The organism is Hominimerdicola alba 8 (assembly GCF_000178155.2).
Classification (GTDB): Bacteria; Bacillota; Clostridia; order Oscillospirales; family Ruminococcaceae; genus Hominimerdicola; species Hominimerdicola alba_C.
The window spans coordinates 1-56,829 of the sequence record NZ_ADKM02000122.1; the positions used below are offsets into that span (position 1 = coordinate 1).

The following is a 56,829-nucleotide window of genomic DNA, read 5'->3' on the forward strand; positions in this document are numbered from 1 at the left end:
AGCACTCTCGTATTAACGAGGGTGCTGTTTCGCTGTATTCAGTTTGCCACATACATCTGTCTGTAAGGGTTGCGGCTGTCAGGCATGACTACTGTGAACGGGTGATCCAGCAGTTCTTTCAGGTCATGTCCGAAATAGAAGCAGAACCGCCGCAGATAGTGGGCTATCTCTTCCATCTCGCTTTCGTCCGCAAGGTGGGTGTGTACCTGATGCGGGAAGTGTATGCCTTTGCATTCCGAACGCAGGAACATCTTTCCGCCGTGCATGCCCGTTGTCGGGAAATTTCCCACGATGGGCTTGTCATTGTCAGCAAGCCCCAGCACGATTATTATGCCGCCTGCCTGATATTCTCCCAGAAAACTTCCTGCCTTGCCGCCTATTACCAGAGCGGGCTGTTTTTCCTTGTACGCCTTCATGTGTATGCCCGCACGATAGCCTGCGTTTCCCTGAACGTATATCCTGCCGCCGCGCATCGCATAACCGACTGCATCACCGACATTTCCGTGTATAACGATGGTGCCGTCGTTCATCGTGTCGCCCACAGCATCCTGCGCGTTGCCCATTACCTCCAGCTTTGCACCGTTGAGATAAGCGCCCAGCGCATTTCCGGGTATGCCGCTGATGGTCACTGTCTTGTCAGAGATGCCTGCCGCGATGAAACGCTGACCAAGACAGTCGTTTATATTGCATGTGCCGCGCACACTGCGAAGCATTTCGTTGAGTTCTTTGTAATCAAGACCTGTTGCATTTATATTCATTATACCGCACCTCCCAGCTTTCTGCGGCGTATCTCGGGTGAGAATATCGCCAGTGACGGGCTTGCTTTCAGCATTTCCAGCGCCCTTTCGTCAAGACGGGTCTTTTCGCGCACCAGCGAAGTGTAAACGCCCGCCCTGTTCACATCACCAATGATGATGAAGCCTGCCAAGCAGTCATCTTTCACGTAAAGCCGCCTGATGCCGTTCCCGCTCTTTTCCTCAAATATGTCCGCATCTGCGGGGTAAGCGCCTGCCGTTGCACAGTGCAGTCCGAAAAATCCGATGGAGTTCATGGGTATCAGGTCATTCAGCGAACTTTCGCCGCCTGCCATGTTTATGCCCGCACATCGTCCCTGCATGTAGGCGTTAGGCAGTATCGCCAGCACGCGGTTTGTGCCTGTTGAACTGTCATAGCCCTCCGAACAGTCGCCTGCCGCATAAATGTCGTTCACCGTTGTCTGCATGGTGTCGTTTATGATTATGCCCCTGTTGACCTCACAGCCCGCCTGCGCCGCAAGACCAGTTTCAGCCCTTACGCCCACAGCCAGCACCAGTATGTCAAATCCTACCTCTGCACCGCTCTTCATAAATGCCTTGTTTCCCTTGAATTTCACAGCGGTGTCGCCCAGCATGAACTTCATGCCCTGCTTTTCGAGATGCTCCTGCATCACAGCCGCGCATTCGCTGTCCAGTATCGAGGAAAGCACCCTGTCAGCAAGGTCGCATACCGTCACCGACCCTACGCGCCCCATGATGCCCTCAGCACATTTCAGCCCGATAAGACCCGCGCCCACTATCAGCACGCGGCTGTCCTTTGTCAGCGCCTTTTCAAGCGCAAGGCTATCATCGAGAGTCATAAAAGTGAAGTGCTTTTTCACAGTTTCCAGCCCCTCAAATTTCGGCACGAAAGGCGATGAACCTGTGCAGATGCACAGCTTGTCAAAAGTTTTCTTCTGCTTGTCGGCAAGTGTCACAGTTCGCTTTTTCGGGTCGAGTTTCTCTGCCCTGCCGTAAATCAGCTTTACACCGTTTTTCCCGTAAAAATCCTTCGGGCGGTAGAGCATTCTTTCAAGGTCGGTCTTACCCTCAAGATAATATGATATGAGCGGGCGGGAATAAACGTGGTGTTCCTCAGCCGATATGACGGTTATGCCGCTTTCGCGGTCTGTACTGCGTATGCCCTCGATACACCCCACAGCCGCAGTGCCGTTGCCGATTATAAGATATTCGCCCATTTTACTCACCTCTCCTCATAAACTATGGCATTGTTGGGGCAGCCTTTTACGCATGCGGGCGAACCGCAGCTGTTTGCAAGGCAAAGCTCGCATTTCTGAGCCGCACCGTTCGCGCCAGCCGCTACCGCACCATACGGACAGACCAGCACGCAGGTCAGACACCCGACACATTTTTCGCGGTCTATCTTCACCGCACCGTCCTCAATGGAAATAGCACCTGCTATACAGCTTCTTACACAGAGCGGGTCTTTGCAGTGTCGGCATGATACCGCATAAGTTATGCCGTCTGCTTCTTCGATATGTACATTCGCAAAAACAGGTTTCCCTTTCAGCGCCTTTACCATGTCGTCAAGCCCCGAATTTGCATAAGCACAGTTGTATTCGCACAGGTGACAGCCCAGACACCAATCTTCATTGACATATACTCTTTTCATATCAAAGCCTCCTTACTCGCCCGCGTGGGAGATGCCCAGTATCTCCAGTTCTTTAACTGTCAGACCAACGCCGCGCAGCATCAGCCTGTTTCCGCGCAGGCTCTCGATGGAGTTTATGCCCATGCCGCCCATCAGTTCCTTTATCTCATGCCGCCATGCGTCCATCAGGTTTACCAGCCGCCTTGAACCGATGTCGGGGTTCAGGCGCTTTACAAGGTCGGGACGCTGTGTCGCTATGCCCCAGTTGCACTTGCCGCTCTGACAGGTACGGCAGAGATGACAGCCCATCGCCAGCAGTGCGGCTGTTGCCACATAAACTGCATCAGCGCCCAGCGCCACAGCCTTTACCACATCAGCCGCCGAGCGAACGCTTCCGCCCACAACAAGCGATACGTTGTTGCGTATGCCCTCATCTCTCAGCCGCTGATCGACCGATGCCAGTGCCAGTTCGATAGGAATGCCCACATTGTCGCGTATACGTGTGGGTGCCGCACCCGTTCCGCCGCGAAAACCGTCTATGGCGATAATATCTGCGCCGCTTCTTGCTATGCCGCTGGCGATAGCCGCAATATTGTGTACCGCCGCAACTTTTACGATTATCGGCTTCTTGTATTCGGTGGCTTCTTTCAGCGAGTATACCAGCTGACGCAGGTCTTCGATAGAGTAGATATCGTGGTGAGGTGCAGGTGAGATAGCATCCGAACCTTCGGGTATCATTCGCGTGCGTGATACATCGCCCACTATCTTAGCACCGGGAAGATGTCCGCCGATGCCGGGTTTTGCGCCCTGTCCCATCTTTATCTCCACAGCCGCCGCCGCTTCCAGATAGTTCTTGTGTACGCCGAAACGCCCCGATGCCACCTGTACCACCGTATTAGGTCCGTAGATGTAGAAATCTTCATGCAGACCGCCTTCACCTGTGTTGTAGCATATGCCCAGCTCAGTCGCCGCCCTTGCCAGCGAAGCGTGTGCGTTATAGCTGATAGATCCGTAACTCATCGCAGAGAACATCACAGGCATCGAAAGTTCCAGCTGTGGTGTGACATCTGTTACGATATCGCCGTTTTCATCGCGCTTTATGCGGCCGGGCTTCTTGCCGAGAAATACTTTTGTTTCCATCGGTTCTCTCAGCGGGTCGATGGGCGGGTTTGTCACCTGCGAAGCGTTTATCAGTATCTTGTCCCAGTAAACAGGCAGAGGTTTCGGGTTGCCCATTGATGACAGCAGTACACCGCCGCTGTTTGCCTGCTTGTATATCTCTTTTATCGTTTCGTCAGACCAGTTCGCATTCTCACGCAGGCGGCAGTCGCTCTTGACTATCTTCAAAGCCCTTGTGGGACACAGCGAAACACAGCGCTGACAGTTTACGCATTTTGTTTCATCAGCCACCATCACACCGAGTTCGGGGTCAAAGCGGTGTACCTCGTTGGAACACTGCCTTTCGCAGACGCGGCAGGCGATACACCTGTCCTTGTTTCTCTCCACCTCAAATTCGGGATATATGAAATGTTCGACCATCAGAATTTACCCTCCTTGACCTTAACTATGACAGGTTCGCCGCCTGCGGGCGCATAAAAATTCTCAGCATCGGGTTCCATCACCCTGACTGCCGCTTCCTCGCTGGCAATGAACACGCGGTCGTCCTTTTCAGCAGTTATCATCGAGCGAAGTTTCAGACGGTCGTTGAGCGCCATCAATCCGCCGTTCCAGCCGTAAACTATCGAGAACGGACCCGTTATCAGCAGACTTGAGAACACCGTTCTCAGATAAGTCAGCTTCTCTTTTTCTTTTTCGGGCTTGCCGTTTATCGTAGACCAGAAAGGTGCGGCGATGACCGATGCCGCCTCTTCCAGCGTAAGTCCCTGCCGTCTTATCAGATAATCGAGGATATATGTGATGACTTCGGTATCGGTCTGCAAAGTACATTTGTATCCGAACATCTCAATGAATCTGCTGTTTGCATCATAACTCGATATCTCTCCGTTGTGTACCACCGAACTGTCCAGCAGTGAGAATGGGTGAGCGCCGCCCCACCAGCCGGGCGTGTTTGTCGGGTAACGTCCGTGTGCTGTCCACGAATAGCCCTCGTATTCCTCCAGCTTGTAGAATACTCCCACATCTTCGGGAAATCCCACTGCCTTGAAACAACCCATGTTCTTGCCGCTGGAGAAAACATATGCGCCTTTCATTTCGGTGTTTATCTTGGTCACCGTCCTTGCGACGAACTCGTTCTCGTCCACCTGTTCGGATAACAGCATCGAACCCAGCGGTCTGACGAAGTAACGCCATATTATCGGTTCGTCGGTTATCTGCGGTATCTTGCGTGTGGGGATAAGCTCGCCCTTTACTACCTCAAAGCGTTCTTTCAGAAAAGCCTCGCAGTCCTTGCGGGTAGAACGGTGGTCAAAGAAAAAGTGGAACGCGAACAGATCCTTGTATTCAGGGTAGATGCCGTAAGCCGCAAAGCCGCCGCCCAGACCGTTCGAGCGGTCGTGCATCGGCTTCATGGCATTGTATATGACATCGCCCGTGATACCCTTGCCCTCCCGTGAAATGACCGCCGCTATGGCACAGCCGGACGGTATGCGTACTTCGCCTTCAAGTTTCATTCATATCACTCCTAAAAAAAGATAAGACATCCATACCCACTGCCCTGATCGCAGTAAAGAATGAACGCCATTGCTCATCGCTGTTTGATTGAATATGCAAGCATTATATCTTAAAAATCCATTTTTGTCAGCATACTGCACGAACCTCTTCGTCCATCGCAGGTATGCGGTCGTAATGACCCGATATTTCCGACAAAAAAAGATTTTCGAGAAAAAAAGATAAAGCGCCCATACCATCTGCACCATAAGTGCAGAAAGAATGAACGCCATTGCTCACCGTTGTTTGATTGAATATGCAAGCATTATATCTCAAAAATTCATTTTTGTCAAGCGAAATTTGCAAGTTTGTGAAATTTCTGCAAGATTTGACTTGTCTAACTTCATATTTTTGTGCCTGATGTTATTGACAAATACGGTATTCAGGTGTATAATACATACATAATAACAGAGGCAAGGGCGTCTCGGAGAAAGTTCTTCGGGCGTACCTGCCTCTTTTTTTGTGCCTTTTTCAGGCGCATACAAATAAAACGAGGAGTTGTGTACATGAGAAAATACATATTCGTAACAGGCGGTGTCGTGTCGGGACTCGGCAAGGGCATAACTGCCGCATCGCTGGGCAGACTGCTGAAATCACGCGGGCTTATCGTTGCCGCCCAGAAACTCGACCCATATATAAACGTTGATCCCGGTACTATGAGCCCTTATCAGCACGGCGAAGTTTATGTCACCGAAGACGGCGCTGAAACCGATCTTGATCTGGGTCACTACGAACGCTTCATCGATGAAGACCTGAACCGCTATTCCAACCTGACCACAGGCAAGGTATACTGGAACGTGCTGAACAAAGAAAGACGCGGCGAGTATCTCGGTTCAACAGTGCAGGTCATACCGCATATAACCAATGAGATAAAAGAGTTTGTCTATTCTGTCGGCAAAAAGACCGATGCTGATGTTATCATCACCGAGATAGGCGGCACTATTGGTGACATTGAGTCACAGCCGTTTATCGAAGCAGTCCGCCAGATATCCCTTGAAGTCGGCAGAGAGAACGCTCTGTTCATACACGTCACACTTGTGCCCTTTCTCAGCGGTTCTGATGAACACAAGTCAAAGCCCACACAGCATTCGGTCAAGGAATTGCAGGGCATGGGCATAAACCCCGATATCATAGTCCTTCGCTGTGACAGACCTCTTGAAGAGTCCATCTTCCGCAAGATAGCACTTTTCTGCAATGTAAAAGAAGAATGCGTCATCGAGAACCTGACTCTTCCCGACCTTTACGAAGCACCGCTGATGCTTGAAAGTTCAGGTTTCTCCGAAGTCGTTTGTCAGCGGCTCGGTATCACCGCACCACGCCCGCATCTTGACGAATGGCGCGAGATGGTCGAACGCATCAAATCACCCGACAGCACTACAAATATCGCTCTTGTGGGCAAGTACACCGAACTTCATGATGCTTACCTTTCAGTGGCGGAAGCACTGCGTCATGCAGGCTACTCTCTCGGCACACATGTCGAGATAAAGTGGGTGGATTCAGAGAAGCTGACTGATGAAAATATCTCAGAAAAGCTGGCAGATGTCAGCGGCGTTATCGTGCCAGGCGGCTTCGGCGGACGCGGCATAGAAGGTATGATAACCGCAGTAAGGTATGCACGCGAGAACGGTCTGCCCTTCTTCGGTATATGTCTGGGCATGCAGATAGCTGTCATCGAATACGCAAGAAACGTCTGCGGCATTGAAGATGCCGATTCGGGCGAATTCAACGAACTTTGCAAAAACAAGGTCATTGACTTTATGCCCGGTCAGAGCGACTCTATAGATAAGGGCGGTACACTCAGACTGGGCGCATACCCCTGTAAGATAGCTGAAAATACCACCATGCACCGCTGCTACGGCAGTGAACTTATCAGCGAGCGCCATCGCCACCGCTACGAGTTCAATAACGATTACCGCCAGCGCATGACTTCTGCTGGACTGACCCTTTCAGGTATTTCGCCCGATGGCAGACTGGTGGAAACTGTTGAACTGACCGACCGTGATTTCTACGTGGGCGTCCAGTACCACCCCGAATTCAAAAGCCGCCCCAACCGTCCCCACCCGCTGTTCGTAGGCTTTGTTTCAGCAGCAGCCAAGAGGTCTGAGATATGAGCGGTCTGCATGAAGAATGCGGTGTGTTCGGCATTTGGTCACCGAACAATTCGCCGCTTGCCGAAACTGTTTACTACGGACTTTACGCACTTCAGCATCGCGGTCAGGAGGGCTGCGGCATAGCTGTCTGTGAGGACGGTGTTATATCAGCCCATAAAGATATCGGTCTTGTGGGCGAGGTCTTTGACCACTCGTCACTTGCACAGCTTCCATGCGGCAATATGGCTGTGGGACATGTGCGCTATTCGACAACAGGCGGTAATGAACGCAGAAATTGTCAGCCGATAGTTGTCAACCACATGAAAGGCAGAATGGCAGTCGCACACAACGGAAATCTGTCAAATGCCTATGAACTCCGCCGTGAACTGGAACTTTCGGGTGCTATCTTCCACACTACATCAGATACCGAAACGATAGCCTATATAATCACTAAACAGCGTCTTGTAAAACCTTCTATCGAAGAAGCAGTGCTTGCATCAATGGATATCATCGAGGGTGCGTATTCGCTTGTGGTCATGTCACCTACAAAGCTGATTGCAGTAAGGGATCCTCACGGTTTCAGACCTCTCTGCTTCGGTAAACTTCCCGATGGTTCATACGCTGTTTCATCTGAAAGCTGTGGGCTGACAGCCATCGGTGCTGAATTTGTGCGCGATATCGAAGCGGGCGAAATGGTCATTTTTTCATCGAACGGCGTTCGTTCTGTAAAAACACACTGCAATACTAAACCGAAACAGGTCTGCATTTTTGAATATATATATTTTGCCAGACCCGATTCTGTAATTGACGGTATCTCCGTACACAAGGCAAGACTGCGTGCAGGTCGGATACTTGCCGAAAGCTGTCCAGCAGAAGCGGATATCGTCATCGGTGTACCCGATTCGGGTCTTGATGCGGCATTGGGATTTTCACAGGCATCGGGCATACCCTACGGGATAGGTCTTATCAAAAACAAGTATATCGGGCGGACTTTCATCTCGCCCACCCAGTCTTCCAGAACAGACAAGGTGCGCATCAAACTGTCGGCAGTCAGCGAAACTGTACGCGGTAAAAGGGTAGTACTTGTCGATGACTCGATAGTGCGCGGTACTACAGGCGGTCGTATCGTTTCGCTTCTGCGTGAAGCAGGTGCAAAGGAGATACATTTCAGAGTATCGGCACCGCCGTTTCTTCACCCTTGCTACTACGGAACAGATATCGACTCCGAAAAAGACCTGATAGCCTGCCATCGCACCCCCGAAGAGATAGCGGCACAAATGGGTGCTGACAGTCTTGGCTATCTTCCTGCCGAAAGGCTGGGAGAACTCATAGGCAGTGATGACTGCTGTAAAGCCTGCTTTAACGGCGTCTATCCAACAGCTGTTCCCAAAAATGCCGTTAAAGACAAGTACGAAATGAAACTTACGCCCCCGAAAGGAGAATGAAAATGCTTACCCCTAACATGAATTACTCGCATCTGAAAAGTTCCTATCTTTTCTATAATATCGCCCAAAAAACAAAGGCGTATCTCGCAGAACACCCCGATACTCACCTTTACCGCATGGGCATCGGGGATGTTTCTTTACCGCTGTGTGATGCTGTCATCAAGGGGCTTCATGCGGCGGCTGATGACCAGTCAAAGGCTGATTCATTTAACGGTTATATGCCCGAATGCGGCGCACCTTTCCTGCGCACTGCTGTTGCTGATTATTACCGCACACGCGGAGTGGAAGTTGCTGATGATGAAGTTTTCATATCAAGCGGCGCTTCCGATGAACTGGGCGATATCCTCGACCTTTTTGACCGCTCCAACCGTTCTCTTATAATCGAACCTGCCTATCCTGCTTATGTCGATGCAAATGTAATGGGCGGCAGGGAGATAGTCCATCTTCCGTCATCGCGTAGTAACGGTTTTCTGCCTTTACCCGATGGTGATACCGATGCCGAACTTATCTACCTTTGTTCTCCCAATAACCCCACAGGTGCCGTTTTCAGCAGAGAACAGCTGAAAAAATGGGTGGACTTCGCCAATGCACACGGCTCGGTCATACTGTTCGATGCGGCTTATGAAGCCTTCATAGAAGATGCTGACCTGCCCCACTCTATCTTCGAGATAGAAGGTGCCCGCACCTGCGCCATTGAAATATGCTCCCTCTCAAAGACAGCAGGCTTTACAGGTACAAGGCTAGGTTACACTGTCATACCAAAAGAACTTAAAAGGAACGGCATGACTTTCAATGACATGTGGGTGCGCAACAGGACGACCAAGACCAACGGTGTTTCATACATTATCCAGCGCGCCGCCTGTGAAGTATTCACTCCCGAAGGTCAGCGGCAGATACATGAGAATATCGCTGTATATAAGCAGAACGCCTGCACACTTATGCAGGCACTCGATAAGCTGGGCATCTGGTATACAGGCGGCAGAAATGCCCCTTACATCTGGATGGAGTGCCCTAACGGAATGGGAAGCTGGGATTTCTTCGACAAACTCCTCAATGAAGCACAGATAATAGGAACTCCGGGTGAAGGCTTCGGCAAATGCGGCGAAGGCTATTTCCGCTTCTCAACTTTTGGCAGTCCCGAAGATACAAAAACAGCCGCAGAACGTTTGGTCGCTCTGCTGAAATAGTTTTGCGCTATCACATTTTTATATATTCTCCCTCGCCGCAGACGGGGGAGAATATATTTATAGAAGCCAATATCTGTACTTATAGCAATCCGCCTTAAAATTCAGACAAAATCCGGTCACAAAACCCATAAATCCGAGCTTTAGCGACCGGATTTTGTGAATTTAAATAGTTGGATTGCTATAAATAACAGGTCGCCGTAATAGTTTTTTGCACAGTCTTGAAATCCGCAGAAAAGTGTGATATAATATAGTATATCAATTACCGAAAGGAAAGTGCATTATGACTTACAAGGAAGAATTTATCAGATTTATGGTAGACAGCGGCGTGCTGACCTTTGGCGAGTTCACACTCAAAAGCGGAAGAAAAGCCCCCTACTTCATCAACTGCGGCAATTATAAGACAGGCGCTCAGCTTGCCAGACTGGGTGAGTATTATGCCGAGTGCATAAAGGATAACGATATCCCCGTTGAAACTCTTTTCGGACCTGCTTACAAGGGCATACCACTGGCTGTTTCGGCGGTCGTTGCTCTCAGCAATAAGTTCGGCTATGATGTTTCTTACTGCTTTGACAGAAAAGAAGCTAAAGATCACGGCGAGGGCGGCATGTTCGTCGGCAAGAAGCTGACTGATGGTGAAAAGGTAGTTATCATCGACGATGTTATGACTTCGGGCAAAGCACTGGGCGAGTCTATGCCCAAACTGAAGAGCGCCGCTGATGTAGATGTAACAGGTATGGTCATCACCGTTGACAGAATGGAAAAGGCTCTTAATACCGAACTTTCCGCTGTTCAGCAGGCGTATAAGGACTATGGCGTGAAAGTTTACTCGATAGTCAACATGAACGATATCATAAAGGCTATCGAAGACGGCATCGTTGACGGCAAGGATTATCTTGAGCAGATGAAGGCTTACCGCGCACAGTACGGTGTAGAAGGCTGATCTTGGAAATAATAATGGTTACAAATTGAAATTATTTGTAATTTAAATGAAATAATATGTAATATCTTTGTTCTTGTAAAAATCTTCACAGTGTATTATACTATTGAATGTAGAACAAAGAAAGAAAAGAATGAACACTAAGAAATTACTCTTAGCTCGTTTCATCCTCTCCAAAATTTTTACACAAGCAGGAGGCAGTCGTCAGACTGCCTTTTTGTTTTATATTAATTTCCAGAATGTGGATCTAAACTGATAAAAAAAATCGGCTCGGCAAAACCGAACCGACATTGATATCAGATACCGCACTCGTCATAGTCCTTCCACTTTTCGTAGTGCTCTTTCTCCTCGAAATATTTATACACCAGAAATGCAGTGGAAGCCACTACCAACAGCAATGAACCCATCAAAGCCCAGAATGACTTTTTTTCAGAATACTTTTTTGACATTACCTGCACGTCCTTTCATCTTGTCTTTTGATTATTATACTACATTGGTCGAGTAAAGTCAAGTATTTCACATAGTTTTCAGCATGTGGTGTATTTGTCGGAATAAAAATGCAGGAACTCTTCAAGACATATCCCGCTCTCAGTTATCAGCCGCGCGGCTTCCTGCCCGACATATCGATAGTGCCAGGGCTCGTAGTCTATGCCTGTCAGGTGCTCTTTCATTCTCGGATATCTGAGTATAAAACCGTACTCCTGTGCGTGGCGGCACAGCCATTTTCCCTGTTCCGTTTTGTAGAAGAATACCTCTGTGTCATCGGCTGACGGCGTACACAGGTCGGCAGCAAGACCTGTGCTGTGTTCACTGCATCCGGGAAGTGCCAGCGTCCTGCTGACAAGTGAGGTCGCTTCATTGTAGGAAAGCCCCTTGCCCATCTCGCGGCTTATCTCCCTTTCCCACAACATTTGCTGGTACTCCTCTGAACGGTAGCCCGAAAGTACACCGATGTCGATCCCGTCAGATGATGCCGCATACAGCATCATTTCAAGGCATTCAGCAGTCTGACTTTCAAATAGCCTGCCGCACACATCTTTAAGTTTTATTTCATCGGTAAAGCCCGCAGGCAGCGGCTCGAATTTGTTTACGAGGATAAGATAGTTCATGTCAGATAAGCCTCCGTGTATTTTGTTTCGTGGTTATCCCGTTGACACACCACAAAAACGGCGTTTTTACAGAACTTAAGGCGGTTGGCGTATATCTTTCCCCCGCCTGCGGCGGGGGAAAGATAACATCAACTCAGTATTTCCTCATTGATAAAGGTATTTTGCAGTGGTGTGCTAAAGGGATAGTCATATTTTGTTTTATAGTATGCTGAGGTTAGTAAAATAGTTCGCATAAAAAAGCATGTCCCGAATATATCTGTATTGAGGTGGTTTTTATGGAACTAAAAAATATATGTCTGCGGGCGCTGGCTGTCATCTGTGCGGTGTTCGTTCTGCCGATGGGGATATTTGCTTTTGCTGAAAATTCGGACAAGCTGTTTGTCATAGCCAGAGGTTCTTCAAAACTAGTGATGTTGGATAGAGCCGGTGACAAGCAGCATCGCGGCAGCAGCCTGCCTGTGGGTGCTGAGATAAACGAGTCCAACTACTGGGATATCGCCACTGCTCCCACCGAGACCGAGCCGGAGCCGACTTCTGCCGAAGTGCCAAGCCCTCTTCCCGCTGAGGATGTAAACGACCTGATACCCTACCCGACTGAACTCACTGACCATGACGGTGTTATTCAGAAATACACCTACGGTCACTATGATGACACATCGTTCTTCGACCTGCCTGGCGGCGGACAGGTGAGAAACTGTACTGACTATGACAGTGCCGAACTGCTGGAACTGAGCAAAGCAGGTCTGCCGTTTGATACGGTATATAATGACGGCGAACCTGTCATACTTATCTATCACACCCACGCCACCGAGAGTTTTGAACTCACCGACAGAGAGTGGTATGATAAAGATTTCGGCGGCAAGACCACCGAACGTGACAAGAATATAATCTCAGTGGGCGACAAGATATGCGAACAGCTTGATGCGGCAGGCATACCCTACATACATGATACGCTGGTACACGATTATCCCAGTTATGATGATGCCTACTATTCCAGCCGTGATGCTGTGCAGAAGATACTCGCAGAATATCCGTCAATAAAGGTATGCCTTGATATCCACCGTGACGGCATCGAACGTGAGGACGGTACACGCATTTCGCCCGTTGCCGAGATAGACGGCAGGGAGGCTGCGCAGATAATGCTGATCTCCTGCGCTGATGACGGCAGCGGTGATCTGCCCGATTTCAGAGAGAATTTCCGTTTCGCGAGCGTTTTGCAGTCAAGACTCGAAAACGAATACCCTTGTCTTACCAGACCGATACTTTTTGACACGCGGTTCTACAATCAGGACTTATCTACAGGTTCGCTGTTGATTGAAGTCGGCAGTCACGGCAACACCTTGGAGCAGGCGCAGTATTCGGGCGAACTGATAGGGAAGACACTGGCAGGATTATTTTTATGATCATGGTTATCCCGCCGAAACACTTTATTATAGTGATTCAACTTTTCAGCGAGCATTGACAATAGCAGGCGGTTTTCTTTGTTATACCTTCATTTTTTAGTGGCGTATCAAAGGGAGGACCATATTCCTGATTTACTCAAAAAGTCAAGACAGATATGAAAAATCATGCTATAATATAGCCATAGTAACGTTACTGATATCATAAAGGGAGTGAAAACATATGACAGCTAATGAAGAACAGAGATTTGATCACGGTTTTGCAACGTTCGTAACTGCACTGGGCTATATCGAAAGTCACCTCTGTGAGGAGATAACGCAGGAAGATATAGCTGCTGATTGTTACGTGTCACTGTCCTCGCTGCAAAAGACATGGAAATACTGCACACACTACAGCATAAAGGAATATATCCAGAAACGCCGCCTGACACTTGCAGGCCGCGACCTTATGGAGAATGACATCTCGGTGCTCGAAGCTGCCATGAAATACGGTTATAACTCCCACGAAGTCTTCACGCGCGCCTTTACTAAGGTATGGGGCGTGTCGCCATCAAAGTTCAGAAAACATTGGAAAGGGGACTGTGGTCTTTATCCCGCCCTTAATCCCGAATATGTTGAAAGGAATGATTATATGAGAGTTAAAAAATACGATATCAGCGAATTCTATGATTATCTTAGAACACAGACAGGTACATTCGTCCTCTGTTTTGATGTTATCAGCCTTATGCCGATAAACGATCAGCTCGGCAGAGAAGCGGGCGACAAGGTAATACTTGAATCCTTCCGCAGGATAAATGAGGCTGCCGAAGATAATATGATATGTCTGAGGCTTGGCGGAGATGAGTTTGCCATGATAACCGAGAGCCGTGACCCCGATGAAGTTACAGCGATCGCGGAGAAAGTCATCTCACAGAACGGCAATAAGGTGCCGTATTCAGGCGGCGAGGTCGCGGTGGCTCTTCGCTGCGGTGCCATAAGGATAGGTGAACATTTGAAATACTCGGTGCTTTGCAATGATTTCAACGAAGTCATGGAGAAGGCAAGAGAGTCCGGCAAGATGGAGTTTATGTGATATCACGTTAAAGAGGTGTTGACATGCGCAGCAGAAGTCTGGCTTTTGTGATAAGAAACAGGAAAATATTGGTTGAAAAACTGTGCTATGACGGTCGCATTTTTTATTCGATACCCGGCGGCGGAATTGAAGCAGGTGAAACGCCTGAGCAGGCTGCGCTGCGTGAACTTTACGAAGAATGTGGTCTGAAAGGGGAAATAAAACGAAAACTCACAGAGATATACAAAGCAGACGGAAGTACAGAACATGTCTTTGAGGTAAATGTACCTGATGACCTGACACCGATAGTCGGATACGACCCGGAAGAACCGGCAAATGCGCAGCCCATAATGGACGTTGGCTGGCTGGCACTGAATGAAATGTCAGAAAAAGATCGTGCTTTCATGTGGGCTTACGGTCTGATGGAAGCAGATGGCTTCTTTGATGAACTTCTTAGCTGGGGAGATGCTGTAAGCTATCCTATATGAAAAAACGCAGTCCGTTAAGGCGGGCTGCGTTTTTGCTATTTCTTTTTAAAAAGACCTCTTAACCAGTATAATACTATGAACAATGCCACCACCAGAGTTACCAGAATTATCCCCAGTGCGGGATTGAGTGTGTCTTTATAGATGTCATTAATGGTCGATGCAGGAGCGCTGTTGACTTTCTTTTCGTCTGAGCCGCTTTCGTCTGATGCGGCGCGGATCACGTTTACAGTGTACACGGTCGAACTTCCATTGGCAGAAGTAACGGTGACAGTCCTCAAATTGCTGCCGACTGCCAGTTCGTCACTGCCCGTGTAGGATATCACATCGTTATCGTCTGACGCTGTGCCGCTCAGCTGTGCGCTCTCAGCCGAATACGCCGCATAGACAGTGTACTCAAATACATCGGGTGAAAAAGCAGGCGTCAGCAGACCTGCGGTACAGCTAAGGTCTGAAAGAGTGCCTGAAGATGCCTGATGTTCAGGTTCTTCTTCTGTTGATGGAGTCACTGCTTCGGTTTCGGCAGATGAGTCGTTCTCTTCTGTGTATTCGGGCGATGGTACAGCAAGCGATCCATCCGGTGATCCTGTTTCTTCAGACTCCCCGCCATAGTCATCTACATGAACATACGCCACCGCTGACGGCTGTGACAGAACTATGCCGTCAGTCGAGAAAACATATCCGTTAGAGAGTGAAACTGTGCAGTCACCCTCACCGACCGCCACGAAAGTAAGCTGACATTCAACGGTATCAGGTGAAACAACAGGAAAGGCGTTCAGCGTAAGAAAACCGCCGCCGCCCACAGCGTCGCCGCCAACATATTCGATAACGCTGTCATCATATTCTACAGAAGTCTGCATATAACCGATGTTTTCATCAGAATATACATTTATGCCGACAGTAAAAGTGTCACCTGCATTGGTCGTGCCGTCAACTGTGATGCTGTCATATGTATCTGCGCAGGCAGTAAGCGGAAACAGTGCGGCTGTCAGCAACAGTGCGGTGATAGCTTTCAGCTTCATTTTTAACTCTCCTTTGTTTTTTCTAATTATACATCACTTTTTTCCGCAGGTCAACCGTTTTCATATTCTTTGAGCAGTTTTTTCATAAAGCTGTCAGTTTTGTAAAAACCTGAGCGGTTATATCTGTGCAGTCCGAAAAGACATTCGCTGTCACCTTTGACGATGTAATTCGGCATCTCCTCGACTCCCATCGAGGCTTCAAAACCAAGTCCTTTGACAATGTTTTCTGCTTCGGGGCTGATGAACCCGTAGGGATATGTAAAGCAGTTTGGCTTGAAAGCACAGTTCTGGTCGAACAGCTTTTGCAGACCTTCGATATCTGTCAGCAGTGCATGCTGATATTCTGCATCGTTCTCGCCATCTTTCCTAAGAATGCCTCTGCGGTCATCAAGGCTGTGCATATCGTAGCTGTGATTGCAGAACTCATAATATCCGCTTTCACGCATCTCGTTTATGTCACACCACCTAAGATATGAATATGCCGCAGACGGCATGTCACCACTCTCGGAGGCATCAAGCGTATATGAACCCACAACAGAGATAGTCGCTTTGAAATCCTCTTTTTTCAGCAGACCGATAAGGTATTCATAATTGTTGTAACAACCGTCATCAAATGTCAAGATAATCGGCTTGTCAGGAAGTTCTCCATTGTAGTTTACAAATCTTATCAGGTCGTTGACGAAAACAGGCGTAAAGCTATTTTGCTTGAGCCACTCTATATCAGCCTCTATCTGGTCAAGACTGACCACGTATTCACCGCACTTGTCACCGTCAAGCGTTATACTGTGATACATTATTATTGGTACAGGTATACCATCGGTCTTTTGGTGCTTTTCTTCCTGCTGAGGTGCCGCAAAAGTGCTTTTTATCCCCGCTCCTACTGCTGCAGCGATAGTCAGCAGCACCGCCGCCATCACCTTGTTCAGCTTTATGGTCTTGAACATTTTCTTACCTCCGGATCATGTTTATTGTATCGTTTTATAGTTTATATGCAGATGCTCCAAAAAAAATTCAAAAAAATTGCATTTCGCTCTTGAAAAAATTGTGCAAATATGATATACTTTTAATTAGACGTAAAGGGATTTTAAGCGTTTTGATAAATTTTTTAACGGGAGGCTTTCGGACTATGAAAACCATACGTACAAAATTGATGCTGATAATGTTCGTTGCTGCACTGGTCATAATATCTGTGCTGGATTTTGTCGCTATCAAAGCGATCGACCGAACCACGAAGAACACGCTTGTCAGTTCGGCAAAACCGCTGTCTGTTCAGGGTTCAAAGAATTTCAACAACTCTGTTCAGGAGTATGTGATAGACCTGACGCAGGGCGCTAAATCCTCGTCATTCTCTACCGCTTCCACAGAACAGGGCATGCTTGGCGTGCTGAGAAGTGAGTTCCCCGAAGAAGTGCGTGAAAAGATCTCGGTTTCTGTGCTGTGGGCTGATGGTTCGATCATGTGCAGCGATGACAAGGAAAAAGCCGCAGCTGTCACCAAAGAAGATGTTGCAATGGCAGTCAAAGACCTTCAGCCTGTTATCAGTAACTTCTTTACTCTCACCGATGCTGACGGCAAGGAACAGCAAGTTTTCTATGTGCTGCAGGCTGTGCCTAAATCGGGCAACAGTGTGGTGACTGTAGCGATGATCGAGTCATCGGTGTTCGATGATGTTTTCACGAATACTGCAACGGGCGGCAACGGCTTTGCATTCATCATCGACAGCAGCGGCAAGATACTTATGCAGTCAAATAACGACAGCGGTCTTAAAAATGTGAATGTTCTTACCTCTGCCGAAAGTGACAAAGCGTTCAGATCATTTGCTGCGGCAGCAAATAATATCATCGATAAAAAAGATACTTCAGGTGAGTACACCTATGGCGGACACGATTATGTCTACGGTTCGTCAAATACGAACTATTTCAATTCCATCATGGTATATGCGCTTACTCCCGATGATTTCAGCGATGCTACCGCGACTACGCTCAGAAGCATAATTATTATCGCAGTCATACTGCTGGTGCTGACTGTCATCAGTTCCATGATATTCTCCATGAGGATATCCAAGCCCATCGTTTCGGCAACCACACGTATCCGTCAGCTGGCACAGGGCAATCTTTCTGCACCTGTTGATGTCTGGTATTCAAAGGATGAACTTGGCGTGCTCACAAGTTCGCTGGAAGAAACTATCGTCTGCTTAAGACAGTATATCAATCTGATAACCCTTGCACTCAACCAGATATCTGACGGCAACCTCTGCCACCGAATGGAAGGCACTTTCAAGGGCGATTTCCAGCAGATAAAGAATACCTTCAACGAGATACTCAATTCGCTGTCAGATACTTTCGCTTCCATAAATACCGCCGCCGAGCAGGTAAATACCGGTGCGGTGCAGGTGTCTAATTCGGCACAGTCGGTATCACAGGGTTCGACCCAACAGGCTTCCGCCATCGAAGAGCTTTCTGTTACCCTTAAAGATGTTTCAAAACAGGTAGAGCAGAACGCAAACGATGCGAAGAATGCCAACACGATAGTCGGCAGAAATGCTGATGCGATCGGTACCTGTAACGACGATATGACAAACATGCTCGATGCTATCAACGAGATAAGGATATCTTCCGACGAGATATCCAAGATAATCAAGGTCATAGATGAGATAGCGTTCCAGACCAACATACTTGCACTCAATGCCGCAGTTGAAGCTGCGCGTGAGGGTTCTAAAGGCTTTGGCGTTGTCGCTGATGAAGTAAGAAGACTTGCTTCACGTTCGGCTGAGGCGGCAAAGCAGACGGCATCGCTTATCGAAAATTCTTCTGCCGCTGTTTCAAAGGGCTCGCAGATAGCTGAAAAGACCGCTGAGTCGCTGGGCAGTATAGTCGAGGGTTCTGCTGAGATACAGTCGCTTGTCAAGAACATCTCGGAAGCATCGGAAGCACAGACAGAAGCTATCGCACAGATAAACACAGGTCTTGTACAGATATCTTCAGTCGTTTCGGCAAACACTTCTGCATCTGTCGGCACTGCATCAGCCAGTGAGGAACTTTCCAGCCAGTCGCTCATACTCAAGAACATGATAGCAAGGTTTAAGCTGAGCGATGAAGAAAAGCCCACGAGCGGCGTTATGAAGTATGACTATTCGGTACCCGATGACGAACCTGCCGGACTTGATAACAGCGTGTCGGCTCTGATGGGGGCTGATTACGATGATGAAGGATTCACAGATGACAGTGATGATAAGTATTGATAAACGTGGTTATCCCGCTGACACACCACCAAAACGGCGGTTTTACAGAACTTAAGGCGGTTGGCGTATATTTTTCCCCCGCCGCAGGCGGGGGAAAGATATGGGGAGCTCAATTATCCTTTTGTTTACAGCATTTTCAACTGGTGTGCTAAAGGGATAGTCATATTGATAAATAATTGGGAAAGGAATTGATAAAAATGAAAAGAAGAATAGGCATACTCACCAGCGGCGGTGACTGTCCCGGGCTTAATGCTACTATCAGAGGTGTGGCAAAAGCATGTTACGAAAAGTTTGGTGATGATGTTGAGATAATCGGCATACACGATGGTTACTATGGTCTGATAAACGGACTCTGCAAAGAGATGAAGCAGTCTGATTTCTCAGGTATCCTCACCACAGGCGGCACTATCTTCGGTACAAAGCGTACTCCTTTCAAGATGATGCAGGTCATCGAGGACGACAATGTTGATAAGGTAAAGGCAATGAAAGCGACCTATAAAAAGCAGAAGCTGGACTGCCTGCTGACACTGGGCGGCAACGGCACACATAAGACCGCAAATCTGCTCTCTACTGAGGGGCTGAATGTTATCGGTCTGCCTAAGACCATCGACAATGATATCTGGGGCACCAGCGTGACTTTCGGCTTCCATACCGCTGTTGACACCGCTACCGATGTCATTGACAGACTCCATTCCACCGCTAATTCTCACGGCAGGATACTTGTTGCTGAGATAATGGGCAACAAGGCAGGCTGGCTGACTCTCTATTCCGGCATCGCAGGCGGTGCTGACATGATAGTCATACCGGAGATACCATATGATATAGATAAACTTGCCGAAGCCTGCGAAAAGCGCGATTCAAAGGGTTTCTCCATAATGGCTGTGGCAGAAGGCGCATTCGATAAGGCTGAGGCTAAGATGAAGAAGAAGGAACGTGCTAAGGCTCGTGCCGAACAGGGCTTGACCACCGCAACTTCCCGAATCGCCAAGCAGATAGAGCAGATGACAGGCAGAGAAACAAGGGTCTGCATACCGGGTCACATGCTTCGCGGCGGCAGTCCGTCAGCTTATGACAGAGTGCTGGCTACCAAGTTCGGCGTACATGCGGCAGAACTGGTGGCTAAGGAGAAGTATGGCTATGCTGTTGCCATGATAAAGGAAGTTGTTTCCGAAAACAAGCTGGAAGACGTTGCAGGCAAGACAAAGTTCGTGCCTGAGGACGACCAGATGGTAAAATATGCAAAGGCGCTGGGCGTTTCATTTGGTGACTGATAAAATTTTTTCCCGACATTTCCTGTGAAGTGTCGGGATATTTCTTGCGCTGTGATGTTTTTTGTGGTATAATAAACATGGTAAGGAGGAATGAAAATGACAGAGGTCATTGAAAGATTTTTGAGATATGTTAAGACAGACACTCAGTCTGACGAAGACTCGCAGACTCACCCCAGCACCGCAAAACAGCATGTGCTGGCAAAACTGCTCTATGATGAGCTTAATGAGATGGGCGCATCTGATGTATTCTATGATGAGGAAAACTGCTATGTTTACGCAAAGATACCCGCTAATGACGGCGGTGCGCAGTCAAAAACGCTGGGCTTTATCTCACATATGGACACCTCACCCGAAACTTCGGGCGAAAATGTCAAGCCGCGAATAATAGATGATTATGACGGCGGGGATATAGTTCTCAATGAAGAAAAGGGGATAGTTCTTAAAACCGCCACATACCCCGAAATAAAGGCGTATAAGGGGCAGTCTGTCATAGTCACAGACGGCACTACTCTGCTGGGTGCTGATGATAAGGCGGGCGTTGCTGAGATAATGACGATGGCGCATCATCTGCTGACACACCCGGAGATAAAGCATGGCGAGATCGCTATAGCTTTCACGCCCGATGAAGAGATAGGCGCGGGCACAGACCGTTTTGACCTTACTCGTTTCGGGGCTGACTACGCCTATACTGTCGATGGCGGCGGCATCGGTGAACTGGAGTATGAAACATTCAACGCGGCATCAGCCGATATATCCATCTGCGGCGTGAATGTGCATACAGGTGAAGCTAAGAATAAAATGATAAACGCCGCACGCATCGCGGCTGAGTTTGACAGTATGCTTCCGCCCGAACAGAGACCCGAATTTACTGAGGGCAGGGAAGGATTCTTCCACCTGATGAACATTGAGGGCAGTACCGAGCATGCTTCGCTCAGCTACCTTATCCGCGACCATGACAGGGCAAAATTCGAGGAAAAGAAACAGACGATACAGCGCGTGACCGACCTGCTTGACCTGCGTTACGGCAGTGGGACTGTCACAGCGGTGGTCAAAGATACCTACTATAACATGCGCGAGAAGATAGAACCTGATTTCATGTTCCTTATCGACAATGCCGTTGAGTGTATGGGTGAATTGGGCATCACCCCGATAATACAGCCTATTCGCGGAGGCACCGATGGTTCGAGCCTGTCTTTCAAGGGACTGCCTTGCCCGAATATCTGCACAGGCGGTCACAACTATCATGGCAGGTATGAATACTGCTGTGTTCAGTCGATGGAAAAAATCGTTGAACTGCTTGTAAAGCTGACCTCAAAACCGATGAAATAACAATATGAAAAACAACCATTTTGTGTCATCAGCGATACATGTAAAAAATAGATATTATGACTATCCCTTTAGTACACCAACTAAAAATGCGGTAAACAAAAGGATAATTGAGCGCCCCATATCTTTCCCCCGCCGCAGGCGGGGGAAAGATATACGCCAACCACCTTAAGTTCTGTAAAACCGCTGTTTTTGTGGTGTGTCAGCGGGATAACCACAATAGATATAACAATAACGCCTCTGCTTTTCATTCAGCAGAGGCGTTTGCATTTTAGCCTTTGTATTCAAATTTCGGCATGGGCAGCAGCTTGTGCAGATTTCTTGCGTGCATGCCGTCGATGCGTGTTTTCAGTTCGGGCTTGTCAGTAAGGTCTGTTTCCTGACGGATATAGCTGTCAAGTTCAGCATAAGTGAAACCGAGATTGTCCTCGTCTGTCTTGCCGCACAGACCGTCGATAGGTGTCTTGTGTGTCAGTTCGTAAGGTATGCCCAGCTCGTCGCCTACCGCGATGACTTCGCGTACTACCAGTTCGGAAAGAGGGCTGAAATCGCCTGCGCTGTCACCGAACTTAGTTGAATAGCCCACCCAGTCCTCAGACATGTTGCAGGTGTTTACAACTCTTCCGCCGACACAAGCTGCAACGGCGTAAAGGGTGGTCATTCTGATGCGTGGCGGGGTGTTGACTCTTGCCTGTTCAGCCACATCGAGTTTGCTGCCGAGTTCGCCAAGCAGTGCCGAAACGGTGCTGCCGACATTTATCTCATAGCTTTTTATACCAAGATGGTTCACCAGCTGCTTGCTGCAATCAATGTCGAACTGTTCGCCCTGCGGCATCAGCACACCGATAACCCTGTCCTTGCCCAGTGCTTCAACGCAAAGCGCTGCCGCTACCGAACTGTCCTTGCCGCCCGAAATTCCTATTACCGCTTTTGTTTCGGGGGTGGCGTTTTCCTCAAAATAGTCTTTGATCCACTGAACTATCTCATCTTTTACCTTTTTTGCATCAAATTTGCTCATTTTTAACTCCTCTCTGACCCTCATAAGGATCTTTCCTAAATTGTTGGCACCTTCGCCGTTCACCTTGCCCCATATCTTATCGCCGTGATCGTTGCCTTCAACAAGTTCTTCATCGCCTGTCGCCAGCAGCTTTTCAGCAATGTCACTGTTCTGTGTGAACTTTGCCTTGCATATCTTATACATAACATTTATTTTTATATCTTCCCAGTCCCCGCGCAGGCTTACATTTCTGCCTGCTTTTTTGGCTTCGGCAGGGTCGAGATCGGCAAAATCCCTGCGCTTTGCCATGTCTGTGGTCTTGATCGACTGAAAAGCCGCTTCGTTATTGAGGTATGTTATCCCCTCGTAAGTGACTTTAGCTTCATAAAAATTGCTCAGGAAACAGTAGTCGCCTTTGAAACTGTCTATCATCCGATACACCTCCGTGTTCAAGCCTTAGTGTACAGCCTTGATGTCCTGTGTGCTGCGGCTTCTTCAAAAAGTTCGGTCTCTTTCAGCTTGCCTATCATTTTTTTGCGGAAACCCTGCGGTGACAGATGTATGCCTGTTATTGCTTCATAAGGCTGTTGAAGATCGGATATTGAGAAACATTCAGGCATAAGGTCGAATATCATATCATGATTTATTACCTCATCGCGCAGTTTAAGAAATGCCGCCAGTATCATCTCACTGTGGTCAAAAGCCAGCTTGTTTACCTGCGTTTCACCACTGCGGTACTCAAATACCGTTTCATCACCTCTTCGGACTGCGATAGCAGTATCATCGCCATCACTGCTGCTTTCAAGGTCGAACCAGTGTGCCGAAACAGCATCAGAGCCTTTTTCGGTCGCGAGTTCGACAGTGTTTGTCAGCGCTATAAAACAGCAGGAGATTATCCAGCCGCGCGGGTCGCGGTCGGGCTTGCTGTAGACCCCAAGTTCTATCAGCTTTGGTTCGATAACGCCTGCTTCTTCTTTAAGTTCGCGCACAGCCGTTTCTTCGATCGTTTCGCCTTTTCTGAGAAAACCGCCCGGCAGACTGAAACAGCCCTTGAACGGTTCTTCACCGCGCTCTACCAGCAGAAGTTTCATTTTTTTTCGGTCAAGGCTCTTGCGGTTATCAGCTTTCACGCTGTCCACCCCAAAGACTACAGCATCAGCCGCTACCGATGGGCGGTCATAATCTTCTATCGAATACAGAACGTTCACCTTCTTTTCATTGTAGCAAAGAGTTAATAACTATTAGTTTATTACAATATACCACACAATGCTCGGCATGTCAATATAAATAAATTCCGAAATGTAAATATATAAACGAAATTGATCTTATCCTCTGATAATAGGTGTATTTTCGTACTGCGCGGGACATTTTATAATAGAAAGCGATAGCTTTGTAAAAATCGAACAAACTTTCGATTTCTCATTGACAATCGAACAAATGTGTGCTAAAATAAAAATAAGAACAAATGTACGAACTGGAGGCCGCGGCTGATGGATAAGATATATATCGCGATAGATCTGAAATCATTCTATGCGTCGGTCGAATGTACCGAACGCGGGCTTGACCCGCTGGATACAAACCTTGTCGTTGCCGATAAGAGCCGTACCGAAAAGACCATATGCCTTGCAGTAACGCCTGCATTGAAGTCATACGGCATTTCGGGCAGGGCGCGGCTTTTCGAGGTGGTCAGCGGTGTCAGGTCAATAAATATACAGCGCAGAAACCGCCTGAAAAACAGGCGGTTTTCAGGCAGTTCATGCTCTGCAAGTGCGCTGAGAGCCGATCCGACCCTTGAACTTGATTATATCGTCGCCCCTCCGCAAATGGCGAAATATATGGAAGTCAGTTCGCAGATATACGGCATTTATCTTAAATATGTCGCGCCTGAGGATATCTTTGCCTATTCCATAGATGAAGTATTCATTGATGCCACAGGTTATCTGAAGACATATAACTGTTCTCCCCATAACTTTGCCGCCATGCTGATACGTGATGTGCTGAGCGTTACGGGCATAACTGCCACTGCGGGGATAGGTACGAATATGTATCTTTGCAAGATAGCTATGGATATAGTTGCAAAGCACATGCCCGCCGATGAATACGGCGTGCGTGTGGCATATCTTGATGAACAGCTTTACCGTGAACAGCTTTGGGATCATACGCCCATAACCGATTTCTGGCGCGTTGGTAAAGGCATCGCACGCAGGCTTGAAAAACTCGGCATATATACGATGGGGGATATCGCAAAAAATTCGGTCAGCCGCAGTTCGATAGGTCGGCTGTATAAGACTTTCGGGAAAAATGCCGAACTTCTCATCGACCACGCATGGGGGATAGAACCTGCCACCATAGCAGATGTAAAGGCGTATCGCCCTGAAAATAACAGCCATTCTTCGGGGCAGGTATTGCAGAAGCCCACAGGTCACAAAGATACAAGGCTCATAATCTGGGAGATGGCAGATGCCCTCTCACTGGAACTGGCAGAAAAAGGTGTCGTTACTGACAAACTGGTGCTGACCATCGGTTACGACAGGGCAAGCCTTGCTGATGGAAATTACAAAGGCAATGTGGTGTTCGACCACTATGGCAGGGCAGTGCCCGAACATTCTCACGGTACGATAAATCTCAAACATCACACTTCATCTTCTAAAGAGATAACCGAAGCAGTGATGGAATTGTTCGACCGCATATCTCAGCCGTCACTGCTTTCACGCAGGCTCAATATCGCCGCCTGTGATCTCGTCAGCGAAAAGGATATACCATATGCCGAACAGTTTGAGCAGCTTGACTTTTTCACCATAGCTTCTACTCAGCAGGAGAGTGAGGAGAAAGAAAAAGCCCGTCATAAAGAGAAAGCCATACAGACTGCTGTTCTTGAGATCAAGCATCGCTATGGCAAGAATGCTGTGCTGCGCGGCTCAAATTATCTTGAAGGCGGCACAGCACGCGAACGCAATCAGACCATCGGCGGGCATCGTGCGTGACAATTATATTAAACATTATGACTATCCCTTTAGCACACCAACTAAAAATGCGGTAAACAAAAGTATAATTGAGCGCCATACGCCAAGAACCTTAAGTTCTGTATAGCCGCTGTTTTTGTGGTGTGTCAGAGGGATAACCACATTAAACATTGAAAATTTCAGGACATTTTGTAGAAATATATGTTGTTTACTATAAGAAAGGGAATATGTCAATGAATGAAAGATACTATAATATAAGGTTTATGTCCCGTCCGCAGTATGCCGACCTGCCACCCATGTCTATCCATGACCGCGCGGCACAGTTCGCACCGTTTGCGGCGCTTACGGGTTATGATGATGCAGTAAACGAAACAGCACGCCTGACAGACAGCCGCCGAGAACTGACAGAAGACGAGATAGACAGTCTGAATGGCGCGCTGAACAGGCTTAAGGACATCCTTCCATACTGCCCCGATGTAACAGTGACATACTTTCTGCCGGATGAAAGAAAAAAAGGCGGCAGATATGTTACCAAAAGGGGAGAGGTGCGCATCATTGACAGCTATGAAGGCACGATCGTCTTTACCGATGGTGTCCGTATACCAATAAAAGCACTCTCTGAACTAAACTTTGATAAATAGAAAAAACAGAGCGTTCACGAGCGCTCTGTTTTGTTTATTGATATGTCTTAACAGCCAGTCTTTTGCAGAAATCATCAGACATAAGCGGTTTATCATAGAAATATCCCTGTATCCTGTGGCAGTTCATGCTTGTGAGGTTGTCGCGCTGATCGTCGGTTTCAACGCCCTCAGCGACTATCTCGACTCCCAGATCTTCAGCCATATTGATTATGTGTCTGAGTATGACATTCTCACGCTTAAGATGGTCGTTGGTAACCTCTGCAATAAATGCCTTGTCTATCTTCAATACATCTACAGATATTGTCTGAAGCATCAGCAGTGAGGAATAGCCTATCCCAAAATCATCTATCGCAACGGTGAAGCCGTTTTTGTGCAGTCCGTCAACATATGACAACAGCTGATTTATCTCATTGACATCGACCGTTTCGGTCATCTCTATCTCGATAAGCGAATGTTCGATATGATACCTGTCAACTATCTCGGTTATGCGCTTCACAAGGTCTTCATCTCCAAGATGGTCATTAGAGAAATTGACAGATACCTTTACCGGTTTCAAGCCGCTGTCGAGCCATCTGCGCATATCTATGCAGGTGTGTTCAAGCACATAGAAATCAAGGTCGGATATAAGATGTTCTTTCTCGAATATCTCAACAAATTCACCGGGATAAATGACCCTGCCATCATTATTCCAGCGTACCAGTGCCTCTGCACCGTAAAGCGTATTGTTCTTTGTGAATACCTTTGGCTGGTACACCACAAAAAATTCCTGCTTGTCAATGCCTGTCCTGAACTTCTGGCAGAACTCCCTGTACTCTATTACCTTGTGCTCAACATCTTTATTGTAATAGACAATATTTTCTCTGGCATAGTTTTTTGCGTAATTTATGCTGTTGGAAAGATAACTCATTATCTTGTCAAAAGGCTTATCAGGTTTGGTGACCATATAAATGCCGGTCCTTGCAGAAAGACTGAATTTTATGGTCGAGGAATTTACTCTTATCCTCAGCGATATGCCTTCAACTATCTTTTTTATCTTTTCAATGTTCTCTTTTTTGAAAGCGATAACAAAATTATCACCGCCCGGTCTTGCGACCATTTCGTCTTTTGCAAGCTGTTCCTTGAGTTTTGAAGCATACATCTTCATCACTTTTGTGCCCGCTTTGAAGCCGACCTTTTTATTTACATAATTAAAGCCCACGATATTCAGGAACGCAAAACCATACTCTGTGGATTTACCGCGCCTTATCAGCTGTTCGGCAAATCTGCTCAGACCGTTTATGTTGCTAACGCCTGTTATCGTATCCATATAGAAATAGCTGTTTGCCATAGCACCCAGTCTTAGCTTTTCGGAAAGCGCACAGGCAGTTTTGCATATATAATTTATATCATCGATATCTTCTTCCGACCAGGTATGTCCCTCACCGCATACCCATGTTATGACAGTCTTTCCGCCTGCATTTGGATCGCCCTCGCAGGTTATGACCTGATTGCCGTTTATCACAACATTCTCATCGCCATATATATAATGAAGCTGACATTCGCTGAATTTTAACGGCACTTTTATGGTAATGACAGAAGCACCATATGCTTCTGCCAAAGGTCTGACAGCTTTTCGCATAACTTCGGGATCAAATTTACCCGCATTTGCAATTTTCTCGTATGCCTGTTTAATTAGTTTGAAATTTTCGTTCAATCGATCACCCCAATATCGACCTATACTATATATTGTCTTACGGATAAAGTATATCTATCTTATATTTTTATACTACCTATTCAATTATACAACATCTGAAAAAAAAATCAAGTGTTAAGTTAAAAGTTCTAAGATTATTACAACGGTTAGTCAAAATTAAGCGAGCTATTGTACTTCTTTAACAAATGAAAAATCCTTTAAAATAGGCGTAAAAATTGAATGAAGCCCATGTGATGAAGCAGATGGATATATCCTTTGGAAGTTAATATAATATTTACGAAAACGTTCGGGGTCAAAAAATACAGGATAATTAAGTTCACAAAATATTAATTAATTTTGTTCGCTAAAAAACTTTTATACTCTTGAAATTAATAATTAAATGTGCTATAATAATTAACGAATCGTGAACCTGAAAGGGAAAGGTGAAGGTAAAATGTCTGTAAAGGTAAAGATCTGCGGTCTGACTTCTGTTGAAGATGCAAAAAATGTTTCGGAAGCGGGAGCAGAATTTGCAGGTATGGTAGTTTTTTTTCCTAAGAGCAAGAGGAATATTTCCTTGGAAAAGGCTGCTGAGATAATGGCTGCACTTTCCGATAATGTCAAGACCTGCGCGGTGACAGTTTCACCAAGTAAAGAGCAGGTGCGGCAGATAAATGATGCGGGTTTTGACTATATCCAGATACACGGCAGAATTGATGATGATGCCTACAGTGCCGCAGAATTGCCGATAATAAAGGCTTTTAATGTCACGGATATAGCTGAACTTGACAGATATAAGTCTTCTGAAAAGGTGTGCGGCTATGTTTTTGATGCTGCTGAGTATGGCAGCGGTAAGTCATTTGACTGGAGTCTGCTTGACAGCATCAAACGTGACGGCAGAATGTTTATTCTGGCGGGCGGACTATCACCCGAAAATGTTTCGGAAGCTGTCAGACGTGTACATCCTGACTGTGTCGATGTGTCATCGGGAGTCGAAAATGACAGTGGTTCTGGAAAGAACAGGCAAAAAATTTTTAGCTTTGTAGAAAATGCACGAAGTGTGTGATTTTGTTTTGTGATATGTTAATATTATGTTTCTGACAAATATAAATATATTGCAATCATCAAAATCTTAAATAAAACTTGGAATTTATCACAAATCATATTGACATTTTGAATTAAATATTGTATAATATATAAGAGCGATGAAAACGGTACCATCTTTAGTGTACTATTGCATTGTAGATGGGGAAAGACCGTAATTTGCATGGAAGGATTGATTGTTTTGGCTAAGAAGCAGGAAAGCACTAACGAAAAGATCGTCCGCTTGTATAAAGAGGGCTATTCTTTTGACGAGATCTCCAGAACTATGGAGATACCAAAGGGTAATGTAATAGGCATAGTTGAGAAGTATTTCCCTGATTATCAGACTTATGTTCAGCCGCAGATAGATCATTCTGCGATCGAAGCAAAGACTGATAAGGGCAGCAAGAGCAAGTTTCACGGCGTATCGTTCCTGAAAAGGGGCGGTAAGGATAAGGAAGAGCATGCTGATATCACTGTCAATCTCGAAATGGGCGAAGACGGTTTCCTTGACAGGACTTCGATAGGCATCGCCAAGATGCTGAAAAACGGCAGAAGTGACGGCGATACTGCTGAGTTTTTCAATAAGACAAAAGCCGATATACAGGCAGTTCGTGAGGTAATGGATGAGCATTTCAGAAGAGTTGAGGCTAACAAGAAGCCTGAGCCTGCAAAGGCTTCCTCCTCTGATGACAATAAGTTCAGCAACTTTGCAACGGGTCTTGAAGATGAGGCGCCCAAGCCGTCAAGACCAAAGTATACGCCGCCTACATATTCCAAGCGTGATGACCCTAAGCCTGTTTCGGCATCATATGGTCTGGCTGATAATAAGCCCGCTTTTGAAGCTCCTGTTGAAGAAGAAAAGCCTGTCGAGCCAGAGGTGACCGAAGCGGCGCCTGAGAACACCGAGGTCATCGATGAGGCAGAACTGCTGAGAAAGGCAGTTGAAGAAGCTAATCTTCCGCCTATAATCGAAAGGGCAGAAGAAGAGCATAAGGTCAGCCTGTTATCAGATGATAATGAAAGCGGCGCTTCTGTACCCGCATCAGAGCATAAGGTCAGCCTGCTGGATGATGATGTTCCTGCGCCTGCCGCAGAAGAAGCTGTTACCGAACTGACCGACATGTCAGATGAAGATTCCGATACCTCTGATGTATCGGAAACCGATGAGATGCCTGAGATAGACGAGATACCTGAGATACCGTCCATCGAGCCTGTTAGCGGCGAGGCTCTTGAGAAAGAGCTTGTAAAGGCACCGGAACCAGTTGAAGATATCCCTGAGATCGGATATGAAAATACAATCGAGGAAAATAATTCCGAGAATAAGAAGGAGGTTTATCCGGGCATGAGCGCTTTGGAGAAAATGAAGCAGTTTGCACAGGAGCAAATTGCACTTAATAACAAGAAGATCGAGGAGCTGAAGTCTAAGAAGACTGACGCTGAGAACGATGCGTTTGACTGCAATACAAAGGTCGAGGCTATGAAGAAAGAGATCGAAGATATGCAGGCTAAATTGCTGATCCTGATCGATGAGAAGGACAAGGCAGGCAAGGTCGTAAGCGATATCAATGATGAGATCGATGCGATCAACAAGGAGAATGCTGATTACGGCACATACCTGTAAATTATTGTCTTTAAACTCCGTCCTTTGTGGGCGGAGTTTTTTGTGTGAGGTGGTAGTATGCTTTTTACCGATCCGTTATACAAGTATATCATTGACCTTGTTATGCCCAACAGCTGCCCGTTTTGCGGCAAGCTGTTGATCTGGGACAGACTGCTGTGTGATGATTGTGAAGCGGATATGCCCGAAAAATTCCGAGAAGAACTGAAAATCGGTAATGTTGACGGGGCAGTAGGGGCATTTTATTACGAGGATAAAATAATCGGGCAGATATATAGTCTTAAGCGCGGCGGAAATGTAAATAATTTTGCTGAACTAAGTTCCCGTATAATAGCCGAACGACTGACCGAACAGGGCATTTCCGACAAGATAGATATTGTCACAGCAGTGCCGATGTATCTGGGCAAAAAGCTGACACGCGGAAGAAATCAGGCTGAACTGCTGGCAAGTTTTGTCGCTGATGCCATCAGTAAACGAACAGACTTCTCGCTGCTTGCACGAAGAAAGGATACTACCGAACAGCATAAACTTGAAAAAGCAGAGCGTCTAAAGCACGCCGAAGAGGTTTACGCCATGAACCGAAAGCACACTGATATAAGCGGGAAGACCGTCTTAATATGTGATGATGTCATTACTACAGGTGCGACTATAGGCGTATGTGCTAAGGTACTTAAAACCGCAGGCGCCGCAGAAGTCTATGCTTGCAGCGCTGCTGTTTCCGTTATAGATAAAATGTGAGCGCGTATTATAGCGATCCGCCTTAAAATTCAGACAAAATCCAGTCACAAAGCCCATAGATCCCAGCTTTTGCGACTGGATTTTGTGAATTTAAAAAGTTGGATTGCTATAGTATTGACTTTACACTTTTGAAATTATTTTGAAATATAAATCGTTCATAATTGTGTATGTAATTATTCTTTATTTAAATCGAAAACTATCACGTGATAATATTGACCCTCAGAAAAAAGCGTGATATAATTTAAAGGTGATCAGATCTACTGTGTATATATCATCACACAGTGTCGTCATATTCAGATCCCTCGTGCATGAGCGCAATTTCGGATAAGCGCTTATGTTCGGGGGATTTTTTTTAATATGACTATCCCTTTATCACACCAACTGAAAATGCGGTAAACAAAAAGATATACGCCAAGCACTTCAAGTTCTGTATAGCCGCTGTTTTTGTGGTGTGTCAGCGGAATAATCACATTTTAAAATAAAAGAATAGAATATTTAAGGTATTTTTTAACTATAATTTAAAGTATACTTAAGCCCGACTGATTATAATATGAACTATAGCAAGCAATGGGGCATGACCCCGAATCGTTAAGGAGGGCTTAGATATGAAAGCTATGATAATGAAAAAGACAATAAGTGCGGCTGCGGCAGCAATGATGATGCTGACTTCGACTGTCGGACTGAATGCGTTTGCATTCGAGGATAAGGGCGAGTATGATAACGTGTTCACCTTTACTTCAAATTCAGTTTCGGCATCTGACAGCGATGGTTCGGGGTTCAAAATAAATGAAACCGCATTGACCATCAATGAGTCTGGCGTATATGTTGTAACAGGTAAGTGTTCAGAGGGCAGCATCCAGATAAAGAAAGGTACTACAGATGTTGTGCTGATACTTGATAATATCGACCTCACAGCAAGCGATACAGCACCGCTGACAGTCGGTAAAGAAGCACAGGTGGAAATATTCGTAAAAGGCACTAACACCCTTAAAGACGCAGAAAACCTTGCTGATGAAACATCAGCTGATGCAGAGGTAGCAGATGCTTTTGAGGGCGCTGCGATAAAGGTAAAGAGCTCTGCAACTGCGACAATAACAGGTACAGGCACTCTGACGGTTGACGGCACCGCCTGCAAGAACGGTATCAAGGGCGGCACATCTGCTTCTGTTATCGTGGGCGGAAGTTCTGCTGATACCCTGACACTTAATGTCAACGCAGCAAATAACGGTCTTGCTTCCGATGGTAGTGTTATAGTCAACAGCGGTAATGTGAATATCAAAGCCACAGCTGATGCGCTGAAAGCATCTCCCGATGAAGATGACACCGAGTCGGCAGGTACGGTCACCATCAACGGCGGTAAATTGACCATCAACGGCGGTGAAGACGGCATACAGGCTGACGGCGGCTTTACAATGAACGGCGGCACTGCTGATATAACTGCTGCAGGCGGTCACACCAAAACTGTCGCAGACGGCGGCAAGGGCATCAAATCTGACAGCTATATCACTGTTGCAGGCGGTACTATCAATATCGACTCAGCCGATGACGGAATACACCTGAACGGCACCGCAGGTACAGAAACCATCAGCATAACAGGCGGTGTGATAACCGTTTCGGCTTCTGATGACGGCATCAAGTCTGACTATTATCTGAATATCGGTTCCAAAGACGGCACAGCTTCACCTGAGATAAAGATACTTCAGGCAAGCGAGGGTCTTGAAGGTGCTATCGTTAACCTCTGGTCTGGAAAAGGCAGTGTAGTATCATCCGATGACGGCATAAATGCTGCAAACAGTGACCTGAAAAACTTTACATACCAGCTGAATATCGCAGGCGGAACATGGTATATAAATGCCAACGGCGATGGCGTTGACTCCAACGGCAACATGACAGTTTCGGGCGGTTATACCGAAGTATTCGGTTCGCCAAATAATGGCAATGGCGCTCTTGATATAGGCGATAACGGCAACACTCTCACCGTAACAGGCGGTACTATTGCAGGTATCGGTATGAACGGCATGGCAGTTGTTCCAACTTCAGGCAGCTATCTTGCATTTGGCGGAAGCGGAAGTACAGGCGGCTTTGGCGGAGGCGGAAGTACAGGCGGCTTTGGCGGAGGCCGCCCAGGAAGAGACGGTCAGTCAGGCACAGGTCAGCAGAGCGGTACTTCGACCGTGAACATAACAAATGGCTCTACCATTGAGATAAAGGATAGTCAGGGCAATTCACTTTACAGCGGTGTTGGCGTCAAGTCAGCTAACCATGTGGTATTCACTTCGGAAGCACTGAATGCTAATGAAACTTACACCCTCTACATCAATGGTTCAGCGAGTGGTACCGCAACAGTATCTCAGGGCAGCGGTCAGGCTTCGGGCGGTTTCGGACCCGGACAGGGCGGTTTCGGACCCGGACAGGGCGGTTTCGGACCCGGACAGGGCGGCTGGCAGCCCGGCACAGGCACCGATCCCGTTACACCTCCCGATGGCGGCAATGTCCCCACACCTCCCGATGACGGACAGGATCATTATCTGTTTGGCGATGTAAACCTTGATGGTGCCATAAATGCTTCTGATGTAGTTCTTTTGGCTTCTCACATCAAGAGTGTCAGAACACTCAGCGGTTCAGGCTATATGTCGGCAGATGTAAACCACGATAACACAGTAGATGTTACCGACCTCAGCCTTGTTGCCGCGCATGTAAAGGGCGTAAATAGCCTTACCGAACAGAACTAAACTTCCATGCTGATAAAGGTCGCATATCAGACCTCGCCCCCGACAGAGATAAGCTGTCGGGGGCGATCTTTTTGCTACAAGTGAAAAATGCTTTGTTCTACACATAGACCCTTTGGCATACAATTAAGCAAAAGGGGTGTATACCATGTTTAGAACCGATAAGGAAAGGGCTGTGATCTTCGGTGAATATATGATAGACCGCAGAGCCACAGTCAGGGCAACGGCTGCTGCTTTTGGGGTGTCGAAATCCACTGTACATAAAGACTTGACAGAACAGCTGCCAAAACTTTCGCCCAAACTTTACCGTGAGGTAAGGGGCTTACTGGAGGAAAACAAGGAACAGCGCCATATCAGAGGCGGTCTGGCGACCAAGCACAAGTACGAGATGGCATCAAATAAATAGGATAAATGCCGGGTCATCAAACTCGGCTTTAATTATTTTAAGTGTTTTATGCCAATAGTACTCACTTTACCGCTTTTCGGCGTAATTCGGCATCGGTGATCGTCGTTTTTGTTGTGTGTCAGATGGATATCAATTCAAAAATACGCCCTCTTTCTATGTGAATATGCAATAAAAATGCGAGTGACGGCTTGTGCAAACAAATGTATTTTATTTTAATTCCTACATATTTCATTAAAAGTTGTACAAAAACGTACAACTTTTGAACGATTTTCGCTGTTAGTAGGGGAGTATGCACGCTGTTCTCTGCCTTTATCGGAACTACGGTACGACTATCGTCAGGAGCACTCCTGTACTCCCCGCAGCAGCTTGAAAACGCACCAGACATGTCGTGCTAAGAACACTCGTATCCCACCGCATCTGCCCCCTTGACGGGCATGACGCCGTAAAGCGGTGTAATGACGAAGTTTAAAAGCGCAAGACCCTTTAGACGGGCACTTCCCGAGTGTTCCGAGTTTCGTATTGAAAGGTGCTTCATATTTTTTCTGAATGCACATTTATGGATCATTGCCAAGAAATTGTTTTATATGATTGACAAAAAAACGGAAAAGGTATATAATATAAATGAACATTAGTCATTTTTTTGAGGTGATGCTTATGGCTTTAGTTTACAATATCATGATACTTGCGCTGTTGTTTGCTTCGGGCAGTGTGATAGGCTGGACGATCGAGGTTTTCTACCGCCGTTTCAAGCCGACTAACAAGGAGCGAGTCTGGATAAATCCGGGATTTCTCAATGGACCTTGCCTGCCGCTTTACGGCTTTGGTCTTACAGCTTTGTATCTTCTGGCGCTGCTTGAGAAGTTCATACATATCGATAATGATTTACTGCGCAAGGGTGTTCTGTTTGTTATTATGGCAGTTACGATGACTGTCATTGAACTTATTGCAGGCGAACTTTTCATAATCAGGCGGCATCTGAAACTTTGGGATTATTCTGAACTAAGATTTAACTATAAAGGCTTGATATGTCCGCGTTTTTCTTTTTACTGGGCGATGTTGGGGGCGGCTTACTATTTTTTCATACACCCGCATATCTTGTCAGGGTTGGAATGGTTCTCCCACAATCTGCTGTTCTCATTTGTAATAGGCTTTTTCTACGGCATACTCACCATCGACCTTGTGAACTCTTTCAGTCTTACAGCTAAGATCAAGGCGTTTGCTGTTGAAAATGAGATGGTCATTCGCTATGACGAACTTAAAAAGCATATACGCGCTGAAGCTGAACGCAGGCGTGAAAAATATCGTTTTATCAATTCCATGCACTCTGAGCGTGGACTGCTCGAAGAACTGAGAGCTTATCTTGAAAAGCAGTTGGAACGCGCAAAACGCGGTGATATAAGTGATCTGACCTTAATGAGAAAAAAATAGAAACGATCATAATATTTTAGAACAATATTGCAGTATTTCACTAAAATTAGTGCGATACTGCAATAATTTTAGCTAATACTATTGATTTTTTATTAGAAATAAGGTATAATAGTTTAATGTAAGCATAGACTGACAGGAGTCTTAGGGAGGAACGGTTATGAACAGATCCAAAGAGATCGCACTGATAATGGCAGGCTTAGATGAAGAATATCAGCGCGGCGTCCTTGATGGTATAATAAGCTATGCAAAGCAGAATGATGTTAATATTTCTTGTTTTACTGCATTCTGCGGCGTTGTTTCAGGGCGTGGGTTTGATGTGGGCGAGATAAATATCTATAATCTGATAAATTATAAAATGTTTGACGGTGTCATTCTTATGATAAACACCATTCAGGATATTGAAACCAAGCAGAAACTTTTGGAATCGGCAAAGGCTTCACTGCTTCCTGTAGCGGTTTTTGACTGTGATGACTATCCGCAGTTTATCAATGTCACTATCGACAATAAGGGCGCAATGTGTGATATAGTACGGCATGTTATTGAAGTACACGGCGCAAAAGATATTTCGTTTATCTCAGGTCCTAAGAGCAATCCCGAAGCAATGCAGAGGTATTCTGCTTATTGCGAGGTCCTTGCTGAGTTTGGTCTGCCGATAGATGAGGATAAAGTCTTTTTTGGTGACTTCCGTCCCAGTGACGGCAGGCGTGCTGTCAGAAAAATGATCGCAGAGCAGGAGAAGATACCCGATGCTGTGATCTGTGCCAATGATGCTATGGCGCTGGCGGCGATAAAAGAGTTAAACAAAAACGGCATAAGGGTACCCGAAGATGTCATAGTCACAGGCTTCGACAATATATATAATGCGAGCCATCATTATCCTGCATTGACCACAGTTGACAGACCTTTAGCGGAAGCCGGTTCGGCGGCATGTGAGATGGTCTGCAATGCCATTGACTGCAAAGCGTGGGAACAGACACGTAAACTCGGTTCAAAGGCGCTGTTTTCTGAAAGCTGCGGCTGCGGAAATGACCATAGTGATATCAATGCGATAAGGACATACCGCAAGCATACTTATGCTATAATCGACAACAACAGGCGTGATGTAAGGCTTTTGAACAGCCTTATCTCAGAAATGTCAGAGGCAGAAACACCCGATGACTGTATGAAGCGCATAGCTGACAATGCTGCATCACTTGAATGTGAAAGGTTATGTATCTGCTTGTGTGATGACTGGATAAGTTCTTATTCGGTTAAGATAGAAAATTCGCTGATACATGGCTATACCCCGAAGATGTCAGCGCCGCTGATCTGGAATAAAGGCGAGGTATCTGAGGTCAAATGTTTCCGCAGTTCAAATATGGATCCGCGGCCTTATACCACAGGCGGTAATATCAGCTATTATCTTCCGCTTCATTTCAGGGAAAGGTGTCTGGGATATGCTATAATATCAAACGGTGATTTTCCCAGCCACAGTTCGGTATGTCATTCACTGATAATGTGTATCAGTGAGAGTCTTGAAAATATCCGCAGGCTTACAAACCTAAACTGTGTCATTGAGGAACTGGACAAGCTGTATGTCATCGACCCGCTCTGCAATATATACAACAGAAATGGTTTTATACGCGCCGCTGACACTAAGTTCAACGAATGCCGCATGCTTGGGCAAAAGATACTTATCTCCTTTGTGGATATGGACGGACTGAAATACATAAACGACAACTACGGTCACAGCGAGGGCGATATTGCTTTGAAGACACTTGCTTCGATAATTAAGGAAAGCTGTGACGAGAGCATGGTATGTGCGCGTTTTGGCGGTGATGAGTTCATCATACTTGGTGTCAATGCCGAAGAAGAAGATATCTCTAAGGTCGAAGATGCAATTATGAAACGCATCGAGCATAAAAACAAGCTGATGTCGAAGCCGTACAAAGTTGAGGGCAGTATCGGCTCTGTTGTTACCCGCATATCCGATGATATGACGCTGTTCAAGCTGATAACCAAAGCTGATGAGATAATGTATGAACAGAAAAAGCGCAAGAGAAACTCGCGCTATCTAAGAAGATATTGATAAAAGAACGCCCCGCTCTTAAGAAAGATACTCATATAGAAGTTTTAAGCCATAGTATTTCTGATTTACAGTCAGAAGTACTATGGCGTTTTTATTGACAATGCAGCAATGCTATGCTATAATTGTTACGAATATAAATCGAAATTTGCAGATTGGAGAGAAATTATGAGCGGAAAAGCTAACGAAACAATAACATTGTTTATAAGTAAACTATCTGAGACTACAGGTTATAAGTACTTGAAGAGCAGCAGATCACTCAAGAAAACGATTGGTCAGATTGTATTTGAAGTCATATTTTTCTCGTCAAAATGGAATGATGACAATAATATTGAGATAAATGCTGACTTTCGGGTTTCATACAAAAAATACGGTGCTGCATCAACCATACACAGCATTGTAGCCGGTAAAAGTTTTCAATCAGGCAAGGAATATTGGTATGATATTTCAAGTAAAGATAAGTTTGAGGAGATACTGAAATATTTTGAAATGGAGCTTCAGACAACAGCTGTAGATTTGTCTAATAGATTTGATAAAGATTTTAAAGATGCGTGTCGGTATCTTCTCGAAGAAAAGTTTAGCGAGTATCATGTGTTTTTCGATTTTCTTATAGATGTTCTTGGGGAAGAAAGCGTAATGTATCGAGTGAATGAATTTATAGAACAATTAAGCGATTCTGACAAGCAACAAATAGTTGACTATAAAAAAGGTGTCAGGAATAAATCTTGGATGTTAAATAGATCTAATATGAGATTTGTTGTGGATAATGGATATATATAAATCCTGATTTATCTTAGCAACCGTATAAAATAGAATGCCCCTAAGCGCTTAAACGCTTGGGGGCAAAACTTCTATATGATTATCCGTCTTAAGAGCGGGGCGTTTGTTTTATGATTTGTGAAAACCGACTATCTTGACAGCTGCAAGGGGAGTGCCCTCGCTGTCGCTGACTTTTACAATATAGGTGCAGACTGACCTGCCGTCTTTGACAAGTTCTGTTTCTGCAAAGATCTTTTCGGTCTTAGGCACGCCGATGAAAGAGATATCTGAATTTAGTGATACTGTTCCCGACTTCTGCCAGTTAGAAGCGACAGCAAAAGCAAAATCTGCCAGTGTGAAATAGACGCCGCCCATAACACCGCCGACAGCATTTTTGTGGCGTTCTGTCAGCACAAGACTGACCTTTGCATACCTGTCACCGACTTCTTCGATATAAGCGCCTGTGTCAAAGGCGTAAAGGTCATGGCTGAAAAATTCGCGTATCTCATCAATATTCTTCATTCTGACCTCCGTCAAGCAAAAAGCCCGCTACAAACTCTAATCCGTTTGCTTTGAGTTCGGGGTCTTCAAGACTGAATTTCGTATTAAGACCGTTCTGTTCAGCACAAAGTGCAAAGTGACTAAGTGCGATGCCCATATCGATCTTCTGCATATCCCAGCCTTTCGAGTCAATATAGCCTTTGTCATGCTTCATATAGAAATAAACGCCGTTTTCATTGACGATCACGCGCCAGGGCTGTTTATTTACCGCAGAGGGTGCCAGCTGTACTGCTTTGAGTATCTCAGTAAGTTCGGGATACCTGCTTTCGGTAAGCGGCATATCAGTACTGCCATCGAAGAATATCTCGCTGAATTTTTTGCGTGTATCAGCCCTTATTCCTGCGCGCATCATAGTTTCACGTACAGACTTTTTAGCTGCTGCTGTACCGAGCGGGCTCATGCAGGGCATTACTTCGTCTTCATCGACCTCCATAGCTTCTTCAAAAGCCTTGCGGTTCATGGTGCCTGCGATCCATGTTGTCCTCAGACCCATCTCCTGTATATGCAGCACAAGCTGTTCAAAGAAATACCCGAAGGCTTCTTCCGCATGGGGCAGTCGCTTGACTTTGCCTGCGATAAAGGTATCTGTACCCACGATGACAGGGCTTGTCAGACCGTGCATGCCGCCGTCAAGTATACGTACCTGTATGTCGATACCGTAGGGAGTTTTTATGCTGTGTGCAAACTGCATTATCTCATCGCGATGCTGTGGGGTCACTTCTTCATCATTGAAAGTACGCACGCTTTTGCGTTCTTTAATAAGTTTAAATACATCTGTCATTTGTTTTTCTCCTCTTCTGCAAAGTCCATGAACTTATCTCTGACAATTCTTCCGGATTCTTTGAGGTCATCATCTTCCCAATGGGAGAGTTTGGTGCAGTTTTGGGCGAATACGCCGCAGGTGTCGCCATGATTTGATAAACACCAGCAAATACAGCTTAGCCCCAGTCTTTCAATGACATCAAACCACGCCGCAGACTCTTCGTAGTCTATCTCACCTTTACCGCTCGCCTCGCAAAGATTGAATTCGTTGATGAACACAGGCAGACCGGCTTTAGCACAGCGTTCCAGCCTGTTCCTTATGGCGTGCTTGTGTGTGGCTGCGTAGAAGTGCAGCGAGTACATCACGTTGTCATATTCCAATGGTCTGTCCAGCGCACAGTGTATATCCTGTGACCAGTTGGGTGTGCCGACGATTATCACGGCATCGGGACTGTTTTTGCGTATCACAGGTATCATTCTGTTGGAGTACTCGGTTATCCTGTCCCAAGTGCCGCTGCCGTTGGGTTCGTTGCAGATCTCATAAAGTACATTTGATCTATCTGCAAAGCGCGCTGACATGTCACTGAAAAATTCCTCTGCTTCATCTGCATATCTCATCGGGTCACAGTCGCGCAGGACATGCCAGTCCACAATGACATACATGCCCAGCTTTTCTGCGATGCTGACACCATTTTCGACCAGATCTTTCATATGTTCTTTATCGCCGCCGTTGCAGTATCCGCGAAATTCATCGGTATAAACGGCTATCCTGACACAGTTGGTCTTCCATTCATCGTGAAGTGCTCTGAAGACTTCTTCACATACATATTCGGGATACCATGCTATGCCGTGTGTAGACATGCCAAAAAGTCGTACAGGCTTTTCACCATCGGTCAGCCTTCCTCCGATAACCTTTAGTTTTTTCAGCATTTTAGCAGCTCCTTTAATATTGTAACTTAAGCACGAAAGTATATATTTTACCAATTTAATTATAGCTGATTTTTATGTATATTCTGCACAAAAATAGTTAATAAATTATAACATCATATGATGTTGCTTTCAGTTTGATTATATGATATTGTTGCCCCTATTCGGCAATGCTCAACAAGGTCGAAAAGGATTATTCTACAGTAGATGAACTGTGCGACCATGATGAACTGTCGAAGTTCACCCGTGATGAGATCAAAAAAGCCGTGACAGAGCTTTGCAGTGGAAGTTTATCCTTAAAGTGGATAAGCCGTATGGCTGCGTTTATGCGGTAAATAAACTGCTTATGGCAAATATGGAGTTTGTGTACGTAGCGTAAGCTGAGGTTAGAGAAATGGACAAGAAAACAAAAGCAAAAAGGACAATATCAGATACGATCTGACGAGTACATAGGTCAGGCGGCTATGCCGTTCCGAACAACTGCTTTGTGCGGTCTGCCAATCTCAGTTGGAGCGCGATCGGTCTGCTTGCAAGAGTAATGGATTTCCCCCATGAATGGAATTTTTCTAAGGCTGGACTTATTGCACTATGTCCTGACGGTGAGTCGGCTGTTGACAGCGCTCTGAATGAACTGAAAGAATGGGGCTACCTTGAAATTGAAGTAAAGATGCCGAATGAGAACCCGACAGGCAGGATTCAGACGGTCTACAAGTTCTATGAGTATTCAGCGAAGTATACCTCTATTCCGCTGTCCTATACCACACTCTGAGGTCAGGCATTCCCCGGAGCAGTTATATCAAGCCGGAAGATAAGGCAGTTTACTACGTTGTAAACGGCGATTTTTCCGATAAGATCGAGCTTTGATTTGACGGTATTGTAAACGGGTGCGACTCGCTCAGGGGTGCTCCCGTTTTTTCGTATGGTGGATTGAAAATCAGGGCTGATTGTGGTATAATAGGTAACATAATCAATGTGCGAGAATGCTCGCACAAATCGTAATTTGTCTTTCTATGGGAGAATAGAAAAATGGAAATCTGAAGAATAGAAACAGGCGATGAGTAAATAGAAATAATAAGGAGATTTTAACTATGACACAAAAAGAAAGACTTGTATATTTTATTAATAGGATAAACAGTGATGAAGAATTGAAAGAGGAAATTTACAATAAGTGTGATCCAGATACTATTTATCCGCAGAAAGAACTTATGGAGGATTTGGAATGGCTTATGGAAGGCGGGAGCGAAGAAAACTATGATCTTGTCCCATTTGCTAATGATGGTTCTGGTGGACTGTACTTGCTTGTAAATGATCAACATATTGCGTATTTTGATTCAGAGGGCTGTGCTGGATATGTGGCTGAATCTGTTGATGATTTTTTCAATATCCTTTTCGTATTTCGCTTTTTCTGTCTTTCTAAGGGTGTGATGAAGAGTTACGAACAATTTCTTAAGGAATGTGAGGAGGATTTGTTCGAGATTAAGCCATCGGAAGCATTTGAGAGATTTCTTATCAAGGAAAAGATGGAGACGGACAAAGAAAAGGTGTATGAGAAATTCATTAAAGGGTTAACAATCACGCCTATATTTGAAATCAATCCTATAGATGAGGAATATGTGAAGACAAATAACTTGCTTGGTATGGAAGAAGACGAATTCCTTGAACTCTGCAAGAAGATTTGTTCGCAAGGATAGGAATCTAAAGCCTAGCATGTTTTTTATTTGAAGAAGATATGATTAAATTCTAGTAATAACAAAAATGACAAATCGTGAGTTGTAGAGGTCTTGATGATGGGAAAAGAATTGTCGGAAATGACATTGGAAGAATTGTGGGAGTTGTTCCCCATATTCCTTGTACAGCACGATGCTCGGTGGAGCGAATACTTTGGGGAGATAGAAGCAGTGATCACTGATCTTCTGACAAATTATCCTGTTAAGAGTATCAGTCATATTGGAAGTACAGCGATACAGGAAATATGGGCTAAAAACATTGTTGATGTGATGATCGAGATCTCTGAAAATGCAGATATAGAAGAAATCTCACACATTTTGGAGCAAAATGGTTTTATCAAAATGTCCGATGAAAAGAGACGTATTTCACTCAACATGGGATATACAAAAGACGGCTTTGCAGATAAGGTCTATCACATTCATCTTAGGTACACCGGAGATAATGATGAGCTGTATTTCCGAGACTATATGAATGAGCATCCCGAATTGGCTAAAGAATATGAAGCATTGAAATTACGGCTCCGGAAACAATATGAACATGACCGAGATGGCTATACAAACGCAAAAACAGAGTTCATCTCTAAATGGACGGCTGAAGCACGAAAGGAATATGGAAACAGATACTAACAGCTTCTCAGTCACCGCAGTAAATTATATAAGAAGGAGTGAACCCCATGTGTACTTGGTTCTATGCTGAAAAGTCTGTGCTGTCACCGATCATCACAAAGGCACAGCAGTTACCGCTTGCGGATACGATCAGGAACACTATTTCACGTTCGGCGGAAATGTCGGGCAATATCCGTCCTACCGATATGGCGGCGGAACATCAAAAAAGAAAAGTATGCGATACAGCCGGAAGGAGCTGAAAGCAAGGTTATGATAATACTGATAACCGGAGCATCACACACAGGCAAAACGCTCCTTGCACAAAAGCTGCTCGAAAAATATCATTATCCGTATCTGTCGATAGACCACCTGAAAATGGGGCTTATCAGAAGCGGACAGACAGACCTGACTCCTTATGACGACGATAAGCTGACAGATTATCTCTGGACGATCATAAAAGAAATGATAAAGACTGCCATCGAGAACAGGCAAAACCTGATCGTAGAAGGCTGTTATATTCCGTTTAACTGGAAAGACAGCTTTGATGAGGAATATTTATCTCAAATCAAATTCTTTTGCCTTGTGATGAGTGAAGCGTATATTGATGAGCATTTTTCCGACATTATAGGAAATGAAAACGTGATTGAAAAGAGATTGCCGGACGAGGACTTCACGATTCAGTTTGTGAAGCAAGAAAATGAGTATTATCTGAAAAACTGCTGTCAATTTGGTCTTGACTACATTTTAATTGATAAAAGTTATGAAATCGAAGAATACTGTCAATTGTGAAGTGGATTAGGGGGGAACACTATGTGTACTTGGTTCTATGCAGAAAGATCCACGCTGTCACCGATCATCACAAAGGCACAGCAGTTACCGCTTGCGAATACGATCAGGAACACTATGTCACGTTCGGCGGAAATGTCCGGCAATATCCGACCGACCGATATGGCAGCGGTGTTTGCTCCTATAAGCAATACTTTGTCATCAAACTTTAAATGGGCTTTTTACGGCAGAATAAATGAGTAAGAATGTGCGAATTCACTACACAAATTTTTTTCATGAGGATTGATTGGTTTGAAAAAGAAAAACAAGAATAACAAGAAAAAAGAAAAGATATTTATACCTAACTTCACACTGTTTCTTGCACTTATATTTTTTTTGATGGGAGCATTTCCGGCGTACGGTTATTGGAGTATGCGAAAAAACTGCACATATGAAACAAAAGGCATCGTTATTTCTGAGGAAAGCGGGAAAACAACTGATCTTTATCATACTGTTGAAGGTTGGTATATATCACGCCGTCCCGGATACGGATATAGCGGCAGATATGATAAACATTGGATCAAGATCGAAGTTGAGACAGATAGCATTTTCAAGCATGAGTACCTTTATGCGGATGTGGGGTATGGCAGTAAAGACGATGAAATAATAATCCGTTACAATCCTAATAATCCGGATGAATATTATTTTGCAGTTAGTTATAATGGCTACAAATCTACTGCAATGGTGCTGTTTTTTATATGCGGTGGTATGATAGTATTATCAGTATTCCTGTTTATTCACTATAACAGACCTCTACTGTTTCCAAAGAAAAAAGATAAATAATACTTAAAATCAAATCATAAGGTGGTGAGTTGGTTCTACGCATAAAGATCCACGCTGTCACCGCTCATCAACGGACTATCCTGAGCCGAAGCCGGAGTTTATGCAGATATAGAATGATTATAATGAAAGGAACTTGATATATGTTTTTCAGAAAGCCGAAAAAAGTAAAAAAAGAAAATGAAACAATAACCAACGCAGTTTTTGGAGAGCTTGAATACATTGACTGTGCGTGGGAAGGATATTCGGTAAGCTCGCTGTTTGGTGAAGAAAAGACCATTGATCTGTATGTGTATGCTGATGAAGATAATAAGATCATTGGAAAGCATCAGGAAAAGGTCTATCAAGATTATCTGAAGAATCGAATAGAGATCGAAGACGCTGTCAGAAAAGTTATTTTCAGAGAATTTAAGCTCCCGTATGATTTTGAACTTACATCACGATTCAGAGTAAGTTCGATAATAGTGACCTGCGACGGTAATTGCGGCTTGGCAATAGTTGACACTACCTATGAAATGGGACATAACCGTTTCAAATTTGTGGTCGAAACCGAACCCGACTACGAATTTACAGATTCAGAAGAATATTATATAGAAACTAAATGATAACAGGTAAATAAGATCACTTTCAAAAAAAGGACGGTGAAATATGAACAAGGTATATGTAGCAATAGACCTCAAATCGTTCTATGCGTCGGTAGAATGCGTAGAGCTTGGGTTTGATCCGCTGAACACAAATCTTGTGGTAGCCGATCAGAGCCGTACCGAAAAGACAATATGCCTTGCTGTTTCGCCGTCACTGAAAAGCTACGGTATTTCGGGCAGAGCAAGGCTGTTTGAGGTCGTTCAGCGTATCAAAGAGGTCAATGAGCAGAGACAGAAGAAAGCTCCCCACAGACAGCTCACGGACAAGAGCTACATTTACTCGGAGCTTGTGTCAAATCCGTCCCTCGCCGTTGATTATGTGGTCGCTACTCCGCAAATGGCGAAATATATGGACGTAAGTGCGAAGATATACGGCATTTACCTGAAATATGTTGCTCCCGAAGATATTTTCGCCTACTCGGTGGACGAGGTTTTCATAGATGCAACAGGCTATCTCAGCACCTATCACACGGACGGTCACGGCTTTGCCCGTATGCTGATACAAGATGTGCTTGACACAACAGGTATCACGGCAACGGCAGGAGTCGGCACGAATATGTTTCTGTGCAAGGTCGCTATGGATATTGTGGCGAAGCATATTCCGGCGGATAAGGACGGTGTGCGAATCGCTGAACTTGACGAGCAGACTTTCAAGGATAAATGGTGGTCGCATACGCCGATCACGGACTTCTGGAGAGTGGGCGCAGGCACGGCAAAGCGCCTTGAAACGCTCCACATCTACACAATGGGCGATATTGCCAGATATTCCCTTGACCGCTATCATATCGGCAAGCTGTATAAGCTCCTCGGCAAAAATGCGGAGCTGCTGATAGATCATGCGTGGGGCATTGAACCGACTACCATAGCCGATGTGAAAGCCTATAAGCCGTCAAACAACAGTATCACTTCGGGACAAGTTCTGCAAGAGCCTTGCGACTACGAGCGCACACGGCTGATCGTGTGGGAAATGGCGGATATGCTGTCCCTTGATTTGGTAGATAAGGGGCTTGTGACAAATCAGATCGTGCTTACTGTCGGCTATGACCGTGAGAGTCTTGCGGACGGTCACTACCGGGGCGAAGTGGTTTCCGACCGCTACGGCAGACAAGTCCCGAAACACGCTCACGGTACACAGAACCTCGATAAGCACACATCGTCCACAAGGAAAATTGTCGAAGCGACAATGACGCTTTTTGACCGTATCTTCGATAAAACTCTGCTTGCAAGGCGTATCAACCTTGTTGCCTGCAATGTCATCAAGAAAAGTGATGTGCCTGAGAGCGAGAGCTACGAACAGCTTTCCCTGTTCGATACGGAAGAAGATATACAAGACCGTGCAGACGATGAGAAGGCTCTTGAAAAAGAGAGAGCATTGCAGGAAGCGATGCTCACGATCAAACACAAATTCGGAAAGAATGCCGTTCTGAAAGGTGCGAACTTTACGGAAGGGGCTACGGCGAAAGAACGAAATCGGCAGATCGGCGGGCATAAGGCATAGAAAGGACAATGTATATATGAGATATACTGAAATCGACTTGCAAATTGAAGATATTATGTGGTTTGGAGTCGATACGAACGGCTGCATTTTTGCGTGTACATCAGCAGGGATAGCGAATGTTCCTGAATTTGTCTGTAAAAGCAAGGAGCAAACAGAATTTATCGAGGATTATTTTACCAAAGAACTCGAAAAGACAACATCAGCAATTCTTGAAGCACCATATGTTGACAATCCATTAATGAGAGATGCTACCGGACTTGCTGAAAAAGGTGTGTTTTCATTCGATGCTGTGACTGATAACAGCGAATATGACAGAGAATACGTCAAGATTGCTTCTCCAAAGACACCGATCAGATATGCCGCATTACCCGATGATATTAAAAAACTCCTGCAAGAACACACGGTTCCAGTTGATGCAGCGAAAGAAAAGTATATTTGTGTCAAACACGCATATTAAAAAGGTTCATTATGGATAATTACGATGATATAAAGCACCTCACCCGTCCGCAATATGACGATCTGCACCCGATGTCCATGAGCGACAGGGCGGCACAGTTCAGCCCCTTTGCGGCACTTGTGGGCTACGGTGATGCCGTTGCCGAGACTGCAAGGCTGACCGACAGTAAAGCCGAGCTGACAGAGGACGAAATGTCCCTACTGAACGCAAACCTGAACCGCTTGCTTGACAGCTTGGACGAACAACCGCAGGTCAGCGTGACATACTTTGTACCCGATGAGAAGAAGTCGGGTGGCAGATATGTTGAAAAGGTCGGTGTGGTGCGGATATATGACAGCTATGCCAATGAACTTGTGTTCACGGACGGTGTGCGGATAGCGGTGGCAGATATGGCAAAATTGGATTTTATGGAGAAATAACGGAGGTATCATTATGAAAATACTTGTACTGAACGGCAGCCCCAGACCTAATGGCAACACTGCAAAAATGGTCGGTGTATTTCGTGAAGTCGCTGAAAAGAATGGTCATGAGGTAGTCTGCTTTAATGTCTGTAAGATGAATATAAAGGGCTGTCTTGCCTGTGAATACTGTCACGGAAAAGGACAAGGCACTTGTGTTCAGAAGGACGATATGCAGGAGATCTACAAGGAACTGAAAGATACGGAGATGCTTGTGCTGGCTGCACCGATCTATTATCACGGCATTTCGGGACAGCTAAAATGTGTGATCGACCGCTTTTATTCGGCACTCTATCCGACAGCTTCGGAAAGTCTGAGAAAGACTGCAATGTTTCTTAGTTCGGGTGATCCTGATATGTATGACGGTGCGAAATTCTCCTATGACGGTGATTTTCTCGGCTATCTTGGCTTGGAGGGCTGCGGTATTTTCACAAACCATGATAATGATGTGTTCGGCAAAATCAGGAAAATGGCTGATTCGCTGTAATGGAGGAATATCATGCAATACGAATGTAGAATAACAGTATTAGACACAAAGGTATTCTCCGAATTACAGGAGAAGTACCTCGCAAACCCGAAGTCCGGCAAATGTCCGTTTTTCAATGTGGGTGACACATTTGTGCTGAAACGGACGGCGGAACAGGACGATTTCTACCACCTGATGAACGGCAGGTTCTGTGGTGAAGCGTGGGACGCTATCAGCAGATATGTGTACTCAGCTTTGCAGGGCGGTTCGATCATGCGCAACTGGACAAATGATGACCGTATGATGATCGCCTGCTGCAATGACGGTACAAGACCTGTCATATTCAAGATCGAGCGTATCGACATTCCCGAAACCGCTGAGGAGGAAGAATGGCTCTCAAAGCAGAATTTCAGGAACAGCGCTGATGAGGCTTATACGGGATAATTTACTATGACACTAGTGGATTCAAGGTTGTGTCGCCACTGATCTCGGCATTGGGATTTTCAAGAAGTGTCAGCTCACGGATTATATCGTTACGCTTGCCTGGGGAGAACATTTTGCTGTGTCTGCTTGTAACAACAGCCGCTTGTTCAGATATTTTCAGGTCTGAAAATGACCTTTGGATAAGGTTGCTTTCGATGACATACATCTCTGCCTCGTCCTCGGTCAAACCCGTCTTGACGATAGCCGGCACGGTGGGCAGTCCTGCGAGCTTTGAAGCGTTCCAGCGGTTGTGACCGATCAAAATTTCATAACCGCCCTCGATAGGCTGAACAATGATAGGAGACAGCACACCGTTCTCCTTGATGCTTGCGACCATATCCTCAAGGCGTTCACCCGAATACAGCTCAAACTTATGGTTGTGGTAGGGGTGAAGCTGATCGCACGGTATCTGCTGTATGGCGGTCTGCGGTGCGGAGAGCATTGTTCCCAGGTCAAACTGCGGTGTATTCATCGTTTCATCTTCCTTTCCATATCCGCAAGCTGTTTTCTCAGCTCACGGTTGTCAATATCAAGCTCCATGATACGCTTTTTCAGTTTCTTGATCGAAACATCGGCACGGACGATCATATCCGCAAACCGCAGGAGCGTGTATTTATATCTGCGCTGATTGTAGTGAAATTCGTAGCAGAGCTTTCCAGATAGCCTGTCACGGCTCTCGGAAAGGCTTGCAAGCACTTCCTTTGAAGTCTCTGCGATGATCTTGCTGTGGTCGGTGCTGAAATACTCGTTCAGCTCACCATCGCCGTGGGGAGTGAAAAGCCACGGCATTTTGTCGGTGTCAAAGGGCTTCATGACTCGTCCTCCTCGTCATCATCTTCATCGGTGCAGTAGTCAAGCCCGTTCTGGAGCTGAATGTAGATGCCCGAATAGCGGTCATGCTCTGCGCCGTCGCTGTTCATCATCGCTTCAAGGAAATACGCCTGTGCTTCTTCACGGTCTTCCCACACCTTTACTTCGCCGTAGCATTTGGTTGTGACCTTGCGGTTGGGGTTCATTGCGAGTTCGGGGATATTTAACATCTTGAAAGCACCTCCTGAGCCAATTCATCATATTCCTGACCTAACTTGTGACCTGTGAGACAAAGCGGTGTGCCGTTCTCGGAGCTTTTCGCCGCTTCAATGGACTTGCTGATGCTTGTCCTGAACAGCATTTCGCCGTACTTTTCATTGAGGGTTTCGATAGCCGTTCTGCTGACCTTTGTGCGGTCAACCATAGTCGGCAGCACTCCGATGAGGTTCAGCTTCGGGTTGGTGTTCGCCTTGACGAGCTGTGTGAGAGCTTCAAGGGACTGCAAGCCGTCCATACTGAACTTCTGTGTCTGCACGGGTATCAGCACTCTGTCCGCAGCGGTGAGGGCGTTGATAAGGAGCGTTCCGAGGGACGGCAGGCAGTCGATCAGCACGAAGTCATACGCTCCGATCACATCTTCCGTAAGTATCCTGCGGAGAATATGCTCCTTTGAGATCATCGTGACCATGAGCGTTTCCGCATTGGCGAGGTTAATGTCGGCGGGAATGTAGTCCACTCCTGCGGTTTCGCTGTGACGGATCGCTCTCTGAGCTGTGTCTGCGGTCACGGGATTTCCTGCGTAGAATGACATGATAAGCTGTGTCATGGTCGGGTTGCCGTCTGGCTCGTATTTCAGGTACTCGGAGAGGTTTGCTTGCGGATCGAAGTCGATGAGAAGCACCTTCTTGTCATGGTTCAGAGCAAGGCAAGCTCCGAGGTTATAGGCTGTGGTCGATTTGCCGACACCGCCTTTCTGGTTGCTGATTGCGATGATAGTAGTTTCCATTTTCGTATCCTCCTGTGATTTTGGCTCAGAACAGTGGATCGTCCTCTGTTCCTGCGTATGGATTGCCGTTGTCGGTCGGTGCGGTGTTCTCACGCTTCTTACCACCTGAGAAGTGGATCTCCTCGACCTTGACCTCGATAGCCGAACGCTTCTGACCGTCCTTTTCATAGCGGTTGTTGTGGACTGAGCCGACAAGTGTCACCATATCGCCCTTGCCGAACCAATCGACGATCACATCAGCGTTACGGTTCCAGGCGGTGCAGGGAAAGAAGTCAGTTTCGGGATTTTCCTCGCCCTTACGCTTCGGGCGGTCGCAAGCGATAGTGAACTTGCAGAGGCGGTTCTCGCCAATGGTCTTGATTTCGGGATCGGCAGTCATTCTGCCTGCTACTAAGAATTTGTTTAACATAGGTATTTACCTTCCTTTCGTGGTTTCGGGTTTCTGTGTTTCTGTTGTGCTTTTATTATACCTGACTTTACACCCAATGTCAAGTATAATTTTCTGTATTTTGGAATCTTTGTAGGGGCGCAGCAATCAGCACCCTGATTTTCGGTTTTCCCCAGTGTGATTTGACTAAATTTCTGATTATACTTGACTTTGCACCCAACATTTGATAGAATAGGTGTAAAGACCTATATTCAGGGGGGATAACCTTTGTTTAAGCATAAATGTGAGATGTGCGGACTGGAGTTTGAGACGAACAACACCCGTGCCAAATACTGTATCTATTGCCGTGATAAGGCTCAGGCTGCCCGTAACCGTGCGTATGCTGAGAAAAAGAAGTCCGGCTCTGCCGTGAAGATCGGCAGCGAACAGGTTTGTCCGATTTGCGGTAAGACCTACACCGTGACCTCCGGCTCTCAGAAGTATTGCAAGGAGTGTACCGCAGGCAAGAAGCGAAAGAAGTCCGCTCCGAACACGGAATACCTCAAAGGGCATTACGATTATATCCGTGTCAATGTTCCGAAGGGAGAGCGTGAGAAGATCAAGGCTTATGCGGAATCGCGCGGTATGAGCGTGAATAAGCTGTTGCTCACGGCGTTGGAAGAATATCAAAAAGCTCACAAGCAGGAGGGATAATAATGGCTATTGATAATGCTGATGTCATTGATGCTACTGCCTATGAAGGTAAGAAGCTGATACTTCAACTCTATGACCATTTGGAGTTTGATGATGAGATAATCAAGGATCATATGTTTCCGGCGTGACCTTCGAGAGACCGGGCATACAGCGTATGCTCGACGATGCAAAGACAGGTAAGATCAACCTCATTCTCTGTAAAGACCTGAGCAGATTTGGTCGTAATTACATCGAGGTGGGCAGATATGTGGATTACCTGTTTCCGCTTTATAATATCCGCTTCATCGCTTTGACCGATAATGTGGACACTGCCAATGCTGATAGCTCCGCTATGGACATGATGCCGATCATGAATATTTTTAATGAATGGCATTCTGCAAACACCTCCAAAAAGCTGAGAGCCGTTCACGCTCAGGGCGCAAAGGTCGGCAAGTATAAATGCACATTCACTGCCTACGGCTATCTCAAAGGCAATGATGAAAAATACACGCCCGTTCCTGACCCGCAGACTGCACCGATCGTCCGCCGTATCTTCGAGATGTACGCAAGCGGTATGAAACCCATACAGATCTGCAATGTGCTGAACGATGAGCATATTCCGACACCGACTGACTATCGTGCAGCGCAGCTTGGTAAGCCGAACCCTTTTAGCAAGGTTCATTTGTGGGGCAACACTACTATCAAGTCCATTCTGAATAACGAGATCTATATCGGCACAATGGCTAATCTCAAGACCTCGTCCATAAGCTACAAGAACAAAAAGAGAGTACGCAAAGACAAGTCCGAGTGGGTCACGGTGAAGAATAATCATGAGCCGATCATACCACAGGAGTTGTGGGATAAAGTTCGTGAGATAGATAGTTCACACCCGAAAACACATTCCTAAGCTATGATCTCACAGGAATCCACTATTACCGCAAAACGCTGATATTTATTCGCTTTTATTAAGGTATATGCCACTCTGTACCCGAAAGGTACGAAGGACAGATAAATATCTACAAGCCTGTGATTTTGTATCACTATTCGGTCAACGATGTCACGGTACAGTTCAACGTTGTCGATGTCAAGACGATCTGTGACTCTCACGGTTTCTATGTACTTCTTGATCCCTTCGATTTGTTTTTTGTTGATGTTTTCAATGTCCGTTCCGTTTGTTATTCTTTCGTTCAGTTCTGTGAGCTTTTCGTCATAGTATTTATTCTGCTCGGCAAGATCTTCCTTTGAGATAAGTCCCTCCAGCAGAAGGTCTATGGCGTTTTTCTTTTTCAGCTTGATCGACTCGGCTTCCTTACGCAGAGCTTCAATATCCTCAGTCGGACGTTCTGATTGTGACAAGCGAATATCAGACCAAAGCTGTTCTTCGATCTCGGCTTTCGATACCTGCACACATTCAAGCACATGGCGCACACACAATGCCAAAGCGTCCACCAAAATAGTCCTGTTATCGCAGCCTATCTTTTCACCTGCCGAATTTACAGTGACATTCGCCCCGAAATTTGCACGATTTCGACAGCGCATCGACTGCCTTTCCGCTACACTTGTGGCTCCCGTAAGGGTGAAAGGCTTGCCGCATTTTCCGCAGGATATTTTTGCACTGAACCAGTATTTGTTTGAATGCCGTCTGCCCTCGGAAATACTTTTGCCGCGTCTTGCGATTTCAGCTTGAACACCGTCCCAAACCTCGTGAGTGACTATCGCCAAGTGATGATCTTTTATCATAATGGAAGGTGCGTCGGGATAGCTGCCGTTATTTCTCACCTTATGCTTAGTAAGATAGTCCTCGGTAACGTATTTCCACTGCTTGTAATCGCCGCAGTATTTCTCGTTTTTCAGTATCTCCAAAACTGTCGCACCTGTCCAGAGCTTACCCGTTGCCGATGAAATATTGTCAGCGTTCAGACCTCTCGCTATCATTGTCGAACCTTTTTTATCGTAATAATATTCGTGATAAATACGCCTCACGATCTCGGCTTCTTCGGAAACAACGACAAATTGATTTTCGATAACTTTATAACCGAAATACCGTGTCCTGCCTATCGGCTCGCCCTTTTCCATTCTGCGCTTCATACCCCACTTGACACGTTCAGAGGTCTTGCGGCTCTCCTCTTGCGCCAAGCTCGCCATGATCGTCAGACGAAGCTCGCCGTCCTTATCATTTGTGTCGATACCGTCATTGGTGAAAATAACGTTGATTTTCAACGCTTTCAGCTTGCGGGTATAGTTCAGCGTATCAACTGTGTTTCGGGCAAATCTGCTGACTTCCTTTGTGAGAATAGTGTCGATCTTTCCGTCCTCACAGTCTTTTATCATGCGGTTGAAGCCATCACGATGTTTGGTAGAAGTTCCCGTAATTCCCTCGTCGTAGTATATTTCCACGAGAGACCAGTCGGATTGACTGTTGATGTATTCCTCAAAATATTCTCTCTGAGCGGACAGCGAGTGAAGCTGATCCATAAAATCTGTACTAACTCTTGCGTAAGCCGCTACTCTTTTTTTGCTATACATTGTACCTCCTTCCCCCGAGATTCGGGGATAAATATCCCCCTGCTATATATGATTTTACACTTTAAAGTCTTAAATGTCAAGGCCTTTTACACAAATTCCGATATAAATATATGAAATTAAAAATACAGCAGGGGAATATATCATCTCTTGTTCTTACGATGCAGGATTGTTATTATCATTGACCGCATTATCCGTTTTGACAGTATTCATATCAATCAGCCTTTCGAGCTGCTCCGCTGTCAAAAGCCCTTGCTTGTAAAAAGCCTTATAATACCCGATCTTCATGGCGCGGATAAACGCCTGTCGGCTTTCTTCGGATATTTCGGGCTTGGGTATGTTTGTTGTGCTGTTCTCTTTTGCTTCCATAATTCTACTCAAGATTTATCTCCTCTCACTTTTTTGATCGTTATTCTCGGCTATGGGCGAACGATAACGTGGGATACATTTTAATCAAATCCTTTCATGAAAAGTTTTATTCCGCTATTGACGGTATCGGTTGAATATGATATAATTATTTTAAAATGCAATATATATATGAGTATCACCTTTTTGGCTTCTTTTTCCTAAGCAGTTCCTGCCGCTGACGTTCTTCATCGACCATTTCGGCAAAATAGTCATGTTTAGAAAGTCGGTCATAAGTTTCAAAAATATCTTTGAACACTTCATGCTGTTGTCTGCACTTTTTCAGCATTTCTTTGAGGGCTTCAATTTTTCTGCTGATATTATGGCTCTGCTCGGTAAGTCGGTCGAAGTCTGCACGGGTCAGAATATTGTTGTTATTCATCGCCTGCTTGTACATTGACAGCTTGACTTTTTCGACTTCGGATAGTTCACCCTTTTCGGAAAGCGAGTAATATTCCTTTACTTGTTCTGCGAGGCTTGAAATGCGGTCATGCTGTTCGGTGAGTTCATTTATCTCGACCCGCAACTTTTCATATTCCTTGCTGGTGTCGGTAATCATGCCCTCCAACTCTCCCAGCGAACGAATATTATACTTATTCATAACGGACAGCTGCGCCGAAAGACGATAAACATCAAGGTCATTATCGGCTGAATATGGCATGGTGACATTCTGCTTTCGGGGGACTTTTCGGTGCTGGTCTGCGAGAATGCGAACATCACCTATTATAGAGGAATATGCCGCCCATAGCTTTGAATCATCGTCCTGCGAGGACTGTAAATCCGTACTAACTTCACGATAGGTTATGCGGATTTTCAGGCTTTCCTCGGTATATTCCTCACCAAGCGTTTTGGTACGAACGAACTTTTTCTGTTCTAGTGTGCGGATAGAGATATATTTCCCACGCTTGACTTCATATCCACATTCTTCGATAGCCTGCAACAGTTCATCAAGTGAATTGACCGTAGGTATCAAGCTATCGATGATCTGTCTGATTTCCTCTTTCCACGAAGTACCGTTCTGCTTGTGCTGCCACTCGTTGTACTTCATTGAGCAACCCTTGCCCGTGAGGTTGGGGTGAATATTTATGCCAAGTGCCTTGCATACCCCATCGGAATGTTCACGAACTCTTTTCAAAGATTCCTTGTTCGCATAAAACTTATGACCTGTCAGCGAGTAAGAATTTATGATGATATGGTTGTGCAGATTACACTGAGGAAAGTGTAAAGGCGCTTAATGACGCTATTAAGGAGGCTGAGGACGTTATCGCCATGACCTATCACGGTCAGGAGGATATTGACCCCGCAAGCGAAGCCCTCACAGCGGCAGTTGAGGGTCTGAAACTGAAAGCCGCCGACTACACCGCCGTTGATAAAGCAATAGCGGCTGTTCCCAAGGACACAAGCGTTTACACCGATGAAAGCGTTAAGGCTGTTACAGATGCGGTAAATGCGGTAGTCCGTGACCTTGACATAACCAAGCAGTCCGAGGTCAATGCAATGGCAAAGGCGATAAATGACGCTGTTGCGGCTCTTGAAAAGAAACCCGATGACAGTTCTTCCAAGACCGATGACGACAGTTCTTCCAAGACTGATGACAGCAGTTCTTCCAAGACTGACGATGACAGCTCTTCCAAGACTGATGACAGCTCTTCCAAGACTGACGACAGCAGTTCTTCCAAGACTGATGACGACAGTTCTTCCAAGACCGACGATGACAGTTCTTCCAAGACTGACGATGACAGTTCTTCAAAGCCTGATGACAGTTCTTCCAAGACTGATGATGACAGTTCTTCAAAGACTGACGATGACAGTTCGTCCAAACCTGACGACTCCAGCAAGCCCGACGACAAGCCCGCACGCACAAAGGGCGATATAGATAACAACGGCAAGGTCAACGTGACCGACATCGTTAAGATCGCGGCTCATGTCAAGGGCGTGAAGCCCCTCTCGGAGGAAGAGCGCGCCGAGGCTGACCTTAACGGCGACGGCAAGGTGAATGTCACGGATATTTCGCTGCTTGCGGCGCACGTAAAAGGCATCAAGCCACTTAAATAAACACAGGCAATAATAAGCGGCGCTCATCTCACGCCGC

Annotated in this window: 61 protein-coding genes and 1 pseudogene; 39 read left to right on the plus strand and 23 right to left on the minus strand. The window is 45.9% G+C overall.

Annotation, left to right across the window (positions count from 1 at the left end; all coding sequences use genetic code 11):
* Positions 1-38: 38 nt before the first annotated feature.
* Genes CUS_RS14125 through CUS_RS14145 form a run of 5 tightly spaced genes read right to left on the minus strand, consistent with a single transcriptional unit; the run spans position 39 to position 5,036 of the window.
* Positions 39-758 (minus strand): glutamate synthase, encoded by a 720-nt coding sequence (locus tag CUS_RS14125; protein ID WP_002852116.1) that lies wholly within the window; start codon positions 756-758, stop codon positions 39-41.
* Complete coding sequence (locus tag CUS_RS14130; protein WP_002852351.1) at positions 758-1,993, minus strand: NAD(P)/FAD-dependent oxidoreductase; 1,236 nt, start codon at positions 1,991-1,993, stop codon at positions 758-760. Before CUS_RS14130 ends, CUS_RS14125 begins: the two co-directional genes overlap by 1 nt.
* A gap of 5 nt (positions 1,994-1,998) precedes the next feature.
* Complete coding sequence (locus tag CUS_RS14135; protein ID WP_002852153.1) at positions 1,999-2,427, minus strand: 4Fe-4S dicluster domain-containing protein; 429 nt, start codon at positions 2,425-2,427, stop codon at positions 1,999-2,001.
* Between the two features lie 12 nt (positions 2,428-2,439).
* Positions 2,440-3,945 (minus strand): glutamate synthase-related protein, encoded by a 1,506-nt coding sequence (locus CUS_RS14140; RefSeq protein WP_002851999.1) that lies wholly within the window; start codon positions 3,943-3,945, stop codon positions 2,440-2,442.
* Positions 3,945-5,036 (minus strand): class II glutamine amidotransferase, encoded by a 1,092-nt coding sequence (locus tag CUS_RS14145; protein WP_002852278.1) that lies wholly within the window; start codon positions 5,034-5,036, stop codon positions 3,945-3,947. The genes CUS_RS14140 and CUS_RS14145 overlap by 1 nt, the downstream gene beginning before the upstream one ends.
* 543 nt (positions 5,037-5,579) lie before the next feature.
* Here CUS_RS14145 and CUS_RS14155 point away from each other — a divergent pair.
* From CUS_RS14155 to pyrE, 4 genes are all read left to right on the plus strand, one after another.
* A complete protein-coding gene (locus CUS_RS14155; RefSeq protein WP_002852166.1) occupies positions 5,580-7,184 on the plus strand; it encodes a CTP synthase in 1,605 nt (534 codons plus the stop codon).
* The gene (purF, locus tag CUS_RS14160) at positions 7,181-8,608 is read left to right on the plus strand and encodes an amidophosphoribosyltransferase (RefSeq protein WP_002852370.1); all 1,428 of its coding nucleotides are present in this window, start codon (positions 7,181-7,183) and stop codon (positions 8,606-8,608) included. The genes CUS_RS14155 and purF overlap by 4 nt, the downstream gene beginning before the upstream one ends.
* A 2-nt stretch (positions 8,609-8,610) precedes the next feature.
* A complete protein-coding gene (locus CUS_RS14165) occupies positions 8,611-9,795 on the plus strand; it encodes an LL-diaminopimelate aminotransferase (RefSeq protein ID WP_002852109.1) in 1,185 nt (394 codons plus the stop codon).
* Between the two features lie 280 nt (positions 9,796-10,075).
* Positions 10,076-10,735, plus strand: a complete 660-nt coding sequence (gene pyrE, locus CUS_RS14170; RefSeq protein WP_002852333.1) for an orotate phosphoribosyltransferase — start codon at positions 10,076-10,078, stop codon at positions 10,733-10,735.
* A 293-nt stretch (positions 10,736-11,028) separates the two neighbouring features.
* On the opposite strand, the gene CUS_RS20105 is transcribed toward pyrE, so the two are convergent.
* Positions 11,029-11,181, minus strand: a complete 153-nt coding sequence (locus CUS_RS20105; RefSeq protein ID WP_002852105.1) for a hypothetical protein — start codon at positions 11,179-11,181, stop codon at positions 11,029-11,031.
* A 78-nt stretch (positions 11,182-11,259) separates the two neighbouring features.
* Entirely contained in the window at positions 11,260-11,841 is a 582-nt protein-coding gene (locus CUS_RS14175) for a M15 family metallopeptidase (RefSeq protein ID WP_002852172.1), read from the minus strand.
* Between the two features lie 29 nt (positions 11,842-11,870).
* Between CUS_RS14175 and CUS_RS20510 the strand changes: the two genes are divergently transcribed.
* The 4 genes from CUS_RS20510 to CUS_RS18805 all read left to right on the plus strand — a co-directional run bounded on the left by CUS_RS20510 (position 11,871) and on the right by CUS_RS18805 (position 14,780).
* On the plus strand, positions 11,871-12,053 hold the full coding sequence (locus CUS_RS20510; RefSeq protein WP_227945473.1) for a hypothetical protein: 183 nt from the start codon (positions 11,871-11,873) through the stop codon (positions 12,051-12,053).
* 63 nt (positions 12,054-12,116) lie between these two features.
* Positions 12,117-13,244 (plus strand): stage II sporulation protein P, encoded by a 1,128-nt coding sequence (gene spoIIP, locus CUS_RS14180; RefSeq protein WP_002852011.1) that lies wholly within the window; start codon positions 12,117-12,119, stop codon positions 13,242-13,244.
* Positions 13,245-13,464: 220 nt separating this feature from the next.
* Positions 13,465-14,313, plus strand: coding sequence for a helix-turn-helix domain-containing protein (locus tag CUS_RS14185; RefSeq protein WP_002852079.1), 849 nt, complete (start codon positions 13,465-13,467; stop codon positions 14,311-14,313).
* Positions 14,314-14,336: 23 nt separating this feature from the next.
* Entirely contained in the window at positions 14,337-14,780 is a 444-nt protein-coding gene (locus tag CUS_RS18805) for an NUDIX hydrolase (RefSeq protein ID WP_002852043.1), read from the plus strand.
* A 35-nt stretch (positions 14,781-14,815) separates the two neighbouring features.
* Here the strand turns inward: CUS_RS18805 and CUS_RS14195 are convergent, their stop codons facing one another.
* Positions 14,816-15,799: a cadherin-like beta sandwich domain-containing protein gene (locus tag CUS_RS14195; protein ID WP_002852193.1), complete on the minus strand. Its 984-nt coding sequence runs from the start codon at positions 15,797-15,799 to the stop codon at positions 14,816-14,818.
* 50 nt (positions 15,800-15,849) lie between these two features.
* Positions 15,850-16,743, minus strand: coding sequence for a polysaccharide deacetylase family protein (locus CUS_RS14200; protein ID WP_002852047.1), 894 nt, complete (start codon positions 16,741-16,743; stop codon positions 15,850-15,852).
* A 182-nt stretch (positions 16,744-16,925) separates the two neighbouring features.
* On the opposite strand from CUS_RS14200, the gene CUS_RS14205 reads away from it, so the two are divergent.
* From CUS_RS14205 to pepT, 3 genes are all read left to right on the plus strand, one after another.
* Entirely contained in the window at positions 16,926-19,040 is a 2,115-nt protein-coding gene (locus CUS_RS14205; RefSeq protein WP_002852159.1) for a methyl-accepting chemotaxis protein, read from the plus strand.
* 197 nt (positions 19,041-19,237) lie between these two features.
* Positions 19,238-20,311 (plus strand): 6-phosphofructokinase, encoded by a 1,074-nt coding sequence (locus CUS_RS14210; protein ID WP_002852133.1) that lies wholly within the window; start codon positions 19,238-19,240, stop codon positions 20,309-20,311.
* A gap of 96 nt (positions 20,312-20,407) precedes the next feature.
* Entirely contained in the window at positions 20,408-21,640 is a 1,233-nt protein-coding gene (gene pepT, locus CUS_RS14215) for a peptidase T (RefSeq protein WP_002852168.1), read from the plus strand.
* A 268-nt stretch (positions 21,641-21,908) separates the two neighbouring features.
* On the opposite strand, the gene nadE is transcribed toward pepT, so the two are convergent.
* Positions 21,909-23,066 (minus strand): NAD(+) synthase, encoded by a 1,158-nt coding sequence (nadE, locus tag CUS_RS20680; RefSeq protein ID WP_002852099.1) that lies wholly within the window; start codon positions 23,064-23,066, stop codon positions 21,909-21,911.
* 17 nt (positions 23,067-23,083) lie between these two features.
* Positions 23,084-23,842: an NUDIX hydrolase gene (locus tag CUS_RS14225; protein ID WP_002851975.1), complete on the minus strand. Its 759-nt coding sequence runs from the start codon at positions 23,840-23,842 to the stop codon at positions 23,084-23,086.
* A gap of 282 nt (positions 23,843-24,124) precedes the next feature.
* Here CUS_RS14225 and CUS_RS14230 point away from each other — a divergent pair, with 282 nt between their 5' ends.
* Both CUS_RS14230 and CUS_RS14235 read left to right on the plus strand, forming a co-directional pair.
* Positions 24,125-25,618 (plus strand): DNA methylase, encoded by a 1,494-nt coding sequence (locus CUS_RS14230; protein WP_002852342.1) that lies wholly within the window; start codon positions 24,125-24,127, stop codon positions 25,616-25,618.
* A 212-nt stretch (positions 25,619-25,830) separates the two neighbouring features.
* Positions 25,831-26,238, plus strand: a complete 408-nt coding sequence (locus CUS_RS14235; RefSeq protein ID WP_002851964.1) for a hypothetical protein — start codon at positions 25,831-25,833, stop codon at positions 26,236-26,238.
* A gap of 34 nt (positions 26,239-26,272) precedes the next feature.
* On the opposite strand, the gene CUS_RS14240 is transcribed toward CUS_RS14235, so the two are convergent.
* Complete coding sequence (locus CUS_RS14240; protein ID WP_002852164.1) at positions 26,273-27,931, minus strand: GGDEF domain-containing phosphodiesterase; 1,659 nt, start codon at positions 27,929-27,931, stop codon at positions 26,273-26,275.
* 433 nt (positions 27,932-28,364) lie between these two features.
* Between CUS_RS14240 and CUS_RS14245 the strand changes: the two genes are divergently transcribed.
* The 8 genes from CUS_RS14245 to CUS_RS14280 all read left to right on the plus strand — a co-directional run bounded on the left by CUS_RS14245 (position 28,365) and on the right by CUS_RS14280 (position 38,760).
* Positions 28,365-28,976 (plus strand): phosphoribosylanthranilate isomerase, encoded by a 612-nt coding sequence (locus CUS_RS14245; RefSeq protein WP_002852015.1) that lies wholly within the window; start codon positions 28,365-28,367, stop codon positions 28,974-28,976.
* A 219-nt stretch (positions 28,977-29,195) separates the two neighbouring features.
* The gene (locus CUS_RS14250) at positions 29,196-30,617 is read left to right on the plus strand and encodes a hypothetical protein (protein ID WP_002852082.1); all 1,422 of its coding nucleotides are present in this window, start codon (positions 29,196-29,198) and stop codon (positions 30,615-30,617) included.
* A 57-nt stretch (positions 30,618-30,674) separates the two neighbouring features.
* Positions 30,675-31,352: a ComF family protein gene (locus tag CUS_RS14255; protein WP_002852306.1), complete on the plus strand. Its 678-nt coding sequence runs from the start codon at positions 30,675-30,677 to the stop codon at positions 31,350-31,352.
* A 605-nt stretch (positions 31,353-31,957) separates the two neighbouring features.
* Entirely contained in the window at positions 31,958-34,084 is a 2,127-nt protein-coding gene (locus CUS_RS14260) for a carbohydrate-binding domain-containing protein (RefSeq protein ID WP_002852292.1), read from the plus strand.
* A 145-nt stretch (positions 34,085-34,229) separates the two neighbouring features.
* Positions 34,230-34,487 (plus strand): sporulation transcriptional regulator SpoIIID, encoded by a 258-nt coding sequence (locus CUS_RS14265; protein ID WP_037277610.1) that lies wholly within the window; start codon positions 34,230-34,232, stop codon positions 34,485-34,487.
* Between the two features lie 654 nt (positions 34,488-35,141).
* Entirely contained in the window at positions 35,142-35,915 is a 774-nt protein-coding gene (locus CUS_RS14270) for a putative ABC transporter permease (RefSeq protein WP_002852241.1), read from the plus strand.
* A gap of 157 nt (positions 35,916-36,072) precedes the next feature.
* Positions 36,073-37,983 (plus strand): substrate-binding and GGDEF domain-containing protein, encoded by a 1,911-nt coding sequence (locus tag CUS_RS14275; RefSeq protein ID WP_002851971.1) that lies wholly within the window; start codon positions 36,073-36,075, stop codon positions 37,981-37,983.
* A gap of 165 nt (positions 37,984-38,148) precedes the next feature.
* Positions 38,149-38,760, plus strand: coding sequence for a hypothetical protein (locus CUS_RS14280; protein ID WP_002851952.1), 612 nt, complete (start codon positions 38,149-38,151; stop codon positions 38,758-38,760).
* Between the two features lie 108 nt (positions 38,761-38,868).
* On the opposite strand, the gene CUS_RS14285 is transcribed toward CUS_RS14280, so the two are convergent.
* The 3 genes from CUS_RS14285 to CUS_RS14295 are packed head-to-tail and all read right to left on the minus strand — an operon-like array spanning position 38,869 to position 40,992.
* The gene (locus tag CUS_RS14285; protein WP_002852187.1) at positions 38,869-39,261 is read right to left on the minus strand and encodes a PaaI family thioesterase; all 393 of its coding nucleotides are present in this window, start codon (positions 39,259-39,261) and stop codon (positions 38,869-38,871) included.
* Positions 39,248-40,081, minus strand: coding sequence for a nitroreductase family protein (locus tag CUS_RS14290; protein ID WP_002851974.1), 834 nt, complete (start codon positions 40,079-40,081; stop codon positions 39,248-39,250). Before CUS_RS14290 ends, CUS_RS14285 begins: the two co-directional genes overlap by 14 nt.
* The gene (locus CUS_RS14295; protein ID WP_002852341.1) at positions 40,078-40,992 is read right to left on the minus strand and encodes a glycoside hydrolase family 5 protein; all 915 of its coding nucleotides are present in this window, start codon (positions 40,990-40,992) and stop codon (positions 40,078-40,080) included. The genes CUS_RS14290 and CUS_RS14295 overlap by 4 nt, the downstream gene beginning before the upstream one ends.
* 484 nt (positions 40,993-41,476) lie before the next feature.
* Between CUS_RS14295 and CUS_RS14300 the strand changes: the two genes are divergently transcribed.
* From CUS_RS14300 to CUS_RS14360, 14 genes are all read left to right on the plus strand, one after another.
* Positions 41,477-41,758 carry a hypothetical protein gene (locus CUS_RS14300; protein ID WP_157769537.1) on the plus strand — a complete coding sequence of 94 codons (282 nt, stop codon included), beginning with the start codon at positions 41,477-41,479 and terminating at the stop codon, positions 41,756-41,758.
* A 26-nt stretch (positions 41,759-41,784) separates the two neighbouring features.
* A complete protein-coding gene (locus CUS_RS20810) occupies positions 41,785-41,853 on the plus strand; it encodes a DUF6465 family protein (RefSeq protein ID WP_227945499.1) in 69 nt (22 codons plus the stop codon).
* A 224-nt stretch (positions 41,854-42,077) separates the two neighbouring features.
* Positions 42,078-42,680: a hypothetical protein gene (locus CUS_RS14305; protein WP_002852028.1), complete on the plus strand. Its 603-nt coding sequence runs from the start codon at positions 42,078-42,080 to the stop codon at positions 42,678-42,680.
* A gap of 93 nt (positions 42,681-42,773) precedes the next feature.
* A complete protein-coding gene (locus CUS_RS14310) occupies positions 42,774-43,343 on the plus strand; it encodes a GrpB family protein (RefSeq protein ID WP_321576479.1) in 570 nt (189 codons plus the stop codon).
* 47 nt (positions 43,344-43,390) lie between these two features.
* Positions 43,391-43,582, plus strand: a complete 192-nt coding sequence (locus tag CUS_RS14315; RefSeq protein WP_002851973.1) for a hypothetical protein — start codon at positions 43,391-43,393, stop codon at positions 43,580-43,582.
* Positions 43,583-43,592: 10 nt separating this feature from the next.
* The gene (locus CUS_RS14320) at positions 43,593-44,111 is read left to right on the plus strand and encodes an AAA family ATPase (RefSeq protein ID WP_002852229.1); all 519 of its coding nucleotides are present in this window, start codon (positions 43,593-43,595) and stop codon (positions 44,109-44,111) included.
* A 21-nt stretch (positions 44,112-44,132) separates the two neighbouring features.
* Positions 44,133-44,351 (plus strand): hypothetical protein, encoded by a 219-nt coding sequence (locus CUS_RS14325; protein ID WP_037277614.1) that lies wholly within the window; start codon positions 44,133-44,135, stop codon positions 44,349-44,351.
* Between the two features lie 48 nt (positions 44,352-44,399).
* The gene (locus CUS_RS14330) at positions 44,400-44,930 is read left to right on the plus strand and encodes a hypothetical protein (protein ID WP_002852046.1); all 531 of its coding nucleotides are present in this window, start codon (positions 44,400-44,402) and stop codon (positions 44,928-44,930) included.
* A gap of 140 nt (positions 44,931-45,070) precedes the next feature.
* Positions 45,071-45,532, plus strand: coding sequence for a hypothetical protein (locus tag CUS_RS14335; protein WP_002852346.1), 462 nt, complete (start codon positions 45,071-45,073; stop codon positions 45,530-45,532).
* 43 nt (positions 45,533-45,575) lie between these two features.
* On the plus strand, positions 45,576-47,069 hold the full coding sequence (locus tag CUS_RS14340) for a DNA methylase (protein ID WP_002852035.1): 1,494 nt from the start codon (positions 45,576-45,578) through the stop codon (positions 47,067-47,069).
* Between the two features lie 16 nt (positions 47,070-47,085).
* Positions 47,086-47,526 carry a hypothetical protein gene (locus tag CUS_RS14345; RefSeq protein ID WP_002852094.1) on the plus strand — a complete coding sequence of 147 codons (441 nt, stop codon included), beginning with the start codon at positions 47,086-47,088 and terminating at the stop codon, positions 47,524-47,526.
* An 11-nt stretch (positions 47,527-47,537) separates the two neighbouring features.
* Positions 47,538-47,945 (plus strand): hypothetical protein, encoded by a 408-nt coding sequence (locus CUS_RS14350; protein ID WP_002852308.1) that lies wholly within the window; start codon positions 47,538-47,540, stop codon positions 47,943-47,945.
* A 13-nt stretch (positions 47,946-47,958) separates the two neighbouring features.
* A complete protein-coding gene (locus CUS_RS14355) occupies positions 47,959-48,471 on the plus strand; it encodes a flavodoxin family protein (RefSeq protein ID WP_002852057.1) in 513 nt (170 codons plus the stop codon).
* Positions 48,472-48,483: 12 nt separating this feature from the next.
* Positions 48,484-48,894, plus strand: coding sequence for a TIGR04076 family protein (locus CUS_RS14360; RefSeq protein WP_002851970.1), 411 nt, complete (start codon positions 48,484-48,486; stop codon positions 48,892-48,894).
* Between the two features lie 4 nt (positions 48,895-48,898).
* Here the strand turns inward: CUS_RS14360 and CUS_RS14365 are convergent, their stop codons facing one another.
* Genes CUS_RS14365 through CUS_RS14385 form a run of 5 tightly spaced genes read right to left on the minus strand, consistent with a single transcriptional unit; the run spans position 48,899 to position 51,158 of the window.
* Positions 48,899-49,405 carry a ParB N-terminal domain-containing protein gene (locus tag CUS_RS14365; RefSeq protein WP_002852190.1) on the minus strand — a complete coding sequence of 169 codons (507 nt, stop codon included), beginning with the start codon at positions 49,403-49,405 and terminating at the stop codon, positions 48,899-48,901.
* Positions 49,402-49,746, minus strand: a complete 345-nt coding sequence (locus tag CUS_RS14370) for a hypothetical protein (protein WP_002852006.1) — start codon at positions 49,744-49,746, stop codon at positions 49,402-49,404. The genes CUS_RS14365 and CUS_RS14370 overlap by 4 nt, the downstream gene beginning before the upstream one ends.
* Positions 49,743-49,973 (minus strand): hypothetical protein, encoded by a 231-nt coding sequence (locus CUS_RS14375; RefSeq protein WP_002852249.1) that lies wholly within the window; start codon positions 49,971-49,973, stop codon positions 49,743-49,745. Before CUS_RS14375 ends, CUS_RS14370 begins: the two co-directional genes overlap by 4 nt.
* The gene (locus CUS_RS14380; RefSeq protein ID WP_002851995.1) at positions 49,967-50,749 is read right to left on the minus strand and encodes a ParA family protein; all 783 of its coding nucleotides are present in this window, start codon (positions 50,747-50,749) and stop codon (positions 49,967-49,969) included. Before CUS_RS14380 ends, CUS_RS14375 begins: the two co-directional genes overlap by 7 nt.
* A 25-nt stretch (positions 50,750-50,774) precedes the next feature.
* A complete protein-coding gene (locus CUS_RS14385) occupies positions 50,775-51,158 on the minus strand; it encodes a single-stranded DNA-binding protein (protein ID WP_002852271.1) in 384 nt (127 codons plus the stop codon).
* Positions 51,159-51,404: 246 nt separating this feature from the next.
* Here CUS_RS14385 and CUS_RS14390 point away from each other — a divergent pair, with 246 nt between their 5' ends.
* Genes CUS_RS14390 through CUS_RS14395 form a run of 3 tightly spaced genes read left to right on the plus strand, consistent with a single transcriptional unit; the run spans position 51,405 to position 52,716 of the window.
* On the plus strand, positions 51,405-51,830 hold the full coding sequence (locus tag CUS_RS14390) for a hypothetical protein (protein WP_002852177.1): 426 nt from the start codon (positions 51,405-51,407) through the stop codon (positions 51,828-51,830).
* A 2-nt stretch (positions 51,831-51,832) separates the two neighbouring features.
* The gene (locus CUS_RS20685; RefSeq protein WP_002851950.1) at positions 51,833-51,958 is read left to right on the plus strand and encodes a DUF6572 domain-containing protein; all 126 of its coding nucleotides are present in this window, start codon (positions 51,833-51,835) and stop codon (positions 51,956-51,958) included.
* 26 nt (positions 51,959-51,984) lie between these two features.
* Entirely contained in the window at positions 51,985-52,716 is a 732-nt protein-coding gene (locus CUS_RS14395) for a recombinase family protein (protein WP_172634530.1), read from the plus strand.
* Here CUS_RS14395 and CUS_RS14400 read toward each other — a convergent pair.
* The 3 genes and pseudogenes from CUS_RS14400 to CUS_RS18810 all read right to left on the minus strand — a co-directional run.
* Positions 52,713-54,335 carry a recombinase family protein gene (locus CUS_RS14400; protein ID WP_002851972.1) on the minus strand — a complete coding sequence of 541 codons (1,623 nt, stop codon included), beginning with the start codon at positions 54,333-54,335 and terminating at the stop codon, positions 52,713-52,715. The genes CUS_RS14395 and CUS_RS14400 overlap by 4 nt on opposite strands.
* A 153-nt stretch (positions 54,336-54,488) precedes the next feature.
* On the minus strand, positions 54,489-54,713 hold the full coding sequence (locus CUS_RS14405) for a hypothetical protein (RefSeq protein ID WP_157769538.1): 225 nt from the start codon (positions 54,711-54,713) through the stop codon (positions 54,489-54,491).
* Positions 54,714-54,876: 163 nt separating this feature from the next.
* Positions 54,877-55,947: pseudogene (locus tag CUS_RS18810) on the minus strand (relaxase/mobilization nuclease domain-containing protein); the annotation flags it as partial.
* A 59-nt stretch (positions 55,948-56,006) separates the two neighbouring features.
* Here CUS_RS18810 and CUS_RS14415 point away from each other — a divergent pair.
* Positions 56,007-56,792 carry a dockerin type I repeat-containing protein gene (locus CUS_RS14415; protein ID WP_002852349.1) on the plus strand — a complete coding sequence of 262 codons (786 nt, stop codon included), beginning with the start codon at positions 56,007-56,009 and terminating at the stop codon, positions 56,790-56,792.
* Positions 56,793-56,829: the final 37 nt, after the last annotated feature.

Bases quoted from the DNA above. Each gene is read 5' to 3' on its own strand.
- CUS_RS14305 (WP_002852028.1), top strand. From the start codon at position 42,078: ATGACACAAAAAGAAAGACTTGTATATTTTATTAATAGGATAAACAGT.
- CUS_RS14375 (WP_002852249.1), bottom strand. From the start codon at position 49,973: ATGTTAAATATCCCCGAACTCGCAATGAACCCCAACCGCAAGGTCACA.
- CUS_RS14255 (WP_002852306.1), top strand. From the start codon at position 30,675: ATGCTTTTTACCGATCCGTTATACAAGTATATCATTGACCTTGTTATG.
- CUS_RS14260 (WP_002852292.1), top strand. From the start codon at position 31,958: ATGAAAGCTATGATAATGAAAAAGACAATAAGTGCGGCTGCGGCAGCA.
- CUS_RS14210 (WP_002852133.1), top strand. From the start codon at position 19,238: ATGAAAAGAAGAATAGGCATACTCACCAGCGGCGGTGACTGTCCCGGG.
- CUS_RS14135 (WP_002852153.1), bottom strand. From the start codon at position 2,427: ATGAAAAGAGTATATGTCAATGAAGATTGGTGTCTGGGCTGTCACCTG.
- CUS_RS14400 (WP_002851972.1), bottom strand. From the start codon at position 54,335: ATGTATAGCAAAAAAAGAGTAGCGGCTTACGCAAGAGTTAGTACAGAT.
- CUS_RS14380 (WP_002851995.1), bottom strand. From the start codon at position 50,749: ATGGAAACTACTATCATCGCAATCAGCAACCAGAAAGGCGGTGTCGGC.
- CUS_RS14185 (WP_002852079.1), top strand. From the start codon at position 13,465: ATGACAGCTAATGAAGAACAGAGATTTGATCACGGTTTTGCAACGTTC.
- CUS_RS14155 (WP_002852166.1), top strand. From the start codon at position 5,580: ATGAGAAAATACATATTCGTAACAGGCGGTGTCGTGTCGGGACTCGGC.
- CUS_RS20105 (WP_002852105.1), bottom strand. From the start codon at position 11,181: ATGTCAAAAAAGTATTCTGAAAAAAAGTCATTCTGGGCTTTGATGGGT.
- pepT (WP_002852168.1), top strand. From the start codon at position 20,408: ATGACAGAGGTCATTGAAAGATTTTTGAGATATGTTAAGACAGACACT.
- CUS_RS14195 (WP_002852193.1), bottom strand. From the start codon at position 15,799: ATGAAGCTGAAAGCTATCACCGCACTGTTGCTGACAGCCGCACTGTTT.
- purF (WP_002852370.1), top strand. From the start codon at position 7,181: ATGAGCGGTCTGCATGAAGAATGCGGTGTGTTCGGCATTTGGTCACCG.
- CUS_RS14165 (WP_002852109.1), top strand. From the start codon at position 8,611: ATGCTTACCCCTAACATGAATTACTCGCATCTGAAAAGTTCCTATCTT.
- CUS_RS14295 (WP_002852341.1), bottom strand. From the start codon at position 40,992: ATGCTGAAAAAACTAAAGGTTATCGGAGGAAGGCTGACCGATGGTGAA.
- CUS_RS14235 (WP_002851964.1), top strand. From the start codon at position 25,831: ATGAATGAAAGATACTATAATATAAGGTTTATGTCCCGTCCGCAGTAT.
- CUS_RS14370 (WP_002852006.1), bottom strand. From the start codon at position 49,746: ATGAAGCCCTTTGACACCGACAAAATGCCGTGGCTTTTCACTCCCCAC.
- CUS_RS14290 (WP_002851974.1), bottom strand. From the start codon at position 40,081: ATGACAGATGTATTTAAACTTATTAAAGAACGCAAAAGCGTGCGTACT.
- CUS_RS14415 (WP_002852349.1), top strand. From the start codon at position 56,007: ATGACCTATCACGGTCAGGAGGATATTGACCCCGCAAGCGAAGCCCTC.
- CUS_RS18805 (WP_002852043.1), top strand. From the start codon at position 14,337: ATGCGCAGCAGAAGTCTGGCTTTTGTGATAAGAAACAGGAAAATATTG.
- CUS_RS14325 (WP_037277614.1), top strand. From the start codon at position 44,133: ATGTGTACTTGGTTCTATGCAGAAAGATCCACGCTGTCACCGATCATC.
- CUS_RS14395 (WP_172634530.1), top strand. From the start codon at position 51,985: ATGCTCGACGATGCAAAGACAGGTAAGATCAACCTCATTCTCTGTAAA.
- CUS_RS14205 (WP_002852159.1), top strand. From the start codon at position 16,926: ATGAAAACCATACGTACAAAATTGATGCTGATAATGTTCGTTGCTGCA.
- spoIIP (WP_002852011.1), top strand. From the start codon at position 12,117: ATGGAACTAAAAAATATATGTCTGCGGGCGCTGGCTGTCATCTGTGCG.
- CUS_RS14145 (WP_002852278.1), bottom strand. From the start codon at position 5,036: ATGAAACTTGAAGGCGAAGTACGCATACCGTCCGGCTGTGCCATAGCG.
- CUS_RS14130 (WP_002852351.1), bottom strand. From the start codon at position 1,993: ATGGGCGAATATCTTATAATCGGCAACGGCACTGCGGCTGTGGGGTGT.
- CUS_RS14320 (WP_002852229.1), top strand. From the start codon at position 43,593: ATGATAATACTGATAACCGGAGCATCACACACAGGCAAAACGCTCCTT.
- CUS_RS14340 (WP_002852035.1), top strand. From the start codon at position 45,576: ATGAACAAGGTATATGTAGCAATAGACCTCAAATCGTTCTATGCGTCG.
- CUS_RS14335 (WP_002852346.1), top strand. From the start codon at position 45,071: ATGTTTTTCAGAAAGCCGAAAAAAGTAAAAAAAGAAAATGAAACAATA.
- CUS_RS14175 (WP_002852172.1), bottom strand. From the start codon at position 11,841: ATGAACTATCTTATCCTCGTAAACAAATTCGAGCCGCTGCCTGCGGGC.
- CUS_RS14140 (WP_002851999.1), bottom strand. From the start codon at position 3,945: ATGGTCGAACATTTCATATATCCCGAATTTGAGGTGGAGAGAAACAAG.
- CUS_RS14200 (WP_002852047.1), bottom strand. From the start codon at position 16,743: ATGTTCAAGACCATAAAGCTGAACAAGGTGATGGCGGCGGTGCTGCTG.
- CUS_RS14245 (WP_002852015.1), top strand. From the start codon at position 28,365: ATGTCTGTAAAGGTAAAGATCTGCGGTCTGACTTCTGTTGAAGATGCA.
- CUS_RS14315 (WP_002851973.1), top strand. From the start codon at position 43,391: ATGTGTACTTGGTTCTATGCTGAAAAGTCTGTGCTGTCACCGATCATC.
- CUS_RS14385 (WP_002852271.1), bottom strand. From the start codon at position 51,158: ATGTTAAACAAATTCTTAGTAGCAGGCAGAATGACTGCCGATCCCGAA.
- CUS_RS14310 (WP_321576479.1), top strand. From the start codon at position 42,774: ATGATGGGAAAAGAATTGTCGGAAATGACATTGGAAGAATTGTGGGAG.
- CUS_RS14285 (WP_002852187.1), bottom strand. From the start codon at position 39,261: ATGAAGAATATTGATGAGATACGCGAATTTTTCAGCCATGACCTTTAC.
- CUS_RS14275 (WP_002851971.1), top strand. From the start codon at position 36,073: ATGAACAGATCCAAAGAGATCGCACTGATAATGGCAGGCTTAGATGAA.
- CUS_RS14350 (WP_002852308.1), top strand. From the start codon at position 47,538: ATGGATAATTACGATGATATAAAGCACCTCACCCGTCCGCAATATGAC.
- CUS_RS20685 (WP_002851950.1), top strand. From the start codon at position 51,833: ATGGCTATTGATAATGCTGATGTCATTGATGCTACTGCCTATGAAGGT.
- pyrE (WP_002852333.1), top strand. From the start codon at position 10,076: ATGACTTACAAGGAAGAATTTATCAGATTTATGGTAGACAGCGGCGTG.
- CUS_RS14365 (WP_002852190.1), bottom strand. From the start codon at position 49,405: ATGAATACACCGCAGTTTGACCTGGGAACAATGCTCTCCGCACCGCAG.
- CUS_RS14280 (WP_002851952.1), top strand. From the start codon at position 38,149: ATGAGCGGAAAAGCTAACGAAACAATAACATTGTTTATAAGTAAACTA.
- CUS_RS14345 (WP_002852094.1), top strand. From the start codon at position 47,086: ATGAGATATACTGAAATCGACTTGCAAATTGAAGATATTATGTGGTTT.
- CUS_RS14270 (WP_002852241.1), top strand. From the start codon at position 35,142: ATGGCTTTAGTTTACAATATCATGATACTTGCGCTGTTGTTTGCTTCG.
- CUS_RS14355 (WP_002852057.1), top strand. From the start codon at position 47,959: ATGAAAATACTTGTACTGAACGGCAGCCCCAGACCTAATGGCAACACT.
- CUS_RS14125 (WP_002852116.1), bottom strand. From the start codon at position 758: ATGAATATAAATGCAACAGGTCTTGATTACAAAGAACTCAACGAAATG.
- CUS_RS14265 (WP_037277610.1), top strand. From the start codon at position 34,230: ATGTTTAGAACCGATAAGGAAAGGGCTGTGATCTTCGGTGAATATATG.
- CUS_RS14360 (WP_002851970.1), top strand. From the start codon at position 48,484: ATGCAATACGAATGTAGAATAACAGTATTAGACACAAAGGTATTCTCC.
- nadE (WP_002852099.1), bottom strand. From the start codon at position 23,066: ATGATAGACAGTTTCAAAGGCGACTACTGTTTCCTGAGCAATTTTTAT.
- CUS_RS14230 (WP_002852342.1), top strand. From the start codon at position 24,125: ATGGATAAGATATATATCGCGATAGATCTGAAATCATTCTATGCGTCG.